This window comes from Liquorilactobacillus mali KCTC 3596 = DSM 20444, assembly GCF_000260415.1.
Lineage (GTDB): Bacteria > Bacillota > Bacilli > Lactobacillales > Lactobacillaceae > Liquorilactobacillus > Liquorilactobacillus mali.
The window spans coordinates 1-57,671 of the sequence record NZ_BACP01000046.1 but is presented as its reverse complement, the minus strand read 5'-3'; the positions used below and the strand labels follow the sequence as shown (position 1 = coordinate 57,671).

Below are 57,671 nucleotides of genomic sequence, written 5' to 3'. Positions count from 1 at the left end.
TTTGAACAAATATTCTGCATTGCGTTTCGTCAAATCAGTAGTGTCCTTTTTTTCAACTTTTTCCGTTACATTTTCCGTATCGGGAAGAGTCTGTTTACTTTCAGTTTCTTTGTTATTTTCTGCCAAGATAATCCCCATCCTTTTACATAATTACTACACATTAAATCTAAATTCAATAATGTCGCCATCCTGAATCACATATTCTTTTCCTTCAGAGCGGAGACGCCCAGCCTCACGTACTGCAGTCACACTGCCATATTGATCCAAATCTTCAAATGAAAATGTCTCGGCACGAATAAAACCACGTTCAAAATCCGAATGGATTATTCCTGCAACCTGAGGTGCTTTCATACCCTGCTTAAATGTCCATGCACGCGTTTCTTTTCCACCAGCAGTGAAGAATGTCGCAAGTCCCAATAACTTGTACGCTGCCTTAATTAGTCGATCTAGGCCGGATTCCTCAACACCTTCTGCTTCTAAAAAGTCTTTCTTATCCGCGTCATCTAACTGAGCAATTTCTTCTTCTGTTTTTGCACTAACTGCCAGCATCTGTGAACCTTCTTCTTCAGCAAATTTCTGAATTTGCTGGACATAGCTGTTAGAACTAGGATCTGCCATATCTTCTTCAGCAATATTAGCAACATATAAAACTGGTTTCGATGTAAGAAGGAACAATCCCTTAACAATTTTTTGTTCTTCTTCCTCGAATTCAAGTGAACGAACAGGTTTTCCAGCTTCTAAAACCGGTTTAATTTTCTTCAGTACATTGAATTCAGCAACTGCTTCCTTATCCTTCGTTCGTGCAACTTTCTCGACCCTAGCATATCTCTTATTGATGCTTTCTAAGTCTGCCAGAGTTAATTCCAGATTGATGGTATCAATGTCATCTAAAGGATCGACTTTATTGCTGACATGTGTAATGTTATCATCATCAAAGGCACGAACAACATGAACTATTGCATCAACTTGACGGATATTCTCCAGAAATTTGTTGCCCAAACCTTCACCTTTACTTGCGCCCTTGACAATTCCCGCGATATCAGTGAATTCAAAGGTTGTTCGAATGATTTTCTTTGCTGGGATAAGTTCATCAATTCTTGCTAAACGCTGATCAGGTACTTCAACCATTCCTACATTAGGGTCAATTGTAGCAAACGGATAGTTAGCCATCTCTGCTCCCGCGTTAGTAATAGCATTGAACAATGTTGACTTTCCAACATTGGGTAATCCCACAATTCCAGCTGTTAATGACATAATTTATTTCACTCTTTCTTATTCTTCAATATTTGCTTTTTTTAGTATCTTCTTTAACTTGCGATTGAATTCCCGGCGAGGCAGCATTACCAAATGACCGCATCCCGTGCATTTAATCTTAATGTCCATACCTAACCTAATGATTTCCCAACTATTGGTACCACAAGGATGCGGCTTTTTCATCTCAACAACATCATGCAGTTCGTATTCAGCTTGCATTCTCACACCTCCATTTATTCTAATGGTTAATCAAGATTTACTCCAAGTATATCCATAATTCGATTAAAATCGGATGTCGATAGGTAATCAATTTCAATCCTGCCCTTGCCTTGTCTAGAGCTTGTTTTAACTGTAACCTTTGTACCAAATTTCTCACGTAATGCATTTTCACTTTGCTCGTAGTAAACTGCGTTGGGATCTTTTTTTACCTTTTTAGCAGTTTTGGTCTCATCACCATTTATCTTAGCAACCAATTGTTCGAGCTGTCGCACAGTTAAATTCTCATCAACTGTCTTTTTCGCAACAGAGATAACGTGTTTCTTATCTTTTAGAGCTAGCAAAGTTCTAGCCTGTCCCATTGATAATTCCTCATTTTGCAACATATCCTTAACTTCCTTTGGTAATCCAAGAAGTCTCAAATAGTTTGCAATATACGGTCTACTTTTCCCTAGCCGTTCAGAAACTTGTGCCTGTGTAAGTTGCAGTTTGTCCATCAAAGTACTGTATGCCTGTGCCTCTTCAAGCGGCGTTAAATCTTCACGTTGCAGATTTTCAAGGATTGCAATCTCCATCATGCTTGCCTCATCAATCTCACGAATAATTGCAGGAATGTTCTTCTTTTCTGCCAGTTTAGAAGCCCTAAAACGTCGTTCACCAGAGATTATCTCATACCCTTTGACACTTGATTTACGAACAATAATTGGCTGAAAAACACCTGATTTTTTAATTGAAACCGAAAGTTCTGACAATGATGCCTCATCAAATATTTTGCGAGGCTGATAAGGATTCGGTCGAATATCGTCCAAAGCTAATTCCGTGACAACTTCTTGACCATCATCAACTTGTTCCAAATCTTGAAAAAGTGCCTCAATTCCTCTACCGAGCCCTTTATTATTTTTATTCACCATGATTAGCCAAAACCTCCTTTGCCAATGCCATATATTCCTTGGCACCTCTTGATGCGGGGTCATAATCAACAATTGCAAGCCCATGACTTGGTGCTTCTGATAAACGGACATTTCTTGGTATCACTGTTTGATAGACTTTATCCTTGAAGAACTTCTGAACTTCCTCAACAACCTGTGAGCCAAGATTGGTACGTGCATCCAACATGGTCATCAAAACACCCTCAATAGCCAGTTGTGGATTAAAATGTTTCTGCACCAATTTGACAGTATTTATCAGCTGACTCAAACCTTCTAGTGCATAATACTCACTTTGAACTGGAATTAAGATTGAATCACTGGCACTAAATGCATTGATCGTTAGTAGGCCAAGAGAAGGAGGACAGTCAATCAGAATATAATCATAATCATTCCTAATCTGCTTAATAGCATCCAAAAGTCGTGATTCACGTGCCATCTGTGATGTTAGCTCAATCTCTGCACCCGATAATTGAATTGTCGCAGGAACAATTTCAAGACCTTCATGACTTGTAGCGATAATCGTATCAGCAATTGGATATTCATTGACTAGAACATCATAAATATCTTTTTCAATCTCCGACTTTCTAACTCCGACACCGCTAGTTGCATTTCCTTGTGCATCTGAATCAATCAATAAGACTTTCTTGCCTAGGTCTGCAAGACAAGCTCCCAAATTGACACTTGTTGTTGTCTTGCCTACACCACCCTTTTGGTTGGCAAGTGCTATTACAATCCCCATGTTTTCTGACCCTCCTATAACGTTATTTATTGTCTTGCTGCTCTTTATCAACCGGAATATCAATTACGATTCGATGAAACCCTGGGACATCTTCTTCGTGTGTTTTGACCTTCATTCCGTTTTCCTTAATCAGCTTAACCGATTTCTTGATCGTATTTACTGCAATCCGTGTATCATGAAGTGCTTTATTACGCCGTGGCTTCTTAATTGTATTATTAGCAGTAGTCTTTTCTTCCTTTTCCAGTTCTTTAAGAACAAGTGCTTCTGTTTCCTTAACTGTCAGCTGATTATCAATAACTCGCTTTATTATCGCAACCTGTTTCTCATCATTCAAGCTCAATACACTGCGTCCATGGCGTTCCAGAATCTTACGCTGCATGATTACGCGCTGCACATAAGGTGCCAACTTGAGTAATCTCAGTTTATTTGCAACAAATGATTGACTCTTGCCAAGTGCCTTAGCCAACTCTATTTGTGTCAGCTTGTTTAACTTCATCAGTTCACGATAAGCCTTGGCTTCTTCAATTGCAGTCAAGCCTTCACGCTGCAGGTTCTCGATTACAGCGAGTGATGCAGCTTCAGTGTCTGTCATTTTCTTGACGATTGCCGGAATCTTATTCCATTGTAGCAACGATACAGCTCTGAAGCGTCGTTCACCAGCGATAATCTCAAATTTATTTTCTTGAAATTCTCTTACAATGATTGGCTGCAACAAACCATGATCGCGGATTGTATTTGCCAATTCGACTATTTTTTCTTCTTCAAAAACCTTACGTGGTTGAAATCTATTAGGCACAATCTGTGAGAGTTCAATTTCTCTTACAGATTGTGTTTGGACTTCTGGTTTCTTATCCTTATTCCAAAATGAAAATGCCACTATCGTTTCCTCCCCGAATGTCTATCCTAGTCTATCCTACTAGAGGCTGCTTTCCAGGTGTCCCTGCTTTTCTTGGATATTTTGCCGGTGTTTTTTTGACTTTATCAATCTTAATAATATGACGCTCATCACTCGTTATGGGAAGTACCAACTTGTTATCCTGTACGAATTCTCCACCTAATGTCTTAATTGCAAATTGTGCTTCATCAAGTTCTGCGTGTGCTTTTTGAGCTTTTAGTGCAACAAAACTTCCACCAACCTTAACTAAGGGCAAACATAGCTCTGCTAAGACATTGAGACGTGCAACAGCACGAGCAGTCACAATATCAAAACTTTCACGGTATTGACTCTTTTTACCGGCAAATTCTTCTGCACGCGCGTGATAGAACGACACACCCGTCAATCCAAGATTATTGGCCAACTGATCCAAAAAAAGAATGCGCTTGTTCAAGGAATCAACAATTGTTACCTTGAGGTCCGGAAAGGCTATTTTCAATGGTATTGATGGAAATCCAGCTCCAGCACCGACATCGCATAAGGTCAGTGGCTTATTTTGTAACTGTGAAACAGCCACACCAGTCAAGATTGAATCGAAAAAGTGTTTTAGATATACCTCTTTTTTTTCGGTGATTGCTGTCAAGTTAGTATGTGCATTGAAGTCTACCAGCAACTGAAAATAATCTTCATATTGCTCCATTTGATGGGCATCTAGTTCTATTCCCAGGTCTAAAAGAGCCTGTTTAAATTCTGTTGGATTCATATTGCTCCTTTTTAATATCTGATTGCATTTTGTGAAACACAATTGTTTCACGAACTACTCTTAGTTTATGATACTTTTAAGGTTAATTCAAGGTCTTATGAATAACAATCTTATTGATTTCTTGTTTAGAAAAAGTAAATTCTATATTTAATCTAATTACTAAAAAATGAATCACTTTACATCTTTTTAATCTGCACTAAACTTTATCTTGAAACCTATAACTCAACCTTATATGTAGTTCATACCTTTTTGGAAAAAACTACCTAGTAATTAGGTAACTTTAAGTTATAAGCAAACAAAATAACTATCAAAGATTTTTTATTTGTATTTATAATTATGATAAGTAATTTGGAATATCAATCCCCCAATTCAATTAATCTTTTTTTGTACACAAAAATAGGCTCTCTTAATTAGACAGCCTTTAAATTGATGTAAAAATTGTTAAATACATTTGTTTAAGAGGTGAGTCCCGAATATCCAAAACAGCATTTCTGTTATTCTTAATTCTTTATTTCTCAATAGTCCTAAATATATTAAAAATAATAACTGACTAATATTATCAATTCAGATAAATACTTGCCTCACGTGTCGCTAGTTTGTGCAAGGGATACTCCTCAATAAAATTTTTGACCCACGCTGAATCAAATTTACTGTAATTGCGTAATGCCCAACCGATTGCTTTTTGAATAAAAAATTCGTCTGTATGTTGATCATAGAGGATTGCTAAGGTTAATAGTTCTTTATCCATTGTTTCTTTTTCAAGGAGCTGAAGCAAAATAGAGATACGCCTCATCCAGAAATTATCCTGCTTGTAAAAAAGTTCAAAGAGCCGTCTTTTCTCATCAGGATAAAGTTGCACATACTTACCAAAAACTTTGCGCCAAGCATCAACTGAATCCCACCAAGCTTTCTGTGTAACATACTGCGTGAGAAATTTCATCTCAGTAAACGAAAAGCGTTTAACATTCGCAAAGCTAATGTCAATCGCTACATACTGGTATTCACGTTCAGAACGTTGATAAAGTTCATCTATCACTTGTATGAGCTCTTTCAATGGCATCTTCTTGCTCACTTTTAAAAGTTCTTTGGACTGCCGTTTACGCTCAGGTGTTTTGACCCCAACGAAAAAAAATTTATTTTTCATGTATGCAGCCATTGGACCTTTAAGCTCCGCTTCCCCCACAAGCTTAAATTCAGTTATCTTTTGCATTGGCAACCCTTCTTTAAACTAGCTGGTCATTACACTCCTTATGATACTCCACAACTAGGGGATGCTTTACAATAATCGCTTATACAGTACATGTAATCGATCAACATCTCTATCTTCTGGCAGCAGTTCCTTCAACTGATTAATCATAGATAGTACGCCTTCTGTTTTCCCCTGGCGGATCATATCCAAAATTTGTGCCTTCACTTGATTGCCCAGGCGCTGCATCTCGGCAACAATCTGCTTTTGCTTAGTTTCTAGTCCCTGATACTTCTTTACAAGATGATCTACAATTATTTTTGAATCTTCATAACAATTCAGGCCCCATCTAAGATTGGCAAAATACAATGAGTAATTGCCTTCCTGCTGTTCTTCCAAAGCTCGAGAAAGAAAGATACCAAATCTTGTTTCGGCAGGCAATAAATTAGACGGTTCCCCTGACAAAAGTTCTTCATGATATAGGTACTGCGCACAACTCACAATGCTTCGTGCATAAAATGGAAGTTGTTCTTCAATATTTTCTGGCAAGACTTCTGCACTAAAAATAAATTCATGATACAACATCTGCAACAATGACTCCCTGCGTTGTGATTTTGGCCAGGCACTCTCGATTCTTCGTGCAAAAACAGGAATCTCATCTTTTTTTGAACTCATTTTGTGTACTATTGCAAGTGAAGCCCTGTACCAATCTTCCTGACTTACTTTATCAATCGTAAATGCTGGATTAATACCTCTATTAACTAATTCTACAAACAACTCTTCATTAGGCAATGTGCATGTTACATTTTTTTTCTTGATTGTCCGTAAAAGAACGTCAAATTCTCCATTGTTACGTGCAATTAATAATCTCTGAAGCAAAACAAAAGCATCATCTGAATTCAGTCTAGCAACAAAAGCCGCAAGTTGCACTGCCTCAATACCATCCTTTTGTTTCAGGATAACTATGTCGCGTCCAAAAATATCTGGAAGCTGTCCATCGTCGTTAAGAAGCATATCATGCAATTGCTGTAGTCCCTTCAAATCATCCTCTAAGAATAATGCCTCTAGTATAGTCCCAAGCAATCTAGCAGTATTGCTAAAATCATCCTTCCAAGGAACATATCTAGCAAAATGAATCACTGTCCGATAATTTTTCTCAACCATTGCTTTGATGAAGATCTTCATAATCATCTTTATCCCCATCTCAACGTTGACAATATTTCTAAAATAAAAAGATGATTGATTAACAAAATCACTTTGATGAGTAACCAGCCATCGGATGTTAAGCATGTAATCCTCTAAGTAGCTAGCGGCCTGTGGAAACTCTTCCCTACTCAGTAAGGTAACAAAGATTAGTTGATCAAGGACGCATCTTTGATATTGATTAAGTTTAAACTCACCAGCATACTCGTCTTTGATATCAATTGCTTCTTGCCAGCAGTCATTGAGCATGCGTGCTTGAATCATATAGCACATAAGCGTGAATGCATCACTTTTATTTGTCGGAATTTTATTTTCTTCTGCGAAGAAGTTATTCAGCCCTTCTTGTGCAGTCTCAAAAACAGTATCACGTTGCTTCTTTGTATTCTTTCCCATACCAGCAACCAACTGTGCCCATAAATGCATATCATAAGGATTACTCTCAAGCCCTTCTCGCATAATACTTTCATTACGCTCAAGTTTACCATCAAGGTTTTTACCCACATATCCAAAATGATGCATAAACACATTTGTAGCTTTGGTGGGAATATAAATAGGAGACAGATATTCATGAATTGGGCTTTTGAATTCTGTAATTTCAGTCAGTCGGACACAGCGTGTCTCAATGTTCTTGGAATAATTCGTACCTTCCAAATTATGATAATTCCTTCGAATATACGAAAGTGAACCATACTTTGAGTATTCCTTTTCATTATTGAAAAAGGCAATTAATTCTGAAACATCATCGAACCACTCGTCATCATCTAAAAAAAGGAACCATTTGCCTCGTCCTTTTTTCAAACCTGCATTACGTGCAGCGGCAAAGTCGTTATTCCATTCATAGGGCACCACTAAATCAGCATACTCCGTTGCAACCTGTAATGATCCATCACTCCTTGCTGCACCGACCGTATCAACAACAATCAGCTCACTTGGTATCTGATTCAATAACGGCAACAATGACTCCATGCATTTCTGTACACTGTCTAGATGGTTGGAAACAAGTAAAGAAATTGTTAAAATTGGCTGACTCCATTTAATTCGCTCCATCTGACTCATTCCTCTTATCAAATATTATTTTGCTGAGCTAGCACTTCTTGCCACGATTCAAGCAATTCACTTAGCATGTCGACAACTGGTCCAATCGTTCCCTTATCCTTACCCAAATTTGCTTTGACTAATTCATTTAGCATGAAGTCGTATAGACTAACGAGATTTGTCGGCAGCTCTCCAGCGACCTCTTGATTAATACTCTGCTTTAATTCATTGATAATATCCTGTGCCTTAACCAATTCATGATGAGCACTCTTGTTATCAGAATTATCCAATGCGAATTCCGCACGTTTGAGACTCTTGATTGCACCTTCATACAAGAAAATGACTAACTTCTCGGGTGATGCTCCTAAAATCTGACTGCCTAGATAAACATCTTTGGCTCTCCGATTATCTGTATACATATATTTATGCTCCTTTAATACTATAAGTCCATGTCGATCAGTGATGGCCCCTCTTCTTGTTGCAAATAGGTCATTACAGTACTTTTCTGCGATTGATTTAACTTCTGAATATGGTTCAAAGTCTCGTGTTTCTTTTCCTTAAGTTGTGAGATAAGCAATTCATAATTATGCTGCATTCGTTTATACTCAGCCATATCAGCTAACCCATCTGGTCTAGTAAGACTTTTCAAAGTATCTAACATTGTATTAGTTTCATTAAGTACTTCCTCGTACTCAGATATTTCTTGGTACGAACTGTTTTCAAGCAGCACATTTATCTTCATTATTATTTTCTTATAATCATTCACTTGCTTACCTCTTAACTGCTACTACTGCTTGATGTCGATGATGTCAGACTAGTTATATAACTAAGCTGTGTTTCAGCTTTCATCATCGCAGTATCAAGTCGTGTATAGATATCAACATAATGTTCTTTCTTAGCCTCAAGTGCCGTGGTAAATTTATCGATCTGGTCATTTAAGCTAGATATTGAAGAGGTATATCCTGCTAGCTTAACCGCAATAACTCCCTTATTTGCCGATGTGTCCGACAGATAGTTGTTCGCTAGACTTCCCAAGCTTGCGGCATAGCCCGATTCTGAAGTAGTCGTCCCTGTGACACTCTTAGTTGATTGATAAAAGAAATTTTTTACTGTCTCAGGATCACTAGCTAATTGCGCCTTAAACTTGTCTTCGTCAAATCCAACCGTCCCATCATTATCGGTAATTGATATTCCTAACTTGCTGGCGTTCAAAGTTGTACCATTCGTAGCCGCAGACGTCATCAAGCTGCTTAACTGGCTTTGAAGTCGAGTTAATTCGCTATCACCAACTAATGCTCCTTGTGTATTATCTGAACTGCTTGGATCACCGACATCCAAATCATCATTTATAAGACCCATCAAACTATTATATTGGCTGACCAGCGTGCTAACAGCGGAAACAGCTTTGGAAGTATCATTCGTCAAAGACAAGGTCACTGCGTCACTGCTGACTTTAGAAAGATTAATTGTAACTCCATCAATTGCATCAGAAACCGAATTAGTATTACGTTCAATTGATACTCCATCTAATTCAAACTTAGCAGATTGTCCCATTGTTGTCGTTGTTGCGTCACTGCTCATCCCTAATGAACTCAGAACACTATCGCTATCTGATGAAACCGAGAGTGTTTTTGCCCCCGCAGTTTGTGCCGTTAGAACTAAGTGATTATCTATTAGACTAGCCTTAATCCCAGACATTTTAGTTTGTGCATTAATCTTATCGACCACACTGTCTAATGAATCCGTATCACTGATACTTATGTCAACTGAAGTTGAAGAACTATCATTATCTGTCGAAGTGGAATCACTGCTCTTTAAAGTCAAGGTTCCACTAATACCAAGAGCTGTATCCTTGTCAGTAGAGACTTGACCACCAATAGCTTTGGTATTAGTTGCTAGTTGATCGACTTTGAGTGAATATGTTCCCTCATCAGCAGCAGATGTTCCCGAGATCGTGGCTACACTTGAATCAGAAGTTGTCGCGACCTTTGTGTTGAAAGCATCATCAGATTCAAGTGCTTGAATATCAGTCAAAAAATTGGTTAAGCGGCTTTTAACGTCTCCCCATGCTGTCTGCTGTGATTGGATTGTCGTAATTTGAGTTTGCGCTTTTGTCTTGGCTACATAAGAAGAATCAGCTTGCAATAAAGACTCAATAGTACTTGCTGTGATACCTGAATATTGCCCTAATGTTGTACTAATTCCATCAGTTGTCGTCACGCTAGTCATAATATCAATCCTTTCGTTCTATTAGTTCTATAGTATTTAAATTAAACAAATTATGTGTTTATAAGTATTCCTTATGTATACGACAAAAGCCGAATCTGAATTCGACTTTCAATCGTTATTGTGTAACCAAAAGTTGTAGTAATTATCTTAGCTTTGAAGTAAAGTAAGAACAGTATTAGGCATTGAGTTAGCTTGAGAAAGCATTGATGTGGCTGCCTGTGTCAGAATATTTTGTTTTGTAAATGTTGTCATTTCTGAAGCCATATCAACATCACGAATCTGTGAATTTGCATCAGATAAGTTCTCGGAAGTTGTTCCCAAGTTGTTGATTGTATGTGTCAAGCGATTTTGTGCGGCACCAAGATCTGCACGTTGACCAGAAACGGTACTTACAGCCTTTGTAAGTGCTGTAATTGCTTGAGATGCTTTAATAGTATCAGCAGTTTCTTGCTTTTGTGTAGCTGTTGCTGCTGTATTTGTTGTTGCCAATGTTGCTGCTTTAGCCAATACATCTGATAATCCTGAAACTGAACTCCAAGAATCGCCATCTGTTAATCCTGAAGTATCAACACCCAATGCTCCTAAAGCAGTTAGGGCCCCAGTAATTGTTGTAACAGTGCTTGTATCTATTGCAACAAGTGTATCAGCTGCAGTTGACATTGCAGCAATATCAGTAGTTGAAGCTGTTAAAGACAAAGCCGTGCTTCCAACTTTTAATGAATCTGCACTCATATCACTGATTGAAACTGAGAGTGTTTGTCCGGCATTTGCGCCGATTTGGAAAGTAAATGTGTTGTTGCCACTCAAAAGACTCTTGTTATTGAACTCTGTATCTTGGCTAACACGTGTAATTTCGCTTTGAAGAGCACCGAATTCCTTTTGGATATCTTGACGATCACTGTCTGACAAAGTACTGTTAGCACTTTGGACAGAGAGATCACGCATACGTTCGATCATTGTTTGACTTTCGCTAAGTGCACCTTCAGCTGTTTGAATCAATGAAACACCATCTTGAGCATTACGAGTTGCTTGCGTCATCCCACTGATTTGTGACTTCATGTTTTCTGAGATAGCCAATCCGGCAGCATCATCACCGGCCTTGTTGATGCGTGAACCAGATGAAAGTTTTGCTAAAGAATCACTCTTAGCTGTTGTAGCAGCATTTAAGTTACGCAATGTATCCATTGCAGAGATATTAGTATTTATACGCATATTTAATTCCTCCATTTTTACATGTTTTTTGAGGCTTCCCCCTCATGCTTATAGATATCGGTCGAGTAATAGATTGTTTAATACTCTCATCAAGAAATATTCATAAATTTTGATTTTATCTGCAGTGTTTAAATGGTACAGTTATTCTTTCACGTTAAATTTCTCTGCAACTAAAATAAGTTTTACTAAAGTGACATCACTAATGTTAAAATAACTAAAAATGTTAAAATATAGTTTGTAAACAATATTAGGGAGTGTGGAAATGAAGATATTTATTGTTGGCTCTACTGGTCGTGTTGCTACTAAGTTGATTAAGCAATTAGCTCTGGAAGACTATGAAATTTTTGCTGGTGCTAGATCTCCAGAAAAGGTTTTAAAAGATCCCCATGTTACACCACTAAAATTAGATCTGCATGACGATCTTGAAACCTTATCAAAAATCGTCAAAGGTGTGGATGTGATTTACTTTGTTGCCGGATCACGTGGAAGGGATTTGTTGCAAACTGATGCTTTCGGTGCTGTTAAAGTAATGCTGGCGGCTAAAAGCAATCATATTAATCGTTTTATTATGCTGAGTTCTGCCTTTTCCTTGGAACCAGAGCAATGGAAGAATAAGGGTATGGAAAATCTCTTGGATTATAATATTGCTAAATTCTTTGCGGATAACTACCTTGTGAATCAAAGTAACTTAGACTATACGATCTTGCAAGCCGCCGCATTAATTGATGAAGAGGGATCTCACAAAATTAGTATTAATGAGAATAGTGGCGTTAAAAATACAATTCAAAACGTTGCTGAGACATTGGCCGCTATTATCAAGTTTGAGAATACTAACCAAAAGATAATTAAGATGAGTGACGGTGAAACCCCTATTGATAAAGCTTTAAAACAAGTATAATTTAGTTTTTCTGTAATAAATAGTTGGTTCACAGTTTCATTAAATGTAATTTGGAAACTGTTATTCGCAGATAAAAAACGCCTCAATATCTTTCATTGAGGCGCTTTTTATAATAAATTAACTGGTAGTCTAGTAAAATACTTCTTATTTTATACTAGTGAATATATATCGTAATAACTGTAAATAGGCCAAAAAAGATACCAGGAACGTTGGAGATTATTACAGGCCAATCCTTGTACGTTTTGTTCCACCCATATCCCGTCCATAAAGAAGCATTGACCATAGCTACAAATGGCTGCAGGAATCCTACTGGTTGTCCTGAAAAGTTACTGATAATTTGAGGAATATATGAAATATACATCGCAATGCACATAACAGTTGCCAATTTACTTAATAATTTGAGACGCCTAATTCTATCAGCAGATACGGCATCTTCTCCTTCTGGGTATTTTGATGTATCAATTCTCATGTATTTTTCTCCTTAATGATTAAAGTATGCATTATATCATATCATTGTTTTTCAGCGACGTAAAAAATAATGCAGGAGAAAAGACAACTGCACATAACATCTGTACATCATATATTAACAAACTACAGCCCTCTTTTTCGCTGCTCTGCTGGCAATTCTTTATAAAATTCAAAATACTTTTTATAAAAAAACTATAGTTCGAAATTCCTACGGCTTGAGCAATTTGATTAATTGGGAGTGCGGTCGAAGTGATTAGAACATTTGCTTGCGTCAATCGTTTTCTTAACACTATTTCTGAAAAAGATTTCCCAACTTCTTTTTTAAATAAGTTACTGAAATAGTTTTTATTGTAATTATATTTTGCAGCTACTTGCTTTAAGTTAATATCTGTGTAATTTTTATCGATCTCATCTAGGACCTCAATCATTATTCGCCTTGTTTTACTTTGGGGCTCATTTTCCAAAATACGATAGTTTCTCACTAGATTTGTAATCAAAATTTGTAAATAAGACTTGATAACAGTATCTGAGAACTCTCTTTTCAAAAAATATTCTTCAATGATTTCATCCATTATCTGTGAAATTTTATAATTTTTTGCCGTTCTAAAAACTAGAAAATCTTGTTTTTGGTTTGACTTTATTGAACTTCTTAATAAAAAATCATATAAAACACTGCGACTCCGCCTTAAATCCTTTAGTAAGTCAATATTAATGTTACTATTTCTAAATAATATGTTAATCAATAGGTCATTTTCACCAAGTGCTCCAATAGAGTGCGTCGCTCCAACATCTAATAATAGTAAATCCCCGCTATTCAAAACAATCTTTTCGCCATCTACTGACTGAACTGATCTTCCCTCAAGCATATAATTAATTTCTAAAAAAGTATGTGAATGTGTCGGATAAGGTGCGAATCTATTGTGTTTACTTATATAAATATCCTTGTTCTTAAAAAAATAGTTATTTAGAACTTTAAAACTGTTTGTTTGCCCTGTTCGCTCAATTGTATTTGCTGGTATTTCTTCTAGATAACACTCATCTTGCTTTTGTTTGGTTTCAATTGGGTTTAAAGTTCTTAGCATGGTCATAACTCTTCGATTTAACATTTTTTCATCCCCCTATAATTACTCGAAAAGCCAATATGAATATGTAACTTCAAAGGCTTTTTGAATATTACTTTTAAAGAATGAGCACTAAAAAACGTATTCGTTTACAGCTTAACAAATCTCAAAAGAAAGTCAAAATCTCATTTCAATACTCTTAATTTTAAATCCTTTTTCAGGTAAAATCACTTTATCGCTTATAACACACTCTCTAAATCATCCAATTTAAAATCATTGTGATTGTCACAACAGAGAAGATAGTACTGACTAAAGTACAGATAGAAACATATTGAGGCTTTTTGTCAAACTCAATTGCATATAATGTAGTGTTTGCCGCACTAGGCATCGCTGACATCACTACTAGTACAACCATCATACTATGACTAAGCATCAGCACCGTTGCTATAAGGTAAGCTATCAGCGGAGATATTCCTAAGCGAAATAAGCATGCCCACCCTGCTTTACACCAACCTACTTTTTGGAAGTGAATCTCTGCCAATTGCATTCCTAAGACTAACATGATGATTGGTATTGTTGCATTCCCTATTAAGTTGACACTCTTCATAAGAAAATTGGGTACCACAACATTACACTTGTTTAATATAATTGCTGGTAACATAACATAGTTCATTGGTTGCTTAAAAATATTCGCCAAAGCCTCTTTCGCACCTGAACTCTTATCAGATGCTACATATATTCCTACTGTTCCCATCAATATATTATGAAAAATCATAATTGCCATTCCATATTGTAATTCCTTGCTACCAAATGCAAACATTATTATAGGTATCCCGAAATTCCCACTATTCGGAAAACAAATAGATAACAAAAATGCATCTCTCTCATCCTGATTTAACCCCCAAAAACGGCTAAACACTACTCCCATGATGATTAACAGTATCAATATTATACTTGTCACAATGATAATGGTTACGAATTTACTATTGATAGAGTACTTGTAAAATGTTTGAAATACCAAAAAAGGAAGAAGCAAATATATTGCCATAGTTGAGAGCGGCTTAATAGAAATCCGTGTTTTTACTTTGAAAATATATCCACTAACAAAAATTAATATCACCGGCAGCATCACATTCTCAAAAACATTCATCCTTTCATCTCCATGATGTAATTTACATTAAAAAAATAAAGCCACTGTAACTTTTTTTAGTTACTTGACTTTATTCTTATTGCTTTCCTTAAAGAAATGCTGGATTCGCAACAACATTAAATGCCGCAGCTAATTCCTTCAATTGTTCATCAGAGATAGACTGTCTAATCTCTCCGCCTTGTGCCCCAATTTGTGAATAGATTGTTGCAGCTTTTTCAACCGTTTCGATCAAGCCAAATGTCTCATCTAAGTCTGAACCTACTCCAAACAACCCATGATGTGGCCACATTACTACACGAAAATCTTGCATTTTACTTGCCGTTGCCTTGCCAATAGCTGTTGTGCCCGGTGTCATATATGGGATCAAACCTACACCTTCTGGAAAGACTACCAAAGATTCTGCTTGCATCTTCCACAAAAGTCGTGATATATGTCCCTCATTTAAATCTTGTGTGAATGACAATGCAATCACATTTGTTGGATGACAATGCATTACAACTCTGTGAGTCTTATCGAATTTTAATCTTTCAATATGTGTCATCAAATGACTTGGAAATTCTGATGTTGGATTACCACCATCTTCAAAGCCCCACAATAAATCTGCCTTTTGTCCATCAGCTGTAATCTGAACCAAACCTAAGTCAAGAGTTGGTTGATTAATTACATTTCTGAAATACCGTCCTGTTCCAGTAACCAAGAAATATTCCTTTGCTAATGGAGATGCATCAAAGCCAAGCACAAAAGTTTTTTTAATTTCTTTAACATCATCAAAATCAGCTAAATCGGTACTATCGATTCTCAATGAAACATTGCCACCATTGCGTTCATCCCAACCATGTACATAGGACTCATGCGTGATCTCACACATTTTTTTTACAAATTTTGAATTTACAAATTTAGTCATTATACTTTTCTCCCTAGTTTATATCTGTTGTTTGAATTTAATTACGTTTAAATAAAACGTCTTTTTCATACTGATGGATATCTTCCAGCCAATCAGTTCCAACTGGTGTCTCATTTTCTAAACAAAATTCGTCCCAAACTGCACCAAATGGATACGACTTGAGTTCTTCTGTAACAGCTAAACGTGTTGTAAAGTCATAACTTAACTCAGCCTTTTTTAACTGATCAATCGGTGCCAACATTGCTTGCAACAGGGCCTTTTGCGTTGCACGTGCTCCAATTACCCAAGCAGCCACGCGATCAATGGTTGCATCAAAGAAATCAAGCCCAATGTTTGTCCGCTCTAATTGATTGTCTCGTACCAACGAACGTGTAATTCGTATCAATGCATCATCCATAATCACAACATGATCACTATCCCAACGAACTGGTCGTGACACATGCAACATCAACCCCTTACCAAATGGTAAGAACGCTGAAAATTTATCTGAAACATCTTCTGTTGGATGCCAGTGACCTGCATCAATCGTCCATAACTTATCGCGACTAATTGCGTAATTATTATAGAAGAGATGCGAACCAACTGTATATGATTCAATTCCAGTTCCAAAGAGTTTTCCTTCAACTGCCTCAATGGTGTTTTTCTCATCATACTTTTTCGTAAAAATCTCATCGAGCGATGCAATTAAGCGTTCCCGTGGTCCTTGTTTGTCAATTGGATTATCTTTGAAACCATCTGGAATCCAAAAATTATTGATTGATTGTTGTCCTAATTCTTTTCCAAAATAATTTGCAATTTCCCGCGACTTCTTACCAACTTCAATCCAGTAATCACGAATTTGTTTTTCAGGGCTAGCAAGTGTGAAATTATGCTTTACTTTCGGATGTGAGAAGAATGTCGGATTCATATCAAGACCAATACCTTCTTTTTTAGCCCAGTCTACCCAGTATTTAAAATCTTCTGGTCCAATTTCATTAAAATCCTTCTTTTGATCAGTTACCGCATATAATGTATGCAACTGGACTTTATGTTTACCAGGAATCAAGGTAAGTGCCTTATGCAAATCAGCTGTCAATTCATCTGGTGTCCGTGCAATTCCCGGAAAATCTCCACTGACCCCAATTCCACCTGTTAATTCTTGATCAGGGTTTAAGAATCCGTGAATATCATCGCCTTGCCAGCAATGCATTGAGAGCTTAACCTTCTTTAGTTGTGCAATCACTTTATCTGTATCAACACCAATTTCTGCATATCTTTCTTTAGCTGTTTTGTATGCCTTTTCAATATTTTCTGCTTTAACCATTTAAAATTCCTCCTTTAATCTAAGTGAAATACTTCGTGTAAGTCTAAAGTTACCGGACTTTTGTCCTCATTAGTATCCATGATTGGTTCCATATATGCCCACCATTTTTTACAATCATCAGACTGTGCGATAGCATTGTATTTCTCGACATTGTCAACTTCTAGATAAGCAAATAAATTTCCAGTTTCTTTATCAAGAAATATTGAATAATTATGTGCCCCAGCGTCTTTCAAAGCTTCTCGCATTTTTGGGAAAAGATTATTATGTCGTTTTTCATACTCTTCATACATATCGCGATAAACATGCATTAATTGTCCCACTCTAACTGTCAACTAAATTACCTCCTTTATATTTTTCATTCTTCAAAAACCTTTTGTAATCGTCTAAGATATTAGGATACTTTTCTCTCTCAGGAACAAACTTGTTTATCTCAAATGAGTCACTAATTATTTGACGAGCAAGATAAATATTCAAAATATCACCTTTCGTAATCATTTGAACCACAATGTTCCCAATTGCCGTTGCTTCACTCGGACCTGCATATACGTCAATGCCACTCACCGTTGCTGTTAATTGATTCATTAAACCTACATTTGAACCACCTCCAACAATGTTCAAACTATCAATGTGATAACCCAAAATGTCATCAAGAATAGACAGTTCTCTTGCGTAATATAGTGACAAATTTGAATAGACAGCCATTGCGAGTTCCCCCGGTGTTTCAGGAACCTTCTGTTTAGTTTCACGGCAATATGCTTGAAGTTCCGCTATCATATTCTCTGGGTTCTGAAAACGAGCAGCATTTACATCTATGAATTGTTGGAATGGTGGTTCTCTTTTTGCTAAATCTGCTAAATCCGCAAAACTGTATTGGTCATTCAACTCTTTTTTTATATTTTGAATGATCCACAATCCCATAATGTTTTTCAAAAATCGGTAAGTTCCATACGCTCCCCATTCATTTGTGTAGTTTTGCTCAAAAGCCTGTTCTCCATTTTCTGGAGTATTAAGTTCTGCACCAATCAGCGACCACGTACCAGAACTTAAATACGCCCATCGCTGACCCAGAGCAGGAGTACCAATAACAGCAGAAGCAGTATCATGTGTTGCTACTGTAACTACCTCGGTTTGAGGCAAATTATACTTTTTGACCAATTGTTGACTAACATTACCTAGAATCGTTCCAGCTTCTACTAATTTTGGAAACTGAGATTGTCTTACATTAACACTCTTCAATAAATTATTATCAAACAAGCCCTCACGCAGACTTAGCATCTGTGTTGTTGACGCATTTGTAACTTCAGTAACTGCTTTTCCAGTTAAAATAAAACCAATATAGTCTGGAATCATCATTATCTTATCTGTTTTGGCTAATAATTCTTTATCCTCTTCAAATAATTGATAAAGTGTATTAAAATCAAGAAATTGAATTCCAGTTTTTTGATAAATATACTTTTTTGATAACGATGTTGTTAACTTTTCCATACTTCCATGAGTTCTGTTATCGCGATAAGAAATCGAATCTTGTAATTTGTCTCCTTTCTGATCAACCAAAACATAATCAACAGCCCATGTATCAATCCCTAAAACAACTGAATCATATCCAGCTTTTTTAATTTTCCCTAATCCAATTAGAATTTCTTCTATTAGTTTGTCAATATCCCAACAATCATGTCCTTTATTGTGGACAAAACCATTTTTAAACCGATGAATTTCTCTCAGGCTCAATTTGTTGTCGACTAGTTCTGCATGCATTAGTCGACCACTTGAAGCCCCTATATCAACAGCAACATAAGTTTTACTCATAAGTCATGCCACCTTTATCCTTTCAATTAAAAATTTTATTCTTGTTTGTTACCATAACGTTCTTTTGTAATTTGTAATAAAGTTTTGCCACGCGTCTTAGGTGTCCATAAAACTCCAACAATTAATGATACAATTAGCAAAACAATCATTGCAGTTCCTGCAATTTTAAAACCTAAAGTGGACAAAATAATTGGAAATACAATTGACCATATTCCAGCTGTTCCGCGAACAATGAAGAACATAAATCCCTGCGAACCAGCTCGATATCTAGTAGGAAACAACTCGACTGCCCACAGTGCATACCATGCTTGAGCTCCAATTCCAGCTGAAATCCCCCAAATGATAACAAACGCCAACAGTGCTGACCAACCAAAACCAATATATGTTAGAATTATCCACGAAATTACTGCCATGCTTGCTCCTACGAAGAAGAATGATCGGTGATTAACTTTATCTCCTAAAAGTGCAAAGCCAAAGTATCCAGCAAGAGCTGTGAAAATCCATAATACTGCTTGTAACATATTTGCCTGTGTATTATTCAATCCACCCACTGTTTCATATACAAATGGCATAAAGAATCCCATGGCACCTGCAACTAAATTCCAAAATACATAAACTCCACACAAGAATAGAATGCTTTTAACTGATATCATATTAGCGAAAAGATCACGATAGGGATGGTTCTCAATTGAAGATCCCAATTCCTTTTTCTTTTGATTGATCCAATCCTGTGATTCTGGCAACTTTTTTTGTAAATTCCATGCAATGAAAGCCACTACCGTCAGGAATGCAAAAAGTAATCTACTTCCCATTAAACCTAGTGGAGCTAATAAAGTACCTGATACAAAAATAATTACCGGCCCCATTGACCATGCAAATTGCGATATACCAATATTATGAGCTCTATTAGTGTCGCCGGAAGTTTCCCCAATATAAGTCCACGAAGCAGGAACTCCTGCACCAACTGCAATACCTGTTACTAAAAATCCTAATAAAAGCATTGGAAAATTAACTGAAAAAACGACTATTAATGTTCCTAACATATAAATCAACATATCATAGGTATAAATCATCTTTCGTCCATATTTGTCCGAAAGCCTTCCTCCAATAATTGCACCTAGCGCTGACCCAAATGCGTTTGCACTCAAAGCCCCCAGCAAACCAACATCAAAATCAGATAATCCAAAAGATTTTTGCCATAGTGTTAAACCTGATGCACCTGCTACAATCGATCCAGAGTCCAGAAAATTGGTTAACGATACAGCCCAAGTTGACCCATTTGAACTTTCTTTTGCCATGCTGCCACCCCTTGTCATTTTTCGGATATCCATTTTGTATACAAGTAGATTACACCATTTAATGTATCCGTTTACAATGTCAAAAAAACAGTCTTTCTATGTCATATATACATAATTAAAGCTCGAAAAATAATCTAAGGTAGCGACTCTTAACAAGATACTTTTTTCGTCTATATTCCATCAGAACTTTCCTCTCAAAAAACTCAATCAAAAACTATATTTTAATCTAGCCCACCTTAATTTTCAGTGAAAAAACAAAAAGTTCTGCTGTTAACTGATTTTCATCAATTAATATCAGAACTAATCTTAGATTGTTTATTGATTCCGGATAAACGTGTTCATATCACATAAATTTTTTTAAATCATGAGTAACGTGACCTCATTAATTATTCTGGTTGGTACTCATCATCAATAACTAAAACGGGTTTAATTGTCTTTCCCGTAACCGAGTCTTTATTTGCTTGATTGATATCGACAAATTTATAAAACTTCTCAGTTTTATCAAAGTCAAACATCCCTAATTTGTAGAATTCAATCAAACGTGGAACATCAATTTGCGGAATTGAATCACCCATATTGACACCAACAACTTTACGATCAGAAGTGCACAAATCATTCCAAGAACTCATTGTAATATTGTTTGCAGTTACCGCAATCAAAGCAGCTGTTCCACCTTGAGCTAGCGCATTAATCGCTTGTAACATGACAAACTCAATTCCCGTTGTGTCAACAGTAAAGTCCACCCCATAACCATTCGTTAACTTTTGAATAGCTGTGACTGGATCTTCCTCCTTACTATTAATTGCCTGCGTTGCGCCAAGTTCTTTAGCTAATTTAAGTCTTTCTGATACAACATCGACCGCAATAACTTTTGTACATCCCGAAATTTTACCTGCCATCATTGCTGCTAAACCAACTGCACCAGTACCAAAAACAGCAATTGTCTGTCCAGGTCTTGGTTTTAATGTGTTGAAGACAGTACCACTACCAGTTACATAACCACATCCCAAAGGACCAAGTTTACGCAAATCAAGTTTTTGGTCAACCTTAACCGCATTACGTTGATTTACAACTGTATGCGTTGTAAAAGACGACTGATTAAACATATCACTAATATGCTTGCCATCTTCGAGAAAGTGATCAGTCCCATTTGCGCGTACTCCACTCAAATTATACTTGGCATAGCTGCGACACTGTGTTGGTATTCCTTTCAAACAATTGTCACATGTGCCGTCAGAATAAAACGACAAAACTACATGATCACCAATTGCAAAATCTTGTACTTGCGATCCGATCTTCTCAACAATTCCAGCACCTTCATGTCCTAAAATTACTGGATAACCTAAGGAAGCATCACCTTTACGAATTGCCTCATCTGAATGACAAATCCCACTTGCTACCACCTTAATTTGTAAATCTGTTGGCCCCATATCTGCCAGCTCAATATTATTCTTGATTACAAATGGATCACCAACCTTGTCAACTACTGCTGCACTGATTTTCATGATACATATCCTCCTTGAATTAGTGAATTATTTAACTAGTTAGCTTTATTATATTTGTAATACAAGCGCTTTCAATAGCACATTTACATCTATTAAATAACAAATTTACATATTTTAAATCACTAAATTTCAAAGTAACGCTGAAAATTCAATGTTTATTTTAGATATTAATTTAATATAAATAATCATTACAAATTAGTTATTTGTATCACAAAAAACAACTAACCCTATCCTTTTCGCCTAACAAATATCAAAATAAAACTCAGCACACCAAAAATTAGTAACCAAATTAGGTTACCCAACTGCCACATTTTTACTTCATATCGCTAACTACTACTTTTTTTGTAGTAGTATATATTAAACAATTGCCATATTAGAATTAGACTGCTTATAAAATACGGTTAGACTAAATACCCGCATTAAAACTTGTATTCTACCATCCGCGAACTTAATTAAAAAAACTAGCATGATACTTAATAAGATTAATCCGTCCAGTACTAACAATGCCCGTGAATTTGAAACTATAGTCAATCCGCTGATGATTAATGTTGTTAACAACAGCAGATAAAAGAAGCTATAGTAAAATTGTTTTTTTAACCTTTTTTTACCCCCTCCACTGATTAATTCATCCGTTGTAGTTTCATAAATATTCGCCAACTTTTTAATCAGTACGATATCTGGTAAGTGTCTACTAATTTTCCAATTGAAGACTTCCTGCCGTGAAACAGCATTTTTTTTGCAATAGCAGCTTGAGTGAATCCATTTTCTTGTCGCTTATGTTTTAAGAGTTCTGATATCTTGGCTACAATTGCATATTCCTCCTTAAAATTAATGTATCCCTATTCCAATGGCAAGAAAGATATCCTTTTATACTCTTATTTCTTGTCTATAATTAAAATTTCTTCTTTATCAATAATCTTGTCATTCTTATCAAAGCATATTTTCAGTACATACGGAGTAAAACACTGTAATCTGATAAAGTCTAGATATCCAAATCCATTATCAAAATAATTGAGCATAGAACTTAAGGCCGCTCCATGGGTTGAAAATAATATAGTTTCCCCGCGGTGCTGTTCGAGAATCTTACTAAGTACCTCCATATTTCTTTGCTGTAAACTATTCATTGATTCGCCGTTCTCTTCATGGAAATCAAAGTTTTCCCATCTTTTTTTAAGTAGCACATCTCCATTTTCACCAATATTGCCTCGAACTCTTTCTTTTAAACGTTCGTCTATATGTACTTTAAGTTTTTTTTCATAAACTAGTGGTTCAATTGTCTGTAGGGTTCTCTTGTAGGGACTCGAGATGCAAAAATCAAAAAAGAGAGTCTTAAGCGAGTCAAGTACCGCTAAAGAATCATCTCTTCCTACTTGAGTTAATGGCATCGTTGCATCATCCAACCAAGAATAATCAGGCAGTGCATGACGAACAAAATATATATTTGTCGTATTCATTAATATACAGTTCTCCTTTGTAAAAGTTAATATTTGAAAAGTATATGCTGAAAATAAGGTATATGCAACAATTTTTCATACAAAAAAAGCCAGAGCTTCAACTCTGACATCATCATATATATCAAATTATATAGTATTTTATTAGCCCCAAAACTACTTCATGTAATCCATAACAGATGTCTGCATCACCTTAGTTCCCATTGCTAAAGTCGCCTGATATGTTGCCATTTGGTTGGTATACTCAATATATTTCGCAGCAACATCTACATCTTGCTTATCAGACAAGCTATCCGTCAGATTAGTGTTTTCTGTCTCATTACGGGATTGCGCAGATGTTAGCCGGTTTTCAAGTGCTCCCAGCTTAGATCTGATATTAACAAAGTTCTGACGATAATTTTCAAATTTGGTCATTATATCTCCAGATAGAGAGGTAGTATCACCATTATTTAGCGCCGTAATCAAGTCATTGACAAATGTTCCTAGATTCTGAGGATCTGCTGTCGTCCCCGACTCATCTAAGAACTGACTTCCATCAGTTACCAGGTTCACAGTTGTACCTTTAGATATTTCACGACTTAAATTATCCGTTGTTCCACTGTACTTTATTCCTGTAATATCACCATTGTCATCTTTTTCGACCGAAAACGGCTGTGTGGTTGTATTTTGTCCAGAAAAGACATACTTACCACCATAATTTGTATTTAGAGAATCAACAATACTTTCAATGTTTTGCTGGATTTCATTTTTATTCGCTTCAAATTCGTCACTATCAGCTGTGCCGTTAGCAGAAGACTGGATTAATGTTTTAATTCTCAACATTGCAGTATTAACATCACTTAAAGCAGAGTCTTGTGTTTCAGTCCATGTCAATGAATCTGAAATGGTCGATGAATCACTCTCATTTTGTGAAATTAAATCCTTCAAATTCATTATTTGAGAGGCAGCAAGCGGGTCATCCGAAGACTTGTTAACTTGTTTAGAACTTGATAATTGGCTCATTGTCTTCTGTACCTTATTAGAATTAACAGAAAGGTTGGATAAAAAGTCGCTATAAACCATACTGCTAGAAATTCTCATATTGCTCACACTCCAGTATTATTAATTAAAGTATCCAACATCTCAGAAACAACTGACAATAACCGCGCATTCGCCTGGAAACCTTGCTGATACTTAATAATGTTAGACATTTCTTCATTCAAAGACACACCTGAAACAGACGAGTCCTTTTCTTCAAGTTGTGTCAAAACACTTTGCTGTGAAGTCGCAGTGTTATCGGCCGCCTGCTTAGAAATACCATTCTTAGTAACAGTATTATTGAATTCATTTGCAAAGGTCGAACCAGTTTGGCTACTAGTAAAACTCATTGAATCACTATCATACGTTGCAAGTTCCGTGTCAGAAACAGGATAATCAAGCTTTGTGCTTGCTAATGCTGCAATTGCTGCAGCTTTGGTTCCATCGCCAGATGCAGTAGACTTACCTGCACTAATTCCTGTGCTATTATTACTAATATCAGAATTGAGTGTAATATTTGCCGCATAGCTACCTTCATCTGTTCCTAAATCAAAGAAACCTGTCGTACTTGAAGAACCGTTCGTGTATATCATATTCGTTGTTTTAGCAATTGTTCCTGCAAAATCATTCAAATCTTGCAAACGATCCTGTGTTTCCCCAATCGCAGCTTGCAGACCTCCAATGGTTCCTGAAGAAATATCAAGTTTCTGGTAACCAGTAGAGTCCGCAGAACTGGATAATACAACTGTCCCCAATGAATACTGAGTGTCTGTAGTACCCACTTCACTGGTATCGCCACCAACTGCCAACGTTGAACCGCTTGAATTGCTTGTGGTAACTACACTTAGAGTCGACATACTTGTACTTGTCAGCACATCCTGACCATCGAGTTGAACAAAAGCTCGTCCATAATTATCAGTTGTAGTGGTTATATTGGCTAATCCTGACAGATCCTTTAACACAGAATCTCTTGTGTCCAGCAAGTCATTAGGTGATTCACCTCTGCTAGACATATTATAGATTTGGTCGTTTAAATTCTGCAGTTGTTCGATTTTATTATTGAAATCAAGCACATTCTTACTTACACTTTGGACTGTGCTGTTGGTAAGGCTGTTAATATCATCTGCCATACTATTAAGTGTATCTGTGAAAGTACTGGCATTCTCTGCTACTAAGGTTTTTGCTGTGTCTGATTCAGGGTTATTAGAAAGTTCTGTCCAGCTGCTTGTCAGAGTTGACAATTGTGTCAACAGTCCATTATCGGATGGTTCATTAAAGATATTCTCTAAGTCGCCTAAGACATCTGATTTTTCTGCTGCAAATTGGTAGTTAGAATTGGCGTTGCGAATTTGCCCACGTACAAAATCATCGACAATTCTTTCGACTCCCGCTGATTTCACACCTGTCCCAAGCGTCCCAACTCCTGAAATCGTATACGCACTGTTTGTCTCTAAATTGACTCGTTGACGGGAGTAACCATCCGTACTCGTATTTGCTATATTATTACTGCTTGTCTGCAGTGCAACTTGATTTGCGCTCAATCCGCTCGTTGCATTATTTAATGTTCCAAATAATCCTGCCATAGTTATTACCTCTCAAATTTCTTCATCAACAAAATTAGTGCGTGGCTGTGCATACACTTGAGCACCCTTTGAATATGTACCAGCTGGGCTGCTAAGATTCTTCTTAACAGCCCCCATCAGCATGTTTTGGTAGCCAATTGCTTGTCTTGTAAGCAATAAATTCTCCTCTTGCTGCGCCTTGATCTCAGTAATCAATTCACGTGCCTTTTCTGAGACATCTCCTTGATATTCTTTTAAGATCTCCACAAAGCCTTCTTTTTCTGGTAGCAAATCTGTGAGACTCTCGCCATCGTCCTTAATTAAATAGTTCTTTTCTTTTTTTAATAGCTTAACAAAGCTTCCCAAATGCCATTCAAATTCTTTTATCTGCATACTAATCTTCCTTTTGCATGTCCACTTGTGCCATCATTCGATTAGCGATATCTTCTGCCGAAATCTTATAATTCCCATTATTAATTGCGTTCTTGAGGTTTGCAACCTTCTTCAAGTCAATCTCAGGTTCAACCTGAGCGCCTTGCATTATCTTCTGCGCTCTCTCTGACAATTCAACGCTTGTTGATTCCTCGGTTGAATCATTATTAGTTTGATTTTTACTTGCAGCTAACTGTGTGTGTTTCGTGAGTTTAGCAGCTTGGTCTCCATATATATTAGTTCCTTGGTAGCCTTCTATTTTCAAAATGTCCAACTCCTTTCCTCAAAAAGTATCATATATTTAGTATCGGCACAACAAAAAAAGTTAAACCTCTTTCGTTTAACTTTTTTCCCCTACTTGAGTCGTTTTATTCTTTGCGTTGGCGATAAAATATTTGTGATCCTAATACCAAAGTTCTCATTGATTACTACGACTTCACCAGTTGCAATCGGTTTACCATTAAGTAATATTTCAAGCGGTTCATCAGTTAACCGATCTAATTCGATAACAGACCCTGTGCCAAAAGATAAAATATCACGCACTTTTTTCTCGCTTCTACCCAAAACAACGCTTAAATTCAATGGAACATCTAATAATAAATCTAGATTATCACCTTCAGCCTTGCGCTCATCATTCAATGCCTGAAATTCAGGCTTGCTTACTTCAACTGGTTTTTCAACAGTTGACTTTTCTTGTTCTTCCTGTTGTGGAGCCTCTGTTGTTGGCTCTGCAGTACTTGTTTCAACAGTAGTTTTGGACTCAACTTTCTCATCATCCCTAACAGTTGTTGCTTTATCAGAAAGCATTGCCTTTGCGATATCTTCCACCATATCCGCAGTAAAGATCTGCATGATTTCACTTTCAATTAACCCTTCAACTGATAATGAAAATGAAATACGGTACACATCAGCATCTTTATCAAGATTATCATAATGAACAGCTTCAGGATTTTCCCATAATTTAACATTTGGAGGCAAAATATCCACTTTACGGTTTATCATCGTTGCCATAGATGTCGATGCGGAACCGATCATTTGATTCATTGCCTCTGCTACTGCACTTAATTCCAAATCAGTAAACTGTTTATTTTCAGGTTTACCATCTCCTCCCATCATCAAATCTGCAATTACAATCGCATCTTTAACTTCAAGAAGCAATAGATTGGAACCTACTAATCCTTCCTTAAAACCCACAACTGTTGAAACTTTAGGTGTATCTATAGCACCTAAAATATCACCGAACTTTGTTGCTTCAACCCTTGGAGTAGTAATACTCACACGTTTATTTAAAATTGATGACAAAGTTGTTGCCGCCTGGGACATTGATATATTGCCCACTTCTCCAATAATATCTTGTTTTGTTTTTTCATCAATGTCATCTTTTGCTTCAGCAGTATCATTTGTAACTGCCCCAGCCATCATTGCATCAATTTCTTCCTGTGATAGACTGTCACTCATTGAGTTTCCCCCTCCGACTTATCGATTAACTCTACAGCAATCTGATTATTTTTCTTACCTAATTTGACACTATAATACGGACTGCCTTCAACATACGAATCAAGCGGCTCGTTAATCTTACTATCTAACTTCAAAATATCACCTGGCTCTAAGTGCAAAAAATTTGATAATTCCAACTCTGACTCCCCTAAAACTACTTGCAAATCAAGAGCGATGTTATTCAAGCTTTCTTTTAATTTACGTTCATCATTTGCGCTATATTCTTGATTTGAATCAAACCAATTATGAAAGCTTAATTTATCTGTAAGTCCCTCAAAAAAAACGTAAGGAACACAAATATTAATAAAACTATCAACCTCACCAATTCTAACGGTAAATGTTATCATAACAACCGGCTCATTTGGTGACATATTTTGAAGCAACTGTGGGTTACTATCCAGCTCATCAAATTCAGTCTGTAATTCAATAATATCATTCCAGACATTCTCATAAATCTTCGTCATCTCAATAACAATTTCTTTTAGAAGTGTCAATTCAATATCTGTAAAAGAATCTCTTCCTTTTACAGACAAGTTATCTTGCTTACCAACACCTACTCCTCCACAAAGCAGTTCCACGATTACCGTGCAGAGTTGCGGATTTATCTCTAGAATCTGAATTCCCTTCAGTGGGTCAGAATGGAAAAGCCCCAATAAAGTAAAACGTGGAACTGAATGAATAAATTCATCATAACTGACTTGCTCAATGGATGCCAGATTAAAATTAATATTTGACCGCAAGAGCGTTGAAAGAACATTGCTGCTAACCTTAGAAAAGTCTTCGAAAATCATATGTAACGTATTGACATACTCTTTGGACAGCTTTGTTGGCCTTCTGAAATCATAGCTCTTTACCTTGAGTTCTTCTTCTTTTTCAATTTCTTCTTCTACGATTTCACCGTTGTCCATTGCGTTCAACAGAGAATCAATTTCTTGTTGTGTCAATACTTGGTCCACTTTGATCCCTCACTTATCAAAAAATCAGTTGATTTATCTCTATAACACTTGCTACATTTTTCTCAACAGTTGTTGCACCAATATAATATTTCTTATCCGAGGTACTTTCAAGTTGAATTTGATCTTTTTCTATATCAATTACCTTCAATACTTCGTCTATCAATAATCCCTTACGGTTATCTTCATTCTTCATTATCAATATATTCATCTTTTTCTTGATTGGTGGCAGATCAATCAACTCCGCCAGACCTATTACCGTCAAGACGCTACCTCTCAAGTTTATCAAACCTTGTACCCACTTAGGTGCTAAAGGTATCCCTGTTATCTCAACAGTATCTATTACTTCTTCAACGGATTCAGCTGAAACCATAAAATTTTGCTGGTTCATTTTAAAGAGAATCATTTGCACAGTCAAACATCTCCTAACGTTTAAGATAGTGCCTTGTCTAGAGCCTTGATAACCCTATCCGTATCAAAAGGCTTAACAATAAAATCAACTGCTCCCGCTCGAATTGCTTCCATAACCATCCCTTGTTGTCCCATCGCACTGCACATTACGACTTTTGCATTGTCATCAGAATTCCTAATTAACTTCAAAGCCTCAATTCCATCCACTTCAGGCATAGTAATATCCATTGTAACTAAATCTGGTTTTACAGCTTGATACTTATCAAAAGCATCTTGTCCATTTTCGGCTTCTTCTGCAACTTCATACCCATTTTTTTCTAAAATATCCCTTAATTTCATTCTCATAAAAACCGCATCATCAACGATTAGAACTCTTTTTGCCATTTTATTGCTCCTTTCAAACTTGTAAAGACTCTACCATTTTATCCAAAACACCTTGTTCTGGGATTAAAAACAACGATGAATCAATTTTTTCATCTGCGTATATAAATTCATTTCTCATGATCATTATTTGATCATCATAGTGCTCCAATGCTAAGTAAGAACTGCTAATAATAGCACCAAAGTAATCTTCTTGCGTTCGTGGTACTGATGTTTGTATCTCTGCGCTCAGCAATCCCTCAATTGCATTCAGAAATGAATTAGTTATTATGTTAGTTAGCTCGTTAATCGCCGATACTTCCAGCTCATCAGAAGCTGAAACACCACCTAGTAACAACTTAACCAGTTTTTTGATTGATTTATCTGGTATCACTAGAAGAAAAACCCCACTATAATCACCACTAAAATTACTAATAGTAGCATGGACCTCTTCATCTTCGGCATATACTTCTTTGTATAATTCGTGATAACTTAGAAAACTAATTTCAGGAACATGCATATTGATTTTTTGGTTAACAAGCTTTGAAATACTTGTTGCCGCATTGCCACCGCCAATATTTATGATTTCTTTTATCGCGTCTAATTCAATATCTGTATATTCCATTAATTTTCAACCAGCTTACCTTGACAAATGGCATTAACATCTAGGATAAGTGCAATTGAGCCATTTCCAAAAATTGTTGCACCTTGAAACTTATTAAGTTTTTGGATAATGGTATCGATTTTTTTAATTACGATTTCTTGTTGACCAATTAATTCATTGACCAATACTGCAAAATATTGTTTGTCACTCTTAACAACGATTGCAAACTGCTTGGTATTCTCCTCATTCGTTAAGCCTAAAACTTTATCTACCCTAATAACTGGAATCAGACCCTCTTGATATTCCACTACTTCTCTGTCCATGCTGGTAATTATTTCTTTCTCCTGAATTACAACAACACGCTCAACAACATCCAATGGAATAGCAAAACTTTCATTAGCAACTCTTACCATCAATGCTTGAATAATTGATAGTGTTAAAGGTAACTTAATTACAAATTTAGTCCCTACATGCAGTTCTGTCTTCATTTCCAATGATCCCCCTAGATCATTGATTTTGGCCATTACCGCATCTAACCCCACACCACGTCCAGAAATATTGGTGATCTTTTTAGCAGTTGAAAATCCTGGATGAAAAATCAAATTAATCAATTCATCATCTGTCATCCCTGTTGTATCAATCCCCTTGCTCTCAGCACTTTCCTTCATGACCTGAGGATCAATTCCCATGCCATCATCTTCAAGTGTAATATTGACCTGATTTCCTTCTTGATATGCAGATAGCTTAATTGTTCCCTTTTCTGGTTTCCCAAACTTCTTACGATTTTCTGCACTCTCAATTCCATGATCTGCAGAATTACGCAATAAGTGGATCAAAGGTTCACTCAACTCCGAAACCACAGTCTTATCCAACTCGGTCTCTTCACCCTCGACGATCAGTTCCATATCTTTATCAAGTTCTTTAGCCAAGTCTCTAACCATACGTGGAAAACGGCTGAAAACAACACTCACTTGCTGCATTCTGATCTTCAAGACCAAATCTTGTAGCTCAGAAGTCAGGCGTGAAACTTGTTCTAATGAATCCTTGACCTCCATTGCATCACTTCTTTTGTTCGCGTCATCCAATTGATTACGATAAACAACCAACTCCGAAACCAAATTCAAGAATAAATCCAAGCGTGTTAAATCAACCCTGATTGATTGATTTCTAGCTGCACTAGGATGTTTGCTTGGTGTACTGCTTTTCTTTTCCTTTTTATCAGAAGACTTGGGCTTTTTAGGAGTACTCTCAGTTGGTTTAGCAGATACAGATTCTGCTAAAGGTTTATGTTCATTACTATTTGCAGACTTGGCACTGTCGAATTCTTCTACGATAAAGGTATCAATTTCACTATTAATATCAATATTCGCCTCGACTTGTTCCTTTGTATTCTTTGTCAAATAAATCAGCTTAAAATCAGTATTAAATTCACCATTTTCAAGTAGATCAGCAGTAGGTTCTGTATAAATAACATCTCCTTCTTGCTCTAAATGTTCAATGATCAAGAATGCTCTTGGACCCTTGAGCATTGATTCTCTATCTATTCGAATTGCTACTACAAATGCATTATATCCTTGTGCCTTTGCCTTCTTCACAACATCAATATCTGCATCTTCGTTGCTCTCTAATATCGTAGTCAGTTTTCCAGTCTTGTCGCTTGTATTTTGAACTTTTTCAGTTGCTGTACCATTAACACTTTCTTCGACATTAATTAATTTCTTCAGTAATTCGCTAATTTGATCTTCCGACAGTTCCTGGTCATTACGTAAATCCTCTACTAGTTCTGACAACTTATCCAAGCATTCAAATATCAATGATATGTATTCGCTTGTAACCTTCAATTTGCCAGACTTAAAAAAGTCAAAGAGATTTTCCATTTTATGCGTAAGCTTAGTCATCACATTATAGCCCATCGTTGCAGACATTCCTTTTAATGTATGCGCCGCTCTAAAAATTTCATTGATTAAATCTATATTTTCAGGTTCACTTTCCAATTCCAGAACATCATCGTTTAACTTTTGAAGATTATCATCACTTTCTTCAAAAAATAGGTTACGATACACACTATTGTCGTCCATTAATCAAATCTCCTTCCACATTAGATTTTTCTATATATAAAAGTATCAACTTTTTCGAGATTGAACTTACTAGGTTCATTAATTGTTTCAGTTGCACCCGTAAACAGTAGACCACCTCTGCTAAGAGATTCGCTAAATTTCCGATAAACATTATCACGCGCCTCTAACTTAAAATAAATGGTGACATTGCGACAAACTATTACTTGAACATTCTTAGGATATTGTGTGCCCAATAAATCCTGTTTTTCAAAAGAAACGTATTTCTTGATTTCATTTTTTATAACGTATTTGTCGGGTTCTATTTCACTAAAATACTTCGTCAAGTCAGTAGAAGCCACATTAGTTAACTCCGCTTTCGTATACTCGCCTTGTCTAGCCTTTGTGAGGACATTATTATCTATATCAGTCGCAAGAATACTAGTATTTCTTACCTTATTCTTATTCAAAATCATTGCTAGTGAATAAGGCTCTGCACCTGTTGAACAAGCTGCACTCCAAATTTTTATATGATCAAATTTGAGAACCACCTTTTCCATAAAACAACTTTCAAATATATCAAAGATTTCTTTATTTCTAAAAAAATCTGTAACGTTTATTGTTATATGTTTTACAAATGCGTTATATGCATCGCGATTTTTTTCAAGAATGCGCGCATATTCCTCAACTGTTTTTGCACCCGTGGAATTCATGATATTTGTTATCCTGCGTTGCATTTGTTTTTCTTTATAGTTATTTAAATCAATTCCTACATTTTTTAATACCCATTTGTTGAAGAAAATAAAATTCTGTTCCATTCTCTCACCCAATCATCTGTTGCAATCTCTGACACACTTCATCTAAGCTTAAAATTTCATCAACGACTCCTGCTTCAATTGCACTACGCGGCATCCCGAAAATAACACTACTTGCTTCATCTTGCGAAACTGTATAACCACCAAAGTCTTTTATTCTGCTCATACCAATAGTTCCATCTTTCCCCATACCGGTTAAGATAATTCCCGCAAGCCTATTTTTGTAAACATCTGCCGCCGAAATAAATAAATTATCAACTGCTGGTCTCGTTCCGTTTTGTTTAGGTCCTTGGTTTAAGGATATTTTGCCATTTCTAACTACCATATGAAAATTTCCTGGAGCAACATATATTTTAGACTCGATTTTCATCCCATCTTTTGCTTCAATAACTTCACTTTTACTTTCCTGATTCAATCTCTCAGCAAATGATGTTGTAAACCCCTTAGGCATATGCTGAACTATTAATATTGGTACCCTTGTAGGTGTATTTAGTGAACCAATTATTTTAAGCAATGTCTTGGGTCCGCCTGTTGATGCACCAATAACTATGGCTTTGAGAGTACTAAAGTCCTTTTCAGCCTTCTTTGCACTTACAAAAAGATTCGCTTTATTGCCTGAATTACTTCTTACTTCACCATCAATTCCTCTGACTTTTGTTACAAATTCCTCTACCCATTCATTTTCCAAATTCATTAATTTTTTGGGTTTTTCAACAAAATCAGTGGCTCCTGTTGCTAAAGCCTCGATTGTATTCTCTTTTTTGCTTAATGCACTCAGAATAATTACTGGAACATCGTTTGTACGTCGAATGATTTTAAGTGCTTCTAATCCATTCATTACTGGCATCTCTATATCCATTAGCACTAAATCGTAATTATTTTGGTCAATTAATTCGACCGCTTGTTTACCATCTCGTGCGGTGTCTGCCACGTGCAAGTCAGCTTGCCTTTCAACAATATCCGTAATTACCTTTCGCATGAATGCTGAATCATCAACAACTAGAATATTCATAAAATCCGTCTTTCTATATATATACGATTTCGTGGTTAACAATTCGTACCATCGTCTTAAAATCTTTCAAGTCAACTACCATTGTTCTCCCACTATTTCCTCCAACATGTTCTGAAATAATTGGTATCTTCAAACTAGCTAAAGAATTTCTAACAGCCAGTACATTACGTTGACCAATACTCAATCCAGTTCCATTGTTGAAGTTAAACATATTTGCACCACCAACGATTTTGGCAACCAAATCTGCATTAGGTGATTTCTTTTTGATTTTGGCAACCATCTCTGGAATTGCTAGATTTGCAAACTTAGAATTATTCAGTGCACCTTTATTTTCAAATGGCACACTATCTGGAAGCATTATATGACTCAATCCTCCAATTCTTGTCTTTTTATCATAGACAATCGTTCCAACACATGAGCCCAAACCAACTGTTATCAGTTTGTAATTTTCCATTCCCAACTTATACTCTGCAATTCCAACTTTTATTTCATTCTCTGGCACTGTCATTAAAGGTACCTTCTGGTGCAGTCTCTTCAAGTGCATCTATTATTTGCTCTTCTTGCCTGTTATCAAAGAGATACGTTAGATCAATTGAAATTACAATATCATCCTTGAGTTTCAAGAACTTATCCACATAGCCTCTTTTTAGATTTGCTCTTTCAATTTCAGCTTCATACTCTGTCTCAGTCAATTCTGTAATTCCCACTATCTCTTCAATCAATAATCCTAGTGAATTGTCTTGCCAATTACATAGAATTACCTTCGAACTAGGACTATCTTCAATTTTCTCACCAAAGAGCTTATCTCTAAAATCAATAATAGGTGCCATCGTATTGTTATATTCCAGCGCTCCCAGAACGTATTCGGGCACCTCTGGAAGCACTATAAATTTCGGAGATTCCACTACTCTTTTCACTATGCTTACTGGCAATGCAAACATTTGCTCATGACTTTTAAATACAATATACTGATCTACCATCTAAAGCCATCTCCCTTAAATTAACCTTTTTAAAGTTTAAAACTACCAACTTGGAACTTCAGAACTTCTGCAATATCTTCAATTTCTTTGACATTCTTTTCAAATTCTCTAACATTCAACTGAAGCTCCTCAACGTTTGCAGTTACTTCTTGCGTTCCAGCTGACGTATCAGAGATAGCTGAAGAAATATTTTCCACAGAGTGCCCAACCATATTTTTTTCTTCCACTACTGCCGATACATTTTTCTCGATTTTCTGAATACTATCAACAAATTTCTTAACTATGACTGAAATTTGCTCGGTTGAGCTAATTGCCTGTCCAATATAATTTGTTTGTTGTTCACCACTCTCATATGAGGTATTCAAAGAGGAGGCCATATGTTCCGATTTATTTCTTATCAGGGTTATTATTTCTCTAATATTCTTAGTTGACTCACTGCTTTGTTCTGCAAGGCTCCTAACTTCTTCTGCAACGATTGCAAATCCTCGACCTGCTTCTCCTGCTCTTGCCGCTTCAATTGAAGCATTGAGTGCTAGAAGATTTGTCTGTTCAGAAATATCTGTAATTAATGCGACAATGTTACCGATACTCTGAATGTCTTTATTCATTTCATCCATTTCTGTAACTAATTGTGCCTGGGCCTTTCGTTCTTCTTCCCAGTTACTTGACACTTGAATCATCATGGTTGAATTACTTTCATTCGTCTCCTTTGATTCTTCAACATATCCGTCCATTAATTCAATTTCACTATATATTTTCTCTATCTTTTGAGAAAGCTCCTGCATATCATTTGAGGTTTGTTCAGCCTCTGCCGCCTGTGATTCCGAAGCTTCTGCAATATTTCCCATCGTTGCTTTGACACCATCAACAGAACTATTTGCGTCTTGGAGGACCTTAACAAGATTCCCAGCCATCCCGCTCATTTTCGTGCTTTCACTCTTCATTCCAATGATTACGGCCATAAAAACATTTGCAAGACTGTGTACATCATCTTTTATTTTGGAGATCAATGGTTCATCATTCTTTGATGGCGCCAGGCCATCCAGACTGGATAAATCTCCTGAAACTACTTGGCTGATCTTCTGATGCACATATTCAAGCTCTTTCTTGTAAGGACTTGCTGCGGTATAGTTCAGGACAATACACAGGATCAGGTGCACCACCAAAATAACCACTGCAAAAATAAAAAACTTAGCTCTTATTGTGGTATCGCTACTCCCGCTGACCAGTGCTACATAAGCAACAATTAACACAAGCAAAGTAAAAAGAATCGGTTTCAATGCACCTATTCTTAGCTTTGCAGTTCTCTTAGGGACTTTCTTTAAATTTTTTTTGGACATCACTACTTAATACCCCTTTCGATATGAACAACATATATTTAGATTCGAGTAAGATTGGTTAAAAACTCACGCAACTCTATGCTTCTCATATCGGAAATTTATCAAAATTATTAAGACTTCATCACCAGATGTATACGTCTTTATTATCAGGATACCTAGTGTATCCCCCATCTTGTTCGTCCCTAATCAACACTCCGTGTCTTAATTCAAGTACTCGTTCACGAACTGTGTTTACCATAGTACTATCATGCGTAGCCATTATCACTGTCGTTCCCATGCTATTAATCTTAAAAAAGAGCTTCATTATCTCTAATGCAGCTTTTGAATCCAAGTTTGCAGTCGGTTCATCAGCTATAACAATCGATGGATGATTGACAATTGCTCTAGCAATCGCGACCCTTTTTTGCTGTCCGATTGATAATTCATTGACTTTTCTACCACTCTTATTCAGTATGCCAGCAACATCCAGCGCATCCTTTGTTCTCACAGTTACCTCACTGTCATTAGCACCACTAACAGCTTCGACACACACAGCAACATTTTCAAAGACCGAACGCTGAGATAAGAACAGATCTTTTTGCATTACAACTCCCAGCTGCCTTCTTAAAAGATAGAGCTGCTTGTGGTTAATTCGGTCAACAAAAGTATTCCCCATCTTGATACTTCCAGAAGTCTGTTCTTCTTCACGATATAAAAGTTTCAGCAAAGTTGATTTTCCCGCTCCACTGGCACCAATTACATAGACAAATTCACCCTGTTCAATTGAAAAGTTGATATTTTTTAAAGCTTGAATGTTACCCTTATATATCTTTGAAACCTTTCTCACATCTATCAATTGATGTCTCACCTCTTGAAATATTAATCGGCTAAGCGGTCAATCACTTCAAACATATCGTCAGTTGACTGAAGTGCTTTGGCATTCATCTGGTATGCCCTTTGCGTCGCAATCATGTCTGTCATGGAGTCTGCCAAATCAACAGTTGAATCTTCCAAATACCCTTGCTTTATATTTGGATTTGTCATTACCTGTAACTGATTACCATTCGCAACGGTATAGTTATTATTTCCGACACTTACTAAGTCTTCATTGTTTTGCGGCAAATACATTCTTATTTTTCCCACTGCAGTGCTGTTTCCATTATTCACAATACTTATGCTGCCATCACTAGCGACACTTAATTCACCGCTTGGCCAATTTGTTTCGGGTATAGTTGCATCAATTGCTACTTTATTTCCACTTGCATCCACCAACTGTCCAGTACTATCTCGCTTAAAACTACCATCACGTGTCAACAATAGTTGGCCATCTTGCCCATATACTCCAAAGAAGCCCTGTCCTTGTATTGCAAGATCAGTTGTAATCCCAGTTTGCTGCAAACTTCCTTGTGTAAAGGTAACCGATTCTCCATTAACACCCACTCCTGCATTTAAGCCTAGAGTTGTTCCAGAGGTTAGGTTTACTTCTTCAGTTGTTGTTTGATTGTTGACTAATTCTTGAAAAGTCGTATTTCTGCTCTTGTAACCACTTGTATCTGAATTTGCAATATTATTTGCAATGTTGTCCATATTATTTTGTAAACCATTCATTCCAGACTTATTAATCGACAAAATACCTGAAATATTCATCTACATCACCCTACACCTTCCCTAAACTATTGACCGCTTTATCTAACGTTTCATTCGTTGAACTCAAAACCTTTTGATTAGCTTCAAACTCTCTTCCTGTCTGCATCAACGTTACCATTTCGTCTGACATTGAAACATTTGATTGTTCCAAGTATCCTTGCATCACATTAGGATTCGCATCAATTTGCACATTTTGATTGGTAGTGTAATAGCCGTTTCCTGCGTCAGTTAGCTGTTGCTCATCAGCGATGTTCACTATTCTAAAATCTGGATTATCACTTGCGCTAACCGCTTGCCCATTTGCTCCAACAACTTGATATCCTTCTTGTGTTACATATTGATTTTGGTCATTAAGCTTAAAATTCCCGTTTCTTGTATAAGCAAGCGTGCCATCATTCATTCTAATCGTAAAATATCCATCACTATTAACCGCAAAATCAGTTGCTCTTCCAGTCTCATTCATCGTTCCTTTGCTGCTATCAATATAAGAACCGTCAATGGCATTTCCAAATGTGAATCCGCCAATATTTTGTTCCTCAGAAACAGTTGATCCTCCTTGATGATTCACAAATTGAACTTCTTTTAAGGTTGATTGAAATAGCTGTTTTGCTTGATATCCTGTTGTATTAACATTAGCGATGTTCCCGCTAGTATTTTCTTGTCTTTTGAGTAAAACATCTAGACTTTGCTCTATCGTATCCAACCCTCGTATCATGACAATTCATCCTCCATCAATATTTTTAGCTTTGCAATTACTTTTCCATGAATCTGTGAGACCCTTGCTATTGAGATATCTAAGATAGCAGCAATTTCTTTCAAAGTGGCTTCTTCCTTATAGTACAGACTCAAAATTAACTGTTCACGTTCATTTAGTTTCTGTATACATCTTGTAAGTGCAGCCTTACGTTCTTCTCCAATTAATTTCTGTTCAGCGTTAGTTCCATCGTTGTCAGGAATAACATCTCCTAGTGAAACCCCACCTGCTCCTTCTGTGGGAAAGATAGTGCCTTCGAGGGAAATACTAGCCAAATAATGAATGTTTTCATATATCTCATTCAGTTGTGTAATAGATATTCCCATATTTTTGCAGATTTCACTATCAGTGACTTCTCTTTTATGGTCTTGTTCAAGAAGCTGTTTTGCCTTGTAGAAATCGTTAATCGCAACCATCTTATATCTCGAAATTCTTGAATGCTTCCGAACTTCATCAATGATTGCACCTCTAATTCTGATTGCTGCATAGCTCTCAAAAGGAACTTTCTTCGCTGCATCAAACTTGTGTAAAGCATCAATCAGGCCTATCACACCAATATTATAGTAGTCACTGTATTCATACTCAGTACTTTTAAGCGGAACCCTTTTAGCAACTTTTTCAACCAAAGGAAGATATTTCAAAACTTCATCTTCAGGACTAGTTTCATACATATTATCTCCATACTCCCTTCATCAAAAATTTTTAAACATTGATTGTTCCCACAGTCTCAATTGAAATCTCATTGGGTACTTCGTTTAGAGATAAAATTGGCATGTTAGGAAAGTTAAAAGAAACTAACTTTCTGAAGGCCAGTCTAATCTTAGGTGAAGTTAATACTACAAACTCGATGTTTTTAAGTGTAAGTTCCTGCTGAACTTTATTAATAGCTTCCAGAATTTGATTAACCGAATCTGGTTTCAAAACAGGATATGATCCAGTCGCTGTTTTTTGAATACTCTGTGTAATTAATTCCTCTACCTTTGGATGAATTGTTACCACCTTAATATTCTTTTGCTCGTCAGCATACTTAGCAGCAATTGTTCTCCTTAGTGCTTGTCTTACATACTCAGTTAATACTTCTGTATCCTTTGTAACCGATCCATAATCCGCCAGCGTTTCCAAAATCGTTGTTAAATCATTGATTGGAATTTTCTCTTCCAGCAAGTTTTGTAAGACTTTTTCGACTTCTCCTAGGCGTAAAATATCTGGTATTAGTTCATCTATCACGACATTATTTTGATCTTTTATTCCTTCTAGTAATTTTTGAACCTCTTGTCGACCTAGTAATTCTGGCGCATTTCCTGAAATTATTTCCTTTAAATGCGTGGCAATTACCGTCAGAGGTTCAATGATTGTGAATCCCTGTATTTCAGCAGTTTCCTTATCTTTTTGATCAATCCACATTGCGTCAATATTAAACGCTGGTTCTTTTGTTGGAATACCCTTGAACGGAAACGGTTCATCATCAGGGCTGATAATCATTAATTTGTCTGCATAAATCTGTCCTGTCCCAACTTCATTTCCCCTGATCCTGATTGAATAGTCATTTGATTCAAGATATAAATTATCTCGTATTCTGACGGGATGTACTAAAATCCCAAGTTCTCTGGCAATTTGTTTGCGAATAGCAACTATTCTACTCATTAAACTATTGTCCACTGTACTATCTACTAATGAGATCAAACCATAGCCAATCTCAATGGCAATTGGTTCAACCTGAAAGGAAGAAACCGATTCATCTTCTTCTTGTTCTTTTTTCTTGCGTTTTAATGCTAATTTCTGTTCTTCTTCTTTTTTTCTAATTGCTGTTTTCTGTTCTGTTTGCTTAATGAACATACTTGCAACAAACATGCCTATTCCAATAAACAGGAACGGCAGAAAAGGAAAACCTGGTACTATTGATAGTACAAGTAAAATCACACCGACGATTCTAAATAAAATAGGATATCTTACAACATCAGAAGAAATATCTAATCCGAAAGAACTATTGTTATCTGAACGAGTGACTATAATACCAGATGCAATCGAAATCAATAGTGAAGGAATTGCACTGACTAGTCCATCACCAATTGACAGTTTCCCAAATTGGGCTAATGCGTCAGTGATTGACATGTCGCCTTTCATAGTAAAAATGATGGTCCCTGCTATCAGATTTATCAAAGTTATCATAATGCTAGCTATTGCATCACCCTTAACAAACTTACTGGCCCCATCCATCGAACCATAAAAATCAGCTTCTCTTTGTAAATCTTTTCTACGATTTCTAGCTTTTTCTTCATTTATTAATCCAGAATTTAAATCAGAATCAATTGCCATCTGTTTACCAGGCATTGCATCAAGCGTAAATCTCGCAGAAACCTCTGATACACGACCTGCACCATTTGTTACGACCACCAATTGAACAACCATGATAATTATGAACAAGATAATACCAACTATATAATTGCTGCCCGCTACAACATTTGCAAAAGCAGCAATCACGTTTCCACCATTACCTTCTGTCAGTATTAAACGGGTCGAAGACATATTTAAACCAAGCTTGAACATTGTTGTAATTAATAACAATGTTGGGAAAGTTGTAAATTCTAGGACGCTCCTAGTAAATAACGTAATAAGTAAAATATTGATTGCAACTGCTAAATTAATAACAATAAGGATATCCAATGCTATTGCAGGTAAGGGTATTATTATTAATCCAATAATACTGATTACTAAAAAGGAAACAATTACATCAGCATAATTTAAAGTCCTTTTCTTCTTAAGCCTCTTTTTACTCATTTATCTACTAATCCCCCAAAACTTGATCTAAATCTTATTTTTTTCTTTTTCTTCCAATTGATAAACCAGTGCGATAATTGCTGCAACTGATTCATACATCTCTGCTGGTATAAACTCACCAGGCTCAACCTTAGCGTAGATAGCTCTAGCAACAGGTCTGTTTTCAATCATTGGTATATGCATCTTCTTGGCCTCTGCCTTCATTCGCTGTGCTAATTCATCTGCACCTTTTGCTAAAAGCAGCGGAATTCCCTCTTTTTGAGAGTCATACTTTATTGCAATTGCATAATGTGTCGGATTCGTGACCATAACAGTTGCTTCTTTGACCTTTGATATTGCATTGCGCGACATTGCCTGATATTTGGCTTTTCTTTGTGCCTTTATCTTTGGATCTCCTTCTTGCTGTTTAAATTCATCCTTGATCTCCTGCTTAGTCATTCTCAAGTTCTTACGATGCGTATACCTTTGATATCCATAATCGAAAATTGCTACAACTACCAGAAAAAAAGATATTTTTTCAATTAATGATCTAGTAAAATCCAGAACAAAATAAAGTATTTTTTGGAGTCCTACGTCATTCAAATTAATTATTGTGGGAATTTCTGACATAAATTGTTGGTAGCATAGATAAACAATTACACTTAATTTTGCAAGAGTTTTTACTACATTAATCAGTGATCTAAGTCCTACCATCTGTTTAAAGCCATTCAACGGATTTAGTTTTTTAAAATCAGGTTTTAACGGCTTCCATGTGAACAATAACCCAACCTGCAAAATATTGGTGAGTGAGCCAAGAACCATGCTCATCAGCATAAATGGACTTGCAAGTAGCAGTATCATCAAAACTGATTGTACTGCTACTCTAGGCAAGTCATTCATCTCCACCTTAAAATTCGCAATTTGCTCGATCATCTGTGTTAAGTAGGGCAAAAGATTTTTAAGAATAAATTCCCACAGGGGCAAAATAACAAACGCAAAAGCCAATAAAGAGATTGCGGTATTCAACTCCGGTGTCTTGGGAACTTCTCCCTTTTTCTTTGCATCTTTTAATCTTTTAGGAGTTGGTTTTTCGGTTTTCCCATCTTTATTAGCCATCTTGCTCCCCTACCTTACTGATTTTATAAATTCAAGCATGTTTTCTATTCCTTCAGAAAGATTATTCCCTAAAAAGCTTAACAAACTTGACAAGGCAAGTAAGAATATTATGATGCCAACAATTGTTTTCACAGAAAGGCTCATCATCAAAATATTAATCTGCGGAATTGATCTTGATATGACTCCCAGTAAGATATCAATTACGAGCACTGCTACTACCATTGGTGCTGACAAACTAACCGACATTTCAACCGTCTTCTCAAACAATTGTACGACACCGTCTATCGATGCCCCACCCATATTTTCAGTACCTAGCGGAACTATTTTGAAGGAATTAACAACCCCGTAAATCATGGAATTTTGCAGATCAAGCAGGAAAAAAGCAGAAACCGTCAACCAATAATAAAGTTTGCTGAACTGAGCAGATTGGACATCTGTCATCGTATCGTATGCTTGTGCCATAGAAAAGCCTACTTGAAAATCGATCATCTGTCCTGCCATCATAACTCCGCTGAAAACAAGCTGGCTTAAGTACCCCATCGCTAATCCAAAAAGAACTTCTTTGATAGCAACTTCACCCAAAAGCAACATATTAGTGATTTCTTTGTATCCTGTAATCGCAGGGTACGCCGAAATTACTAAACTACCTCCAACAACGAGCTTGGCTAAATTTGGAAATCCTTTTTGCGAGAACAATGGACAAATTGCAATGAACGACATTACCCTACATAACAGAAGAGCCCCTATTTGAGTCACAATCATTTGGATACCTCACAATTTTGAAATTATCTTGAATACGTTTTTCGTAAATTCAAGAAGTATTGTCATCATGAAGTTGCCCGCAAAAATTAGGGTAATTAAAATAGCAACCAGTTTTGGTACAAAACTCAAGGTTTGCTCTTGAATCTGAGTAGTAGCCTGAAAGATGCTAATTATTAGTCCAACCAGCATTCCAATTCCAACAGCTGGGCCTGAAATTAAAATAATCCTAATAAAAGCATCTCTGATAACCTGTAAAACCACTTCGATTGTCATAAAATCTACCTAACTCCCTAATAAAAACTCTTGATTAGCGACTCTACCAGCAAATACCAACCATCTACAAGTACAAATAACAGTATCTTAAACGGTAACGAAATCATGACTGGTGACAACATTACCATACCCATTGACATCAAGATGCTGGAGACCACCATGTCAATAATCAAAAACGGTATAAACAACAAGAAACCTATACTAAAGGCCGTCCGCAACTCACTAATAACAAAAGCAGGAGTAATTATTGTCAACGGTATTTTTTTGTACTTTTTAGTATTGACTTTCTCCTTAGATACAGCAACGAAAAGCTTAATATCCTTTTTCCTTGTTTGACCATACATGAATTCCTTTATCCTGTTCTCTGAGCGGTCAAATACCTGCTGTTGCGTTATCTCATTTTGGTTATATGGCTTGATTGCATCTTGGTAGATATCTGTATAAACTGGTCGCATCGTAAAAAAAGTTAGGAATAAAGCTAGTCCGAGTAAAACCTGATTGGGCGGATTCTGCTGTGTTCCGAGTGCGCTTCTTGCAAATGAAAGTACCATTATGATTCTTGTAAAAGATGTCATCATTACTAACAATATCGGAGTGATGGATAACAGAGTCAGCAAGATAAAAGTATTAATAGTAGTAGTGGAACTGGAATCATTATTCAGCAAATTATTGACAGTTGATGTAATATCGTTGGTACTAATAGCAAAAACTGTGGTCGGAAACAAAAACAACTTCCAAAAACAGATATTAACTACCGCCAATCCCATGACAATTTTCTTCTTCATTATCATCTTTTCCTCTTCTTAAGCTCTTGAATCTTATCGTTCATATCTTGAAGAACTTGTTTGAAATTTTTACTACTATTCTCACTCTTCTTAGAATTCTCCAACGAGTTCAATAGTCGTGTCACTTCATAGTCACTTAGTTCCTTCAATATTTCATTGCGGTTTTCTGAAAAGCTCATCACATAGTAAGCATCAATAATTTGTACTATGCCAATTGAAGAGGTTTTACTCACTACAATTTTCTGAACGACTCTAAAATTTTTTCTGCTTTGATTTGTGTATTTCCCCAAAAATTTTAGGCAAATATTAATCATGAAAATGATAATTATTAAAAAGATAATTGTCTTTAAAACTGTAATATATATATCCATTTTTTCCCTTTTCTACTGAATAACTAAATCTGTAATAAATACATCTTCTACGATTTTTGCTCCATATGACTTATTAATAGTATCCCGTAATTGATTTTTTAATCCTGCTAAACTATCTGCAGATCCCAGAATATCACTTTCTTTTTTTTGCCTGATAACGTTTATAACACTATCCCTAACAACTGCTACATTTTTTTTGACCTTAGCTTTTTGCTCTGAATTTGCAACCAAGAGTGATATAGTGATTTGCGCGTACTGCGTGCTGCTTGATCCACCTTCATTTGTCAAATTAATTACAAATTTTTTAACAGGAACTATTTTCTGTTTCCCCGAGACAACTGTTTTGGAATGGTGCTTAACAGTCGTTTTCTTTGAGTTCAATGCACTCATTATTCTTGGTGTAACAATTGTGCCTGCTACACCGCCGCCAATTGCTACCAAGAGTAATACAAGTACCCACAAAATCCATTTTTTCCCTTTTTTCTCACTTTTTTCTTTTGCCATGAGTAACTATCTACCCCTCCTTATTGATGGAGTCTAAGTTCTGTGAATCCGCAAGTATTTTTCTCCTATACTCAATTATCAATTCTTTTATCTCGACTGCTTTATTCTTTACAATTATGTTTCTATCATCCACAAGGGTGATTATTGTGTCCGGAGTCTCTTCGATTTTTAAAATCAAATCTGCATTCAGGAAGAAGGTTCTCCCGTTTAGGCCAACTAATTCAATCAAAACTTGCCCTCCTTAACATTACGTAAACAACTAATAAGTATTAAGATTGCTTCAAGTTAATCAATGTTTGTAACATTTCATCCGATGTAGTAATCGTCTTTGCATTCGCTTGATACGCCCTATTCGCAATGATCATTTCCGTGAATTCACTAGATAAATCAACATTAGACATCTCTAATTCACCCGAGATAACAGTTCCTGTACCTGTATCACCAGGATTTGATATAATAGCGGCTCCTGAATTTGCTGAAACCGCATAATTGTTTCCCCCAACATTTTCAAGACCCGCGGCATTATTGAAGGTTGCTAATGAAATTTTGCCCATTACGAAATTTTGACTGCCATATTTACCGATAACAAGACCGTTCTGATCAACTGATACAGAGTCATAATTGAGTGTTTCACCATTAACTGTGATTGTGCTTGGAATCGTTAATGCAGATAAATTACCCGAAGCTGCAAGTGCAGCATCTGTATCAGTTCCATCCGTATATTCTGTTAGTGGCGTTGTCGCTGCTCGACCCATGACCTTCAACCCATCACTAGTTGTTAAATTCCCTTGATTATCTCTAGAAAATGCACCATCCCTCGTATATAAATCCTCACCAGTTTCATTTTGAACGATGAAATATCCCCCGCCATTTATATAAAAATCAAGTGCCCGTCCTGTTGCTTGTGGTGAACCGGCAGAAGTATCCTTGTCTATCGAACCAGTTTTGACCCCAAGTCCTATTTGCTTTGCATTTGTACCACCTAAGTTATTAGATGCAGACGAAGAAGTAGAAGTACTTTGACTCATTAAATCTTCAAAAATAACACGGCTTGCCTTAAAACCCATTGTATTTACGTTGGCAATATTGTCAGAGATTACATCCATCTTGGTTTGAAAACCTTTCATACCACTAACACCAGAATAAAGTGATTTTAACATTTAACATTCCTCCTATAAGTTGAACTCTCCTCAATCAGTCAGAGAGTTAATTAGGCTTCCTTATAAGGTCCAGCCTATTATTTTACAAATTTTGTACTGTCTATATTTGTTACCGTATTTATCTCGTTGACATTCATAGCGGTAATAATCGTTCTATTTTGGACATTCGCTATCAGTCCCATATCCTTATAGAGTAACAATGAATCCTTACTGCCTTTTTCATCTAATTCACTCATAGCTTGCCCAATATGAGAAAGATCACTATTTTGCAAATCCAAATTACGTGCGTTTAACCTTTGAAGTGCGTGTTTTGAGATCTTCACTTGTTCTTGACTTTGCTCAAGTATTTTTGAAAATTTTTCGTTATTTTTGCTGGAATTACCTGCATGGATATTATTATTTATTCCGTTGGAACTATTACTAATTCCATTAATTTGTTGTATCATTATCCACTTCCGTCAATGCACCCATTTCATATTCATTTCCATTTACTACAAGGGTTGCATAACCATTTGAAAATTTAACTTTATCCACTGTGCCACTAATCGTTGAACCTTCATCGGTTAGCTGTACATTCTTCCCTAATAACGAAAATGCCTCATTTTGCTGCATCCCCATGACTGTAGTAGTCAGATTCTTCCCAACACTATTCAACTGATCCAGTGAGGCAAACTGTGCCAGTTGTGAAACATAATCTGTGCCACTACTACTACCGCTTGATGAATCACTATCAATTGAGGGATTCTGCATTGCAGCAGACATGATTTTCAAAAAGTCATTCATTGATAGACTGCTCGTACTTGTTGAACCGCTATATTCTGTAGATATTCCCACCGATGGAATAGCCTGTGTATAGTCATAACTCATTATCATTTCTCCTTTACGCTAAAATACTGATTATATTTTTTTCACTTTGCTGTTCTTTTTCTTGCTCCTTAATAATTGTTTCATCTTGACCGATTTTATTATTACGATATTGCTCACTTACTATTGATTTGGACATATTTTGATTTGCTTGTTGTCCAAATTGATGTTGTCCAAATGAAAATTGTGCTCCATCCAAGATACCTGTCGGAGTTGTCTGGTATGCCGTAATTTTATCATCAGCTGGCTTATCTGCTGCAATCTGATTATTCAATACTTGTTCTAACTGCGTTGATATGCTGCTGATGAGTGATTTTGCATGGCTCGATGACAGTTTAAAATTAAGACTTACTTCATTTGAAGTTGACTGCAAAGAAATTTCGATTTTTCCAAGACTTCCCGGCTCCAACTGAACTGTAACTTGTTTACTTTCTCCACTCAGCAATGTCTTAACAATACTTGTGGCTGTCTTGCTTTGCAGAACAGTCTCAGAGTTACTAATTTTTGCCGTAAAGTCTGGCTTGTTATCTGTCACAATTTTATTTTCCATCATCAAGTTAGCTGTCGCTGTCTGACTTTGTGTTACATTTTCAATAATTTCTCCAGCTGAAGTTAATTTTCCTTCGGTATCTGTCTTTGCAACTGTTGCCAACTTCTTTTTAGCATCCATTTTAACTGTTGGCACTGAGTTTTCTTTGGTATCTGTCTTTGCAGTTATTGCACTGCTAACTTCTGTCATAATTTCTGCCGTACCCTTACTACCCGATGTAAATTTATTTTGCATTACCAAGTTAGTATCTTGATTTCCCAGCATATCTGTTAAGGAGAAGTTGCTCATGTCATCATCTGAATTTTTCATTTTTGAAACAATCCCTTGTACATTTTCTATGCCATCTAAATTCTGTACACTAATACTTTTAACTTCATTCTGCACATTACTTTGTTCATCATTGATACTTAGGTTATTTACTAACAAATTTATGCCTAGTTCTTGCTGATTTCCAACGATTGAATTGGAGTTAAGATTCATCATGTCCATGTCTTTTTTAGTAACTTTATTACTAGCACTATCATCTTCACTTGCACTTACCACATTTGAAAATGATGATGTTTCCTCATCACCCACAAGGCCGAATCCATTTACTTGTTCAGCCTGAAAATCCGTTGTCTTTACCGTCTTCGCTTCCATAGCATTTTTGGGTATCAAACGCAGGTTGGGTTCTTCTTGTATTACAGAATTCACAGCCGAAAGATTTCGACTGCTCATCTCGTCGTTTTCTTTCTTTTCCCTGTCTTCCTCAGTTTGTTGATCTATAAGCGTATCTTTGCTATCTTGAGATTCCGTCGTATCGATTAGATTTTCATCGCTTGAATCAGATTCACTAGCGTCGTTTACTGATGGTTTATTGCCCAGTTTTTGTTGCAATAGATTAATAAATTGCACTGCTGAAGTTCCTGCTCCACTTTCCGTATTACTATTCCCAATACCCGTAGCTTTCGTTGCTACAACCTGCTGATTTGTTATTAATGTACTATTCATAATTCTCACCTCCTTTCAAAGTCTTGCGATTTGCAAACTCATCTAATTCCTTCTGTTCTTCATGTGCTAACTTTGCTTCAAATTCATCTTTTTGCTTAACCTCAAGCTTCTCCAAAACTTTGCGCTCTTGTTGTGCCGCAACCAATCGTTCCAATAATTTAGCAAGACCTTGCTGTAACTTTAACGATTCTAGTCTCAGTTTGCTTACTTGCTGATCAATTTCATCTAAATAATTTCTTTGAATCTGCATTCTTCCAACTGTCGGTTCAACCAAGTACATCAAGTTGTTTTTTTCTGACAATAATTCATTAATTCTTTTTTCTTTTAATGACAACTCAGAACCTAAGCCCATGTATTCTTGCTTTAAACTGTCTTCATTTTCTTTTCTAAAATCAAGTAGCTTCTCCAGTGTAAAATTGAATTTCAACATTTTCCTCCTGATTCTACAAATTATATTGATCAAACAATTGATGCAGTTTCCCTTCTGTCTCATCAAAAGTTTCATATTCATCTACAGACTGGCAGAGAAAGTCTTCAATAGGGTGGTGCAAGGAAACTGCATAATCAATGACTGGATTCGCACCATTCTTATATGCTCCAATATCAATCAAATCTTTTGCATCTGCGTACACGGTTATGTTTTCACGCAGTTCTTTTGCGTCATTTTCATGTTCTTTTGTAATCAAGGATTTCATCAACCTGCTCAAGCTATCTTGAATCGAAATTGCTGGATAGTGATTCTTACTTGCAATTTTTCTGGATAAGACAATATGTCCATCGAGAATTCCACGAACTGAATCTGCGATTGGTTCGTTCATATCATCACCCTCAACAAGCACTGTATAAAATGCTGTAATTGAACCATCTTCCGACATTCCACTTCTTTCTAAAAGCTTAGGAAGTGTGGCAAAAACTGAAGGTGTGTAACCCTTTGTAGTTGGTGGTTCGCCTATCGATAATCCAATTTCTCTTTGTGCCATTGCAAAACGTGTGACTGAGTCCATCATCAATACAACTTTTTTACCCTGATCTCTAAAATATTCTGCAATTGCGGTTGCCACGTATGCACCCTTCAATCTGACCAACGGTGGCATATCTGAAGTAGCACAGACAACGACTGATTTTGCATACCCTTCATCGCCTAGATCCTTTTCGATAAATTCTTTAACTTCCCTACCTCGTTCACCGATAAGTCCAATCACGATTACATCTGCTTGACAATATTTAGCGATCATCCCCAAAAGTGTACTCTTGCCGACACCGCTTCCAGCAAACACACCCATTCGTTGTCCTTCGCCCACGGTCAGCATTCCATCAATCGCTCTCACACCTGTACTTAAAATTGTATCAATGGTCCTGCGCTTAAATGGAGCTGGAGATTCTCTCATTACTGGATATTCCAAAAGTTGATCATCACTTTTTTCTTCATTTTCCATGGGTCTTCCCAACCCATCTAATGTATGTCCAAGTAAGGAATCGCCCACCTTGATTGTCAGGCTCTTACCTGTTGCCTTTACTAACGAACCTGGTCCAATTCCGCCAAGTTCATCCAGTGGCATCAGTAGAACCGTTTTTTTAATAAAACCAACAACCTCAGTCAGCGTCACTTTCTCACTATTTTTATTCTTAATCTCGCAAATTTCACCCATGAAAACATCTATTCCCGTAACACGAATTGTTAAACCAACAACTTCGCTCACTTTGCCAAAGCTTGAAAAAAAATCATTCTTTTTAGCTTGATCCAAATAATGTTCAAAAGGTACTTCAAAGCTCATTTACAGACTCCTCAACGCTATTCACGTATTTTTTTAGCTCATTTTTTAAGTTAAACGTTTCTAATGAATCACTAGATTCAATATTAATTTCATACAGTCCCATTTTTGAATCATTAATGATTGTGTACCTCAGTCTGCTCACTTCACTTCTTTTTTCTTCCATCTTTTTCACAATTAAATCATGATAGCGTTCATTGGCATGTATTATGAATGTTTGATCTGGTTTTTCTAACTTGAAAAAAATTGGTTCTACCAATATCAGCAGTTCACCAGCGTCCTCATCTATCCTATGTCTCAGAATCATTTCAGCCATTTCAACTGCAAATTCAAAGATTTCGTCACGTTTATCATGCTCATAACACTTAATATCAGCCGCTATGTCTTTATAATTTTTTCGTGCTTTTTCTATTAATTCAGTTGCTACTTTTTGGCCTTCATTCTTTCCATCTTGATAACCCTTTTCGAAGCCTTCTCTTTCCCCATCTTTATAAGCCTTATCCCTAATTTTGTTAGCCTCTACTTTTGCACTTTCAATAATCGTTTCCTTTAAAACTTCCAAACTCTCACGCTGTTGCTTCCCCATCTGACCCAAATTGTTTCTTGACTTAGGCATTCCCCTTGATTCAGGCATTTTTGTAACAATTTTTCTTTTTTCTTCAATACTTGAAATTACGTTACTTTTAACAAGATTTTTATTCGATAACTGCATCTTGCTCGCCTCTTTCTATATAAATCTCACCAGCCTCATCCAATTTACGAATTACACTGACAATCTTTTGCTGTGCTTCTTCAACAGCAGAAAGGCGTGTTGGTCCCATAAATTCGATTTCTTCTTTCAGATTTTCAACCGCTCGACTAGAAAGGTTCTCAAAAATAAAGTCCCGAATTGAATCTGCGGCACCCTTAAGTGCTAACGACAAGTCAGAGTTTTCAACGTCACGTAAAACTTTCTGAACATCTTTGCTACCCAAGCTGACGATATCATCAAACGTAAAGAGACTGGCTTTAACTTCTTGTGAAAGTTCAGGTTGCCTTTGTTCTAGATCAGAAAGAATATTCTTTTCCGTTCCCCGACTAACTGAATTAAGTATCTCAACTAAGGAATGAACACCACCAATATTTTCAGTATCGTTCTCGACTGATGTTGAGAACTTGTTCTCCATTATTTGTTCAACTCTTTTAATGATTCTAGGCGAAACGCTTCCTAAAGTTCCAATTCTCTCCGCAACTTCAACCTGTAGTTCATCGGAAAAATGTGTTAATATTTCCGCTGCTTTATCTGGCTGAATATAGCACATTATCATTGCAATTATTTGCGGATTTTCCTCTTGTAATAGTCTAGTCAGTTGTGCTGTATCAGCTCTTCTAGCAATTTCAAATGGTCTTTCTTTTAACTGGAGCTGGTTCAGCAAATCAATCACTTCTTTTGCCCTTTGGGGCCCTAAAGCTTGTTTCAGGAGATCTCTAGCATAATCTATCCCTCCATCAATAACATATTGCCGTGCATCAGCCGTTGCAACAAATTCCTTAAGCACACCAGATCGTTCTTCAGGACTAACAAAATCCGTATTAGCAATTTCATAACTGACTTTCTGAATAAAACTGTCGGGAAGTAATTTCATAATTTTAGCAGATGTTTCAGAGCCAAGAGAAATCAACAAAATTGCTGCTTTTTTAATACCGTCTATTGAATCCATAATCACTCTACCTCTACTATTTTTCTTTCATCCATGCCTTTAATAATTCTGCAACAACTTCTGGATGTTCATCTGCGAATTTTTTCGCATTCTCATCTTCTTCTACCTTTTTCTTCCTCTTCTCCAAATCAATTTTGGGCTTAGCATCTTCTACCGTGGTAGCATCAGCAGCGTTGCTTGTCTTTTCTACTGAGTTTGCTTCTGCAGTGACATCGTAGTCATCGTAATATTCGTTATTTCTATTCTTTCTAATTCGCATAACTGTAAAGACAACTGCGCCAATAACTACCAGTATTCCAATTGCAGCGATAATATATATCCAGATAAAATTATTCTTTGCAGTTTTTCTCTTTTTCTTAGAACTGCTTGCTTTGTTTTTCTTAGCAAAATCAATTCCTTGTATATTAATCGTATCGCCACGTCCTTGGTTATAACCAACGGCTGACTGTATAACACTTTGAATTTTTTCTTGATCAGTTTGTGAAAGGTCACCATCTACTATGACAGAGGCCGTCATCCTGTTGATTGCTCCTGGTGCACTGATTGTCTTAGTAACTTGCGTATTCAACTCGTTATTTACTGTACGACTATAAGAACCGTTATCTGAGCTACTTGATGAGGCAGTCTCATTAGTAGCATTGTTAGCAGATTCACCACTTGCGGCCACTCCACTTCCTGTAGACTGTTCTTCTTCACTCCTAATACTAGGATTGCTATAAGTAGTTGTCTTATTTTCTATAGCGTCAAAGTTCAGATTTAAATCAATCGAAACTCGAATCTTATTTGCACCATATATAGGAGTAAGAAGTTTTTTAACTTTTTTCTCCATCGTAGCCTCGTAAGCTTTTTTTATCCGCATATACTTAGTGTTGTATCCACTCGAGGAGTTACTTCCACCTGAGTTTGTCAGCAGATTACCATTACTATCAACAATTTTGACATTATCTTGCGTAAGCCCTTCTACTGCTCCAGTTGTTAAGGAACGGATTCCTTGAACTGCCTCACCAGAGATTCCCCCACTTTTTAGTGTCAGCACAATTGATGCCTTGGCTTTTTTGTTACTACTGCTATCGCTAAATACACTTTGACTAGGTATCACTAGCATTACTTTGGCTTTTTGCACTTCATTAAGGGACGCGATTGCCTGTTCTAATTCACCTGTTACCGCACGCTGATACATAACTTTGCGATCCTCATCAGTCGTCATCACACTTGTACTATCAAACAACTCAAAACCCGTAGAACTATCTGGAAGTTTATTATCTACCGCTAAGTCAATTCGTGTTTGGTTTATCTTATCTTGGGGTATCAGAATAGTTTTTCCACTGTCCCCCAATTTATAGGGAATATCCTCACTCTTCAGCGTTTCCGCAACACTGCCCGCATCTGCATCACTCAGATCTGTAAACAAAACCCCATACTGTACTCTTGTAGTTAAATATGCAACAACACCTGCAACAACTAATAGACTGACCAACGAAGATATCCAGGCTATCTTTTTTACCCGGCTTTGTCCTTGCCATATTTCCCCACATCTGGCTAAAAATGCTTTAATTCTCTCCAACACTTAGTTTTTCTCCTCTGCATAATACTGATACTGTCCTCAAAATTAGAATTGCATATTTGCGATGTCGTTGTATGCATCAATACACTTATCACGAACCTGGACAGCTGTCTCTAAGGAAAGTTGCGCTTCCGTCATCTTTATCATTACATCCCCTAAATTGCTGTTGCTTCCAGAAACCATACTAGCCGAACTCTGATCCATATTAGACATGTTCTGACTAACAGACGACAGCGCTGTAGTCAAATAATCACTAAATGACTTTCCACTTTGTGAATCATCATCTAGTTTACTTGTTTGACCCGTTAATCCCGTCATTTTTTGGACAGAATCACTATAATTGTTTAAATTGCTTACTCCACTGATCCCTGCCATTTTATTTCCCCTAACTCTTCGATATTTCTAGTGCTTTTTTCAAAATGTCCTTATTAGACTCAGCAGCAGAGGTATTAGCCTCATATGTTCTCATAGTTTGAATCATATTAACCATCTGATCTGATAAATTTACATTAGACATATGTACATATCCATTTTGATCTGCATCCGCATTTGTGGGATCATACTCCACTTTATCTGTATTATCCTGAGATATTCCCGTAACTTTCACACCATAACTCATTTGTGAACCAATTCCCGTGTCGGATTCCCCAGCTGCTTGAGCATTTTTTAAGCTCTCACCAAACTGTACAGTTTTGCTCTTATATGCTCCGCCTTCTGTAGTATGCGTTGTATTTACATTTGCAATATTAGTTGAGATTGTATCAAGTTTTAATCGTTCCAATGCTAATCCGCTAGCATTTATCTCCAATCCATTAAATACGCTCATTCATGCCACCCCCCTGAATCAAAACTAGTTATTAAGTACGTAATTAAGCATTTGATAACGACCATTCAGCTGGGATACTATCGAGCTGTAATAGAGTTCGTTCGTCGATTGATTAACCATTTCTACATCCAAATCAACGTTGTTTCCATTCTCATTAACTGAAGTTGTGTTATCAGTTGTTACTTGGGCCTGACTAGCCGTGTTCGCACCTATATGATTTTCCTTGGTTGTGGTCAGATTTAAAGCCGTTGCCAGTTGGTTTTCAAATTCTACTCGTTTTGCTTTATAGTTGCTTGTATTTACATTTGCTATATTAGACGATATAGTTTCAGATCTGAGAGCAGATGCATCTAGTGAATTTTTTAATATATTTGAAATATCCATCAAATACCACTTCAACTTTCTTAATAATTTTTAACATTTCTTAACAATTGTAAATAATTTGTAAACAAACTTTAACTATTTCGTACATATTTGATAACAAAATTATACATTTTATGTTGTTCGTTAGCAACATAATTTTAGTCTTTTTTTCGCTCTCAATTATTGTGAAATTAAGCATTGTTAGTAACTTATTTTTATCTATTTTTTGAAAAAATGAATAATATAATATATCGATATAATAAAAAAATTATCATATTATTAATTAATTCATTATAAATATAATATTATTCATTTTTAATTTATTTAATTTTTGATTTAAATAAATTGCAAATTTAGGGTATTTTATAAGCCTTTTGTCCCCGTGTTAAATTTTTTATTTCTTAACCGATATAATACAGTAGACTCAATTCTACTATTAACACAGGAGGCACATTCTCAATGGATTTCTTTCTACTAATCGGTATTATACTTGGCTTTATCGCAATAACAGTAGGTATGGTTTTAAAGGGAGCAAGCATAGCTGTGCTGCTAAATCCAGAAGCCATGATTGTTATTTTTGTAGGCATCATAGCTGCTGTTATAAATAGTTATCCATCTAGCGAATTGAAGAAAGTTCCTAAGATGTTGCTTATTTTAATAAGGACGAAAAGATTCGACAATCAAAAACTCATCTCCAAAATAGTCGATTTATCCAATATTGCTCGTCGAGATGGTCTACTTGCCTTGGAGTCACAAAGGGAGGGATTAGACGATCCCTTTCTAGAGCGGGGGCTTGAAATGGTTATTGATGGTCTAGAGGAAAAGCAAATTAGAGAAATAATGGAAAATGAAATTGAAGGTATGGATGAGCGTCACAGAAAAAGTGCGGGAATCTTCAAAACCGCGGGAACTACTTCTCCAACGCTTGGAGTTATGGGTGCAGTAATTGGGTTGATTGGCGCACTAGGCAACCTTAACAATGTAAATGCTTTGGGAACCTCTATTTCTTCGGCATTTGTTGCAACCTTATATGGTATCTTCTTCGGATATGTGATTTTAATTCCTTTCAACTCAAGATTACTTGTTAAATCTGAAAAAGAAATTGAACACCTCACTTTGATTCTTGAAGGAGTCATTGCCATTCAATCTGGTGCTTCAGCAAGCAGTATTGAAAAAAAGCTGTATAGTCTTACTAATGAAAAGAAATCAAACAATAAAAAGGATTCCGCAGATGAAAAAACGAAAGAAGAATGAAGAACACATCGACGAAGGTTGGTTATTACCATACTCTGATATGCTGACTCTCTTGTTAGCATTGTTCATTGTTTTATTTGCAATGGCTAAAGTTGATACTAAAAAGTTTCAAGAATTCAAGTCTGAATTTGGAACACTGCTGTCAACGCACCAGTCATCAAATGCTATTGTGAATGTAGGGGAAAAAAATAAGACTCAAGGGTCTGCACTAAACTCAGCCACAAGTTCTGCTTCTTCACTTGATAATTCATCGTCAATTAGTTCTCAAGCAGTAGATAATCAATTAGAGACCATCAAACAACAATTAGCTACTAATCTTCAAAATGCTGGTTTAACCAACAGCGTATCAGTCTACATAAAAAGTAATGATTTGCACATAGTTATAAATAGTAGTATCTTGTTTGACTCTGGTAGTGCAACTCTATCAGAGAGCACTCAGAATTTATTAACTTCATTATTTAATCCCCTTAAGGCAGTTAATACAAACCCTATTATTATCGCTGGCTATACTGATAACCAGCCTTTAAAATCAACTTCTACTTATAAATCTAATTGGGAACTCAGTTCTGCACGTGCAATATCGGTAATGAATTTTTTCGTAAGTAATAAGGTCTTCAATGAGGACAATATATCAATCCAAGCATATGGTGAGAACAAACCTAAAGACACAAATACAACTGCCTCTGGTCGTTCCAATAACCGACGTGTAGAGATAATAGTTGAAAAAAATTCGTCGAGTTATTAACCATTTATTTGAGTTTTATAAAATAATCTAGACTTATGGAGTATGATGTAAGTCGTTCAACTTTAAATACCACCGAGAAATTATGAGCATGGCAGATATTTTGCCATTGGAGCTGTGCCATAAGTCCTTCAAAAAAGAAGAGATTAGCGAAAATTGTTCTTTGATTTTCACTAATCTCTTCTTTTTGTTTATAAAACAGCTATAGTTGGTAACCCTCGCCATCAAGGCAATTCCAGCTTCCTTTTTTACCTTTTCAAGGCCTCTAACCGAAAATCTTTTAAAACCCAAACAAGCCTTCAACCCACCAAAAATTGATTCGACATCTATTTTACGTCGTCCATAAATTGAACCAGTTTGGTAATTTGAAAGCAACTTGCGTTCCTTAGCTTTGAAGTACTCCCAAGCGTCATTAAC

The 57,671-nt window shown here is 36.4% G+C and carries 66 protein-coding genes (1 of these 66 running past the window's edge); 3 read left to right on the top strand and 63 right to left on the bottom strand.

Annotated elements, in window-relative coordinates; genetic code table 11:
* From GSM_RS08375 to GSM_RS08315, 13 genes are all read right to left on the bottom strand, one after another.
* Positions 1 to 126, bottom strand: the 5' end (the start) of a protein-coding gene (locus tag GSM_RS08375) for a DUF1129 domain-containing protein (RefSeq protein ID WP_010078089.1). It extends 585 nt beyond the left edge of the window; 126 of the gene's 711 nt are visible here — the first part of the coding sequence; it begins with the start codon at positions 124 to 126; the stop codon falls past the left edge of the window.
* A 27-nt stretch (positions 127 to 153) separates the two neighbouring features.
* Positions 154 to 1,254 carry a redox-regulated ATPase YchF gene (ychF, locus tag GSM_RS08370; protein WP_010078088.1) on the bottom strand — a complete coding sequence of 367 codons (1,101 nt, stop codon included), beginning with the start codon at positions 1,252 to 1,254 and terminating at the stop codon, positions 154 to 156.
* A gap of 18 nt (positions 1,255 to 1,272) precedes the next feature.
* Complete coding sequence (locus tag GSM_RS08365; RefSeq protein ID WP_010078087.1) at positions 1,273 to 1,473, bottom strand: DUF951 domain-containing protein; 201 nt, start codon at positions 1,471 to 1,473, stop codon at positions 1,273 to 1,275.
* 26 nt (positions 1,474 to 1,499) lie between these two features.
* Positions 1,500 to 2,381 carry a ParB/RepB/Spo0J family partition protein gene (locus tag GSM_RS08360; RefSeq protein WP_010078086.1) on the bottom strand — a complete coding sequence of 294 codons (882 nt, stop codon included), beginning with the start codon at positions 2,379 to 2,381 and terminating at the stop codon, positions 1,500 to 1,502.
* Positions 2,371 to 3,138, bottom strand: a complete 768-nt coding sequence (locus GSM_RS08355; protein WP_010078085.1) for a ParA family protein — start codon at positions 3,136 to 3,138, stop codon at positions 2,371 to 2,373. Before GSM_RS08355 ends, GSM_RS08360 begins: the two co-directional genes overlap by 11 nt.
* A 22-nt stretch (positions 3,139 to 3,160) precedes the next feature.
* Complete coding sequence (gene noc / locus GSM_RS08350) at positions 3,161 to 4,015, bottom strand: nucleoid occlusion protein (protein ID WP_010078084.1); 855 nt, start codon at positions 4,013 to 4,015, stop codon at positions 3,161 to 3,163.
* Positions 4,016 to 4,046: 31 nt separating this feature from the next.
* A complete protein-coding gene (rsmG, locus tag GSM_RS08345; RefSeq protein WP_010078083.1) occupies positions 4,047 to 4,775 on the bottom strand; it encodes a 16S rRNA (guanine(527)-N(7))-methyltransferase RsmG in 729 nt (242 codons plus the stop codon).
* 559 nt (positions 4,776 to 5,334) lie between these two features.
* On the bottom strand, positions 5,335 to 5,985 hold the full coding sequence (locus tag GSM_RS08340) for a DNA alkylation repair protein (RefSeq protein WP_010078082.1): 651 nt from the start codon (positions 5,983 to 5,985) through the stop codon (positions 5,335 to 5,337).
* Positions 5,986 to 6,051: 66 nt separating this feature from the next.
* The gene (locus GSM_RS08335; RefSeq protein ID WP_010078081.1) at positions 6,052 to 8,211 is read right to left on the bottom strand and encodes a glycosyltransferase; all 2,160 of its coding nucleotides are present in this window, start codon (positions 8,209 to 8,211) and stop codon (positions 6,052 to 6,054) included.
* Positions 8,212 to 8,228: 17 nt separating this feature from the next.
* On the bottom strand, positions 8,229 to 8,618 hold the full coding sequence (fliS, locus tag GSM_RS08330) for a flagellar export chaperone FliS (RefSeq protein WP_003686991.1): 390 nt from the start codon (positions 8,616 to 8,618) through the stop codon (positions 8,229 to 8,231).
* A 20-nt stretch (positions 8,619 to 8,638) separates the two neighbouring features.
* Positions 8,639 to 8,965, bottom strand: coding sequence for a hypothetical protein (locus tag GSM_RS08325; RefSeq protein WP_010078080.1), 327 nt, complete (start codon positions 8,963 to 8,965; stop codon positions 8,639 to 8,641).
* Positions 8,966 to 8,976: 11 nt separating this feature from the next.
* A complete protein-coding gene (gene fliD, locus GSM_RS08320; RefSeq protein WP_010078079.1) occupies positions 8,977 to 10,428 on the bottom strand; it encodes a flagellar filament capping protein FliD in 1,452 nt (483 codons plus the stop codon).
* Between the two features lie 147 nt (positions 10,429 to 10,575).
* Positions 10,576 to 11,640 (bottom strand): flagellin N-terminal helical domain-containing protein, encoded by a 1,065-nt coding sequence (locus tag GSM_RS08315; protein ID WP_003686984.1) that lies wholly within the window; start codon positions 11,638 to 11,640, stop codon positions 10,576 to 10,578.
* Between the two features lie 262 nt (positions 11,641 to 11,902).
* Between GSM_RS08315 and GSM_RS08310 the strand changes: the two genes are divergently transcribed.
* Entirely contained in the window at positions 11,903 to 12,538 is a 636-nt protein-coding gene (locus GSM_RS08310; protein WP_003686981.1) for an NAD(P)H-binding protein, read from the top strand.
* Positions 12,539 to 12,692: 154 nt separating this feature from the next.
* Here the strand turns inward: GSM_RS08310 and GSM_RS08305 are convergent, their stop codons facing one another.
* The 49 genes from GSM_RS08305 to flgB form a co-directional block, all read right to left on the bottom strand.
* Positions 12,693 to 13,007 (bottom strand): SemiSWEET family transporter, encoded by a 315-nt coding sequence (locus GSM_RS08305; RefSeq protein ID WP_003686979.1) that lies wholly within the window; start codon positions 13,005 to 13,007, stop codon positions 12,693 to 12,695.
* A 31-nt stretch (positions 13,008 to 13,038) separates the two neighbouring features.
* Positions 13,039 to 14,112 carry a helix-turn-helix domain-containing protein gene (locus GSM_RS08300; RefSeq protein WP_010078078.1) on the bottom strand — a complete coding sequence of 358 codons (1,074 nt, stop codon included), beginning with the start codon at positions 14,110 to 14,112 and terminating at the stop codon, positions 13,039 to 13,041.
* Positions 14,113 to 14,320: 208 nt separating this feature from the next.
* Positions 14,321 to 15,217: an AEC family transporter gene (locus GSM_RS08295; protein ID WP_003686975.1), complete on the bottom strand. Its 897-nt coding sequence runs from the start codon at positions 15,215 to 15,217 to the stop codon at positions 14,321 to 14,323.
* 88 nt (positions 15,218 to 15,305) lie between these two features.
* Positions 15,306 to 16,121: a rhamnulose-1-phosphate aldolase gene (gene rhaD, locus GSM_RS08290; protein ID WP_003686972.1), complete on the bottom strand. Its 816-nt coding sequence runs from the start codon at positions 16,119 to 16,121 to the stop codon at positions 15,306 to 15,308.
* A 37-nt stretch (positions 16,122 to 16,158) separates the two neighbouring features.
* Positions 16,159 to 17,424, bottom strand: a complete 1,266-nt coding sequence (locus GSM_RS08285; protein WP_010078077.1) for an L-rhamnose isomerase — start codon at positions 17,422 to 17,424, stop codon at positions 16,159 to 16,161.
* Between the two features lie 14 nt (positions 17,425 to 17,438).
* Entirely contained in the window at positions 17,439 to 17,756 is a 318-nt protein-coding gene (gene rhaM, locus GSM_RS08280; RefSeq protein WP_003686968.1) for an L-rhamnose mutarotase, read from the bottom strand.
* Positions 17,746 to 19,230 carry a rhamnulokinase gene (gene rhaB / locus GSM_RS08275; protein WP_003686966.1) on the bottom strand — a complete coding sequence of 495 codons (1,485 nt, stop codon included), beginning with the start codon at positions 19,228 to 19,230 and terminating at the stop codon, positions 17,746 to 17,748. The genes rhaM and rhaB overlap by 11 nt, the downstream gene beginning before the upstream one ends.
* Before the next feature lie 35 nt (positions 19,231 to 19,265).
* Positions 19,266 to 20,528, bottom strand: coding sequence for an MFS transporter (locus GSM_RS08270; protein WP_003686965.1), 1,263 nt, complete (start codon positions 20,526 to 20,528; stop codon positions 19,266 to 19,268).
* Between the two features lie 386 nt (positions 20,529 to 20,914).
* Positions 20,915 to 22,033: an NAD(P)-dependent alcohol dehydrogenase gene (locus GSM_RS08265; RefSeq protein WP_003686963.1), complete on the bottom strand. Its 1,119-nt coding sequence runs from the start codon at positions 22,031 to 22,033 to the stop codon at positions 20,915 to 20,917.
* Positions 22,034 to 22,908: 875 nt separating this feature from the next.
* Complete coding sequence (locus GSM_RS08260; protein WP_003686961.1) at positions 22,909 to 23,487, bottom strand: histidine phosphatase family protein; 579 nt, start codon at positions 23,485 to 23,487, stop codon at positions 22,909 to 22,911.
* Positions 23,488 to 23,640: 153 nt separating this feature from the next.
* A complete protein-coding gene (flgL, locus tag GSM_RS08255; protein ID WP_003686959.1) occupies positions 23,641 to 24,564 on the bottom strand; it encodes a flagellar hook-associated protein FlgL in 924 nt (307 codons plus the stop codon).
* A 5-nt stretch (positions 24,565 to 24,569) separates the two neighbouring features.
* Positions 24,570 to 26,084: a flagellar hook-associated protein FlgK gene (gene flgK / locus GSM_RS08250; RefSeq protein ID WP_003686955.1), complete on the bottom strand. Its 1,515-nt coding sequence runs from the start codon at positions 26,082 to 26,084 to the stop codon at positions 24,570 to 24,572.
* Positions 26,085 to 26,096: 12 nt separating this feature from the next.
* The gene (locus GSM_RS08245; RefSeq protein ID WP_003686954.1) at positions 26,097 to 26,456 is read right to left on the bottom strand and encodes a hypothetical protein; all 360 of its coding nucleotides are present in this window, start codon (positions 26,454 to 26,456) and stop codon (positions 26,097 to 26,099) included.
* A 1-nt stretch (position 26,457) separates the two neighbouring features.
* A complete protein-coding gene (gene flgM, locus GSM_RS08240) occupies positions 26,458 to 26,760 on the bottom strand; it encodes a flagellar biosynthesis anti-sigma factor FlgM (protein WP_010078076.1) in 303 nt (100 codons plus the stop codon).
* 89 nt (positions 26,761 to 26,849) lie between these two features.
* A complete protein-coding gene (gene fliY, locus GSM_RS08235; RefSeq protein ID WP_003686950.1) occupies positions 26,850 to 27,953 on the bottom strand; it encodes a flagellar motor switch phosphatase FliY in 1,104 nt (367 codons plus the stop codon).
* Entirely contained in the window at positions 27,950 to 28,948 is a 999-nt protein-coding gene (gene fliM, locus GSM_RS08230; RefSeq protein WP_003686947.1) for a flagellar motor switch protein FliM, read from the bottom strand. The genes fliY and fliM overlap by 4 nt, the downstream gene beginning before the upstream one ends.
* A 16-nt stretch (positions 28,949 to 28,964) precedes the next feature.
* Entirely contained in the window at positions 28,965 to 29,357 is a 393-nt protein-coding gene (locus tag GSM_RS08225; RefSeq protein ID WP_010078075.1) for a chemotaxis protein CheW, read from the bottom strand.
* A gap of 20 nt (positions 29,358 to 29,377) precedes the next feature.
* Positions 29,378 to 29,740, bottom strand: a complete 363-nt coding sequence (locus GSM_RS08220) for a response regulator (protein WP_003686943.1) — start codon at positions 29,738 to 29,740, stop codon at positions 29,378 to 29,380.
* 13 nt (positions 29,741 to 29,753) lie between these two features.
* Positions 29,754 to 30,341 carry a chemotaxis protein CheC gene (locus GSM_RS08215; protein WP_003686941.1) on the bottom strand — a complete coding sequence of 196 codons (588 nt, stop codon included), beginning with the start codon at positions 30,339 to 30,341 and terminating at the stop codon, positions 29,754 to 29,756.
* Positions 30,341 to 32,398 carry a chemotaxis protein CheA gene (locus GSM_RS08210; RefSeq protein ID WP_003686939.1) on the bottom strand — a complete coding sequence of 686 codons (2,058 nt, stop codon included), beginning with the start codon at positions 32,396 to 32,398 and terminating at the stop codon, positions 30,341 to 30,343. Before GSM_RS08210 ends, GSM_RS08215 begins: the two co-directional genes overlap by 1 nt.
* Before the next feature lie 20 nt (positions 32,399 to 32,418).
* The gene (locus GSM_RS08205) at positions 32,419 to 33,192 is read right to left on the bottom strand and encodes a CheR family methyltransferase (RefSeq protein ID WP_003686937.1); all 774 of its coding nucleotides are present in this window, start codon (positions 33,190 to 33,192) and stop codon (positions 32,419 to 32,421) included.
* A gap of 4 nt (positions 33,193 to 33,196) precedes the next feature.
* On the bottom strand, positions 33,197 to 34,201 hold the full coding sequence (locus GSM_RS08200; protein WP_003686935.1) for a protein-glutamate methylesterase/protein-glutamine glutaminase: 1,005 nt from the start codon (positions 34,199 to 34,201) through the stop codon (positions 33,197 to 33,199).
* A 13-nt stretch (positions 34,202 to 34,214) separates the two neighbouring features.
* On the bottom strand, positions 34,215 to 34,709 hold the full coding sequence (locus GSM_RS08195; protein WP_003686933.1) for a chemotaxis protein CheD: 495 nt from the start codon (positions 34,707 to 34,709) through the stop codon (positions 34,215 to 34,217).
* Positions 34,690 to 35,118 (bottom strand): chemotaxis protein CheW, encoded by a 429-nt coding sequence (locus GSM_RS08190; protein ID WP_390173849.1) that lies wholly within the window; start codon positions 35,116 to 35,118, stop codon positions 34,690 to 34,692. The genes GSM_RS08195 and GSM_RS08190 overlap by 20 nt, the downstream gene beginning before the upstream one ends.
* 92 nt (positions 35,119 to 35,210) lie before the next feature.
* Positions 35,211 to 36,521 (bottom strand): methyl-accepting chemotaxis protein, encoded by a 1,311-nt coding sequence (locus tag GSM_RS08185; RefSeq protein ID WP_003686928.1) that lies wholly within the window; start codon positions 36,519 to 36,521, stop codon positions 35,211 to 35,213.
* 121 nt (positions 36,522 to 36,642) lie between these two features.
* Positions 36,643 to 37,356, bottom strand: coding sequence for a cell division ATP-binding protein FtsE (locus GSM_RS08180; RefSeq protein WP_003686925.1), 714 nt, complete (start codon positions 37,354 to 37,356; stop codon positions 36,643 to 36,645).
* 23 nt (positions 37,357 to 37,379) lie between these two features.
* Positions 37,380 to 38,147: a flagellar hook-basal body protein gene (locus tag GSM_RS08175; RefSeq protein WP_003686923.1), complete on the bottom strand. Its 768-nt coding sequence runs from the start codon at positions 38,145 to 38,147 to the stop codon at positions 37,380 to 37,382.
* 10 nt (positions 38,148 to 38,157) lie between these two features.
* Positions 38,158 to 38,862 (bottom strand): flagellar hook-basal body protein, encoded by a 705-nt coding sequence (locus GSM_RS08170; RefSeq protein WP_003686922.1) that lies wholly within the window; start codon positions 38,860 to 38,862, stop codon positions 38,158 to 38,160.
* The gene (locus GSM_RS08165) at positions 38,859 to 39,572 is read right to left on the bottom strand and encodes a sigma-70 family RNA polymerase sigma factor (RefSeq protein ID WP_003686920.1); all 714 of its coding nucleotides are present in this window, start codon (positions 39,570 to 39,572) and stop codon (positions 38,859 to 38,861) included. The genes GSM_RS08170 and GSM_RS08165 overlap by 4 nt, the downstream gene beginning before the upstream one ends.
* 31 nt (positions 39,573 to 39,603) lie before the next feature.
* Positions 39,604 to 41,679 carry a flagellar biosynthesis protein FlhA gene (gene flhA / locus GSM_RS08160; protein WP_003686918.1) on the bottom strand — a complete coding sequence of 692 codons (2,076 nt, stop codon included), beginning with the start codon at positions 41,677 to 41,679 and terminating at the stop codon, positions 39,604 to 39,606.
* A 27-nt stretch (positions 41,680 to 41,706) separates the two neighbouring features.
* Positions 41,707 to 42,774 (bottom strand): flagellar biosynthesis protein FlhB, encoded by a 1,068-nt coding sequence (gene flhB, locus GSM_RS08155; protein ID WP_003686916.1) that lies wholly within the window; start codon positions 42,772 to 42,774, stop codon positions 41,707 to 41,709.
* A 9-nt stretch (positions 42,775 to 42,783) separates the two neighbouring features.
* Positions 42,784 to 43,536: a flagellar biosynthetic protein FliR gene (locus GSM_RS08150; RefSeq protein WP_003686913.1), complete on the bottom strand. Its 753-nt coding sequence runs from the start codon at positions 43,534 to 43,536 to the stop codon at positions 42,784 to 42,786.
* 9 nt (positions 43,537 to 43,545) lie between these two features.
* Entirely contained in the window at positions 43,546 to 43,809 is a 264-nt protein-coding gene (gene fliQ / locus GSM_RS08145; protein WP_003686911.1) for a flagellar biosynthesis protein FliQ, read from the bottom strand.
* A gap of 17 nt (positions 43,810 to 43,826) precedes the next feature.
* Positions 43,827 to 44,594 (bottom strand): flagellar type III secretion system pore protein FliP, encoded by a 768-nt coding sequence (fliP, locus tag GSM_RS08140; protein ID WP_390173848.1) that lies wholly within the window; start codon positions 44,592 to 44,594, stop codon positions 43,827 to 43,829.
* 2 nt (positions 44,595 to 44,596) lie between these two features.
* Positions 44,597 to 44,965: a flagellar biosynthetic protein FliO gene (locus tag GSM_RS08135; protein ID WP_003686907.1), complete on the bottom strand. Its 369-nt coding sequence runs from the start codon at positions 44,963 to 44,965 to the stop codon at positions 44,597 to 44,599.
* A gap of 12 nt (positions 44,966 to 44,977) precedes the next feature.
* Positions 44,978 to 45,469, bottom strand: coding sequence for a flagellar basal body-associated FliL family protein (locus GSM_RS08130; protein WP_003686905.1), 492 nt, complete (start codon positions 45,467 to 45,469; stop codon positions 44,978 to 44,980).
* A 10-nt stretch (positions 45,470 to 45,479) separates the two neighbouring features.
* On the bottom strand, positions 45,480 to 45,698 hold the full coding sequence (locus tag GSM_RS08125; RefSeq protein WP_003686902.1) for a flagellar FlbD family protein: 219 nt from the start codon (positions 45,696 to 45,698) through the stop codon (positions 45,480 to 45,482).
* 40 nt (positions 45,699 to 45,738) lie between these two features.
* Positions 45,739 to 46,629, bottom strand: a complete 891-nt coding sequence (locus GSM_RS08120) for a flagellar hook-basal body complex protein (RefSeq protein WP_003686900.1) — start codon at positions 46,627 to 46,629, stop codon at positions 45,739 to 45,741.
* A 77-nt stretch (positions 46,630 to 46,706) separates the two neighbouring features.
* A complete protein-coding gene (locus tag GSM_RS08115) occupies positions 46,707 to 47,075 on the bottom strand; it encodes a hypothetical protein (protein WP_003686898.1) in 369 nt (122 codons plus the stop codon).
* On the bottom strand, positions 47,059 to 47,496 hold the full coding sequence (locus GSM_RS08110) for a flagellar hook capping FlgD N-terminal domain-containing protein (RefSeq protein WP_003686896.1): 438 nt from the start codon (positions 47,494 to 47,496) through the stop codon (positions 47,059 to 47,061). Before GSM_RS08110 ends, GSM_RS08115 begins: the two co-directional genes overlap by 17 nt.
* Before the next feature lie 13 nt (positions 47,497 to 47,509).
* Positions 47,510 to 49,033 carry a flagellar hook-length control protein FliK gene (locus GSM_RS08105; protein WP_003686893.1) on the bottom strand — a complete coding sequence of 508 codons (1,524 nt, stop codon included), beginning with the start codon at positions 49,031 to 49,033 and terminating at the stop codon, positions 47,510 to 47,512.
* Positions 49,026 to 49,463: a flagellar export protein FliJ gene (fliJ, locus tag GSM_RS08100; RefSeq protein ID WP_003686891.1), complete on the bottom strand. Its 438-nt coding sequence runs from the start codon at positions 49,461 to 49,463 to the stop codon at positions 49,026 to 49,028. Before fliJ ends, GSM_RS08105 begins: the two co-directional genes overlap by 8 nt.
* Positions 49,464 to 49,476: 13 nt before the next feature.
* Positions 49,477 to 50,808 carry a flagellar protein export ATPase FliI gene (gene fliI, locus GSM_RS08095; RefSeq protein ID WP_003686890.1) on the bottom strand — a complete coding sequence of 444 codons (1,332 nt, stop codon included), beginning with the start codon at positions 50,806 to 50,808 and terminating at the stop codon, positions 49,477 to 49,479.
* Positions 50,798 to 51,517, bottom strand: coding sequence for a FliH/SctL family protein (locus tag GSM_RS08090; RefSeq protein WP_003686887.1), 720 nt, complete (start codon positions 51,515 to 51,517; stop codon positions 50,798 to 50,800). The genes fliI and GSM_RS08090 overlap by 11 nt, the downstream gene beginning before the upstream one ends.
* Positions 51,501 to 52,505 carry a flagellar motor switch protein FliG gene (gene fliG / locus GSM_RS08085; protein WP_003686886.1) on the bottom strand — a complete coding sequence of 335 codons (1,005 nt, stop codon included), beginning with the start codon at positions 52,503 to 52,505 and terminating at the stop codon, positions 51,501 to 51,503. The genes GSM_RS08090 and fliG overlap by 17 nt, the downstream gene beginning before the upstream one ends.
* A gap of 16 nt (positions 52,506 to 52,521) precedes the next feature.
* Positions 52,522 to 54,072 carry a flagellar basal-body MS-ring/collar protein FliF gene (fliF, locus tag GSM_RS08080; protein ID WP_010078072.1) on the bottom strand — a complete coding sequence of 517 codons (1,551 nt, stop codon included), beginning with the start codon at positions 54,070 to 54,072 and terminating at the stop codon, positions 52,522 to 52,524.
* 42 nt (positions 54,073 to 54,114) lie between these two features.
* Positions 54,115 to 54,444 (bottom strand): flagellar hook-basal body complex protein FliE, encoded by a 330-nt coding sequence (gene fliE, locus GSM_RS08075; protein WP_003686882.1) that lies wholly within the window; start codon positions 54,442 to 54,444, stop codon positions 54,115 to 54,117.
* A gap of 10 nt (positions 54,445 to 54,454) precedes the next feature.
* A complete protein-coding gene (flgC, locus tag GSM_RS08070) occupies positions 54,455 to 54,895 on the bottom strand; it encodes a flagellar basal body rod protein FlgC (RefSeq protein ID WP_003686880.1) in 441 nt (146 codons plus the stop codon).
* A 24-nt stretch (positions 54,896 to 54,919) separates the two neighbouring features.
* Positions 54,920 to 55,279, bottom strand: coding sequence for a flagellar basal body rod protein FlgB (gene flgB, locus GSM_RS08065; protein WP_003686878.1), 360 nt, complete (start codon positions 55,277 to 55,279; stop codon positions 54,920 to 54,922).
* Positions 55,280 to 55,717: 438 nt separating this feature from the next.
* Here flgB and GSM_RS08060 point away from each other — a divergent pair, with 438 nt between their 5' ends.
* Together GSM_RS08060 and GSM_RS08055 are read left to right on the top strand one after the other, a co-directional pair.
* On the top strand, positions 55,718 to 56,512 hold the full coding sequence (locus GSM_RS08060) for a MotA/TolQ/ExbB proton channel family protein (RefSeq protein WP_003686876.1): 795 nt from the start codon (positions 55,718 to 55,720) through the stop codon (positions 56,510 to 56,512).
* A complete protein-coding gene (locus tag GSM_RS08055) occupies positions 56,490 to 57,257 on the top strand; it encodes an OmpA family protein (RefSeq protein ID WP_003686875.1) in 768 nt (255 codons plus the stop codon). Before GSM_RS08060 ends, GSM_RS08055 begins: the two co-directional genes overlap by 23 nt.
* A gap of 33 nt (positions 57,258 to 57,290) precedes the next feature.
* On the opposite strand, the gene GSM_RS15060 is transcribed toward GSM_RS08055, so the two are convergent.
* A partial coding sequence (locus GSM_RS15060; protein WP_010078071.1) for a transposase occupies positions 57,291 to 57,671 on the bottom strand: 381 nt, incomplete at its 5' end.

What these genes read in the sequence shown, in the direction of transcription:
- ychF (WP_010078088.1), bottom strand. Translation starts at nt 1,254, where the DNA reads ATGTCATTAACAGCTGGAATTGTGGGATTACCCAATGTTGGAAAGTCA.
- GSM_RS08365 (WP_010078087.1), bottom strand. Translation starts at nt 1,473, where the DNA reads ATGCAAGCTGAATACGAACTGCATGATGTTGTTGAGATGAAAAAGCCG.
- GSM_RS08360 (WP_010078086.1), bottom strand. Translation starts at nt 2,381, where the DNA reads ATGGTGAATAAAAATAATAAAGGGCTCGGTAGAGGAATTGAGGCACTT.
- GSM_RS08355 (WP_010078085.1), bottom strand. Translation starts at nt 3,138, where the DNA reads ATGGGGATTGTAATAGCACTTGCCAACCAAAAGGGTGGTGTAGGCAAG.
- rsmG (WP_010078083.1), bottom strand. Translation starts at nt 4,775, where the DNA reads ATGAATCCAACAGAATTTAAACAGGCTCTTTTAGACCTGGGAATAGAA.
- GSM_RS08340 (WP_010078082.1), bottom strand. Translation starts at nt 5,985, where the DNA reads ATGCAAAAGATAACTGAATTTAAGCTTGTGGGGGAAGCGGAGCTTAAA.
- GSM_RS08335 (WP_010078081.1), bottom strand. Translation starts at nt 8,211, where the DNA reads ATGGAGCGAATTAAATGGAGTCAGCCAATTTTAACAATTTCTTTACTT.
- fliS (WP_003686991.1), bottom strand. Translation starts at nt 8,618, where the DNA reads ATGTATACAGATAATCGGAGAGCCAAAGATGTTTATCTAGGCAGTCAG.
- fliD (WP_010078079.1), bottom strand. Translation starts at nt 10,428, where the DNA reads ATGACTAGCGTGACGACAACTGATGGAATTAGTACAACATTAGGGCAA.
- GSM_RS08315 (WP_003686984.1), bottom strand. Translation starts at nt 11,640, where the DNA reads ATGCGTATAAATACTAATATCTCTGCAATGGATACATTGCGTAACTTA.
- GSM_RS08310 (WP_003686981.1), top strand. Translation starts at nt 11,903, where the DNA reads ATGAAGATATTTATTGTTGGCTCTACTGGTCGTGTTGCTACTAAGTTG.
- GSM_RS08305 (WP_003686979.1), bottom strand. Translation starts at nt 13,007, where the DNA reads ATGAGAATTGATACATCAAAATACCCAGAAGGAGAAGATGCCGTATCT.
- GSM_RS08300 (WP_010078078.1), bottom strand. Translation starts at nt 14,112, where the DNA reads ATGTTAAATCGAAGAGTTATGACCATGCTAAGAACTTTAAACCCAATT.
- GSM_RS08295 (WP_003686975.1), bottom strand. Translation starts at nt 15,217, where the DNA reads ATGAATGTTTTTGAGAATGTGATGCTGCCGGTGATATTAATTTTTGTT.
- rhaD (WP_003686972.1), bottom strand. Translation starts at nt 16,121, where the DNA reads ATGACTAAATTTGTAAATTCAAAATTTGTAAAAAAAATGTGTGAGATC.
- GSM_RS08285 (WP_010078077.1), bottom strand. Translation starts at nt 17,424, where the DNA reads ATGGTTAAAGCAGAAAATATTGAAAAGGCATACAAAACAGCTAAAGAA.
- rhaB (WP_003686966.1), bottom strand. Translation starts at nt 19,230, where the DNA reads ATGAGTAAAACTTATGTTGCTGTTGATATAGGGGCTTCAAGTGGTCGA.
- GSM_RS08270 (WP_003686965.1), bottom strand. Translation starts at nt 20,528, where the DNA reads ATGGCAAAAGAAAGTTCAAATGGGTCAACTTGGGCTGTATCGTTAACC.
- GSM_RS08265 (WP_003686963.1), bottom strand. Translation starts at nt 22,033, where the DNA reads ATGAAAATCAGTGCAGCAGTAGTTGACAAGGTTGGTGATCCATTTGTA.
- GSM_RS08260 (WP_003686961.1), bottom strand. Translation starts at nt 23,487, where the DNA reads ATGAATACGACAAATATATATTTTGTTCGTCATGCACTGCCTGATTAT.
- flgL (WP_003686959.1), bottom strand. Translation starts at nt 24,564, where the DNA reads ATGAGAATTTCTAGCAGTATGGTTTATAGCGACTTTTTATCCAACCTT.
- flgK (WP_003686955.1), bottom strand. Translation starts at nt 26,084, where the DNA reads ATGGCAGGATTATTTGGAACATTAAATAATGCAACGAGCGGATTGAGC.
- GSM_RS08245 (WP_003686954.1), bottom strand. Translation starts at nt 26,456, where the DNA reads ATGCAGATAAAAGAATTTGAATGGCATTTGGGAAGCTTTGTTAAGCTA.
- fliY (WP_003686950.1), bottom strand. Translation starts at nt 27,953, where the DNA reads ATGAGTGACAGTCTATCACAGGAAGAAATTGATGCAATGATGGCTGGG.
- GSM_RS08220 (WP_003686943.1), bottom strand. Translation starts at nt 29,740, where the DNA reads ATGGCAAAAAGAGTTCTAATCGTTGATGATGCGGTTTTTATGAGAATG.
- GSM_RS08215 (WP_003686941.1), bottom strand. Translation starts at nt 30,341, where the DNA reads ATGGAATATACAGATATTGAATTAGACGCGATAAAAGAAATCATAAAT.
- GSM_RS08210 (WP_003686939.1), bottom strand. Translation starts at nt 32,398, where the DNA reads ATGGACGACAATAGTGTGTATCGTAACCTATTTTTTGAAGAAAGTGAT.
- GSM_RS08205 (WP_003686937.1), bottom strand. Translation starts at nt 33,192, where the DNA reads ATGGAACAGAATTTTATTTTCTTCAACAAATGGGTATTAAAAAATGTA.
- GSM_RS08200 (WP_003686935.1), bottom strand. Translation starts at nt 34,201, where the DNA reads ATGAATATTCTAGTTGTTGATGATTCAGCATTCATGCGAAAGGTAATT.
- GSM_RS08195 (WP_003686933.1), bottom strand. Translation starts at nt 34,709, where the DNA reads ATGACAGTGCCAGAGAATGAAATAAAAGTTGGAATTGCAGAGTATAAG.
- GSM_RS08185 (WP_003686928.1), bottom strand. Translation starts at nt 36,521, where the DNA reads ATGTCCAAAAAAAATTTAAAGAAAGTCCCTAAGAGAACTGCAAAGCTA.
- GSM_RS08175 (WP_003686923.1), bottom strand. Translation starts at nt 38,147, where the DNA reads ATGAATATTTCAGGTATTTTGTCGATTAATAAGTCTGGAATGAATGGT.
- GSM_RS08170 (WP_003686922.1), bottom strand. Translation starts at nt 38,862, where the DNA reads ATGATACGAGGGTTGGATACGATAGAGCAAAGTCTAGATGTTTTACTC.
- GSM_RS08165 (WP_003686920.1), bottom strand. Translation starts at nt 39,572, where the DNA reads ATGTATGAAACTAGTCCTGAAGATGAAGTTTTGAAATATCTTCCTTTG.
- flhA (WP_003686918.1), bottom strand. Translation starts at nt 41,679, where the DNA reads ATGAGTAAAAAGAGGCTTAAGAAGAAAAGGACTTTAAATTATGCTGAT.
- flhB (WP_003686916.1), bottom strand. Translation starts at nt 42,774, where the DNA reads ATGGCTAATAAAGATGGGAAAACCGAAAAACCAACTCCTAAAAGATTA.
- GSM_RS08150 (WP_003686913.1), bottom strand. Translation starts at nt 43,536, where the DNA reads ATGATTGTGACTCAAATAGGGGCTCTTCTGTTATGTAGGGTAATGTCG.
- fliQ (WP_003686911.1), bottom strand. Translation starts at nt 43,809, where the DNA reads ATGACAATCGAAGTGGTTTTACAGGTTATCAGAGATGCTTTTATTAGG.
- fliP (WP_390173848.1), bottom strand. Translation starts at nt 44,594, where the DNA reads ATGAAGAAGAAAATTGTCATGGGATTGGCGGTAGTTAATATCTGTTTT.
- GSM_RS08135 (WP_003686907.1), bottom strand. Translation starts at nt 44,965, where the DNA reads ATGGATATATATATTACAGTTTTAAAGACAATTATCTTTTTAATAATT.
- GSM_RS08130 (WP_003686905.1), bottom strand. Translation starts at nt 45,469, where the DNA reads ATGGCAAAAGAAAAAAGTGAGAAAAAAGGGAAAAAATGGATTTTGTGG.
- GSM_RS08120 (WP_003686900.1), bottom strand. Translation starts at nt 46,629, where the DNA reads ATGTTAAAATCACTTTATTCTGGTGTTAGTGGTATGAAAGGTTTTCAA.
- GSM_RS08115 (WP_003686898.1), bottom strand. Translation starts at nt 47,075, where the DNA reads ATGATACAACAAATTAATGGAATTAGTAATAGTTCCAACGGAATAAAT.
- GSM_RS08110 (WP_003686896.1), bottom strand. Translation starts at nt 47,496, where the DNA reads ATGAGTTATGACTATACACAGGCTATTCCATCGGTGGGAATATCTACA.
- GSM_RS08105 (WP_003686893.1), bottom strand. Translation starts at nt 49,033, where the DNA reads ATGAATAGTACATTAATAACAAATCAGCAGGTTGTAGCAACGAAAGCT.
- fliJ (WP_003686891.1), bottom strand. Translation starts at nt 49,463, where the DNA reads ATGTTGAAATTCAATTTTACACTGGAGAAGCTACTTGATTTTAGAAAA.
- fliI (WP_003686890.1), bottom strand. Translation starts at nt 50,808, where the DNA reads ATGAGCTTTGAAGTACCTTTTGAACATTATTTGGATCAAGCTAAAAAG.
- GSM_RS08090 (WP_003686887.1), bottom strand. Translation starts at nt 51,517, where the DNA reads ATGCAGTTATCGAATAAAAATCTTGTTAAAAGTAACGTAATTTCAAGT.
- fliG (WP_003686886.1), bottom strand. Translation starts at nt 52,505, where the DNA reads ATGGATTCAATAGACGGTATTAAAAAAGCAGCAATTTTGTTGATTTCT.
- fliE (WP_003686882.1), bottom strand. Translation starts at nt 54,444, where the DNA reads ATGGCAGGGATCAGTGGAGTAAGCAATTTAAACAATTATAGTGATTCT.
- flgC (WP_003686880.1), bottom strand. Translation starts at nt 54,895, where the DNA reads ATGAGCGTATTTAATGGATTGGAGATAAATGCTAGCGGATTAGCATTG.
- flgB (WP_003686878.1), bottom strand. Translation starts at nt 55,279, where the DNA reads ATGGATATTTCAAATATATTAAAAAATTCACTAGATGCATCTGCTCTC.
- GSM_RS08060 (WP_003686876.1), top strand. Translation starts at nt 55,718, where the DNA reads ATGGATTTCTTTCTACTAATCGGTATTATACTTGGCTTTATCGCAATA.
- GSM_RS08055 (WP_003686875.1), top strand. Translation starts at nt 56,490, where the DNA reads ATGAAAAAACGAAAGAAGAATGAAGAACACATCGACGAAGGTTGGTTA.